Origin of the sequence: Psychrobacter sp. Pi2-51 (genome assembly GCF_904846665.1) — a bacterium.
GTDB classification, from domain to species: Bacteria; Pseudomonadota; Gammaproteobacteria; order Pseudomonadales; family Moraxellaceae; genus Psychrobacter; species Psychrobacter glaciei.
On record NZ_CAJHBP010000002.1, the window covers coordinates 173,015 to 230,685 of the forward strand.

Below are 57,671 nucleotides of genomic sequence, written 5' to 3' on the forward strand. Positions count from 1 at the left end.
AGATCGATAATAAAACAGATGTGAATGCCAGCTTTAAAGTGGCAGGATTTGTAGAAAAGCCTAACTTAGCCGATGCCCCTTCGAAATTAGCAGTCGTTGGACGTTATGTCTTTAGCAATCAAATCTTTGATTATTTGGCCAATACCAAAGCCTCGGTCGGTGGTGAGATTCAGCTGACCGATGCTATTGATGCCTTGATTAGTGAATATGGTGTGAATGTGACGACCATGTGCGGTGACAGCTATGATGCAGGTGATATGCGCTCGTATATGCAGGCGTTTATCTACTTTGCCGAGCAGCAATTAGCAGAAGATGAATAGCTGATGGCTACTATCAAAGACGATATAAGCTATCACAGTGCTCGCCGTTCTGAATATTGGCAGCAACTACAAACGCTTGCTAAGCAGCCGTGGTCGCTTGCACAGCTGTTTGCACAGGATGACAGTCGTGCTGCGCGCTTTAGCATGCAAGCTGGCGCGCTATATATGGACTATAGCAAGCAATGTATCGATGAGCAGGTGCTGGCAAGTTTATTACAGCTAGCAGATAGTTGTGAATTGTCCACACGGATTGATGCACTCATGCAAGGCGCGATGGTGAATACCAGTGAAGAGCGAGCAGCCTTGCATACGGCACTACGTTTGCCCGAGACGGCAGAGCTGAAAATTGGTGACCAAAATGTCGTTGCTGACGTCCATCATAGTCTTTCACAAGTAGCGCGCTTATCTGAACGTGTCCGCAACGGTACATGGCGTGGATTTTCGGGTCAAGCCATCACTGATGTCGTTAATATTGGCGTCGGTGGCTCTGATCTTGGACCGCTGATGGCGACGACGGCGCTTGATGAATGGGCAGATACCGAGATTGAAGTACATTTCGTCTCCAACATGGACGGTACTCAGCTTGATAATCTGCTCAAGCATCTTAATCCTGAGACCACCTTGTTTATTATTTCGTCCAAATCCTTTGGCACGGTTGATACGTTATCTAATGCTAAAACGGCATTGTCATGGCTACTTGCCACTGCCAAACTGCGTGCAGGTACGGAAGATAGTGTGCTACGTCGCCACTTTATTGGCATATCGGCTAATAGTGAAAAAATGAGTACTTGGGGTATTCATCCAGAGCATCAGCTACAGCTTTGGGAGTGGGTTGGCGGTCGATTCTCTTTATGGTCGGCGATAGGACTGGCCATTGCCATTCGTATTGGTATGTCTGGTTTTAAAGCATTATTAGCTGGTGCGCATAGTATGGATGAGCACTTTGCGCAAGCTGATTTTTCAGAGAACCTGCCAGTATTATTAGGGCTGCTTGCTGTTTGGAATAGTACTTTTTTACAGGTGAATGCCCATACGGTATTGCCGTATGATGGTCGTCTCAGCTATTTGCCAAGCTACTTAACTCAGCTGGAGATGGAGAGTAACGGTAAGTCGGTCACCCAACATGGCGATCATATTGACTATGATACTTGCCCGATTCTATGGGGTGAAATTGGCTCCAATGCTCAGCACGCGTTTTATCAGTTGCTACATCAAGGCACACAGCAGGTGTCTTGTGACTTTATTGCTTGTGTGCGTCGTTATAGTGGTCAGATGAAAAATGCGCCATTACAACAGCAGCATGAGCTGTCCTTGGCTAACTGCTTGGCGCAAAGTCGGGTGCTGGCCTTTGGTAATGCTGCGCTCCAAGAGTCCGAAATGCAAGTAGCGTCTGTTGCGGCAAAATATAAATACTACCGTGGCAATCAGCCTTCAACCACGCTACTTATCGACGAGCTAACGCCGCATAGTTTAGGTGCGCTGGTTGCGCTTTATGAGCACAAGGTCTATGTGATGGCCAGTATCTGGGATATTAATCCGTTTGATCAATGGGGCGTTGAGATGGGCAAGCAGATGGCAGAATCTGTACATCAAGCCATGCAGCAAGAGGTAAGCGGTCAATTTGATACCTCTACTGATCAACTATTAAAGCATATCAAGCGTTGGTCTTAACGTTACTCGCATACTGATATTAATATAAACATATCGAAAGGTCGTTCTATGTCAGATGAACTGAGTCATAAATGTAAAAAACCGTCCGTCTGCGTGCTCGTTGGTCATAGTATTGAGGCCATTACCAGTGCCGTGGTGCTGGCAAGCTTGGGTCAGACTGTTCATTTATATGCAGACGTAGCGATGCTAGAGCAGCAGTTGCAGCAATATAGCTTTGAGCATCACTTGCAAGCGCTGTGGCAAATGTATGAGCAGCAGAAAATCATTCTAAGTAAAGCGTTGCCAGATAGTGCTGATACTTTGATAAAAGGCTATGAATCAGTAGGTCATGACGAAGCGGATACTCAAAGCATTGTGGCACTTTATTGGTTGTTTTTAGACAGTATCAAGCCAGTATGGGCAGAAGCCAGCTGGATTACCGCATTCAACCACAGCCATCAACAGGCGCTGCCTGTGATTATGAGTGGCATTGAGAAACTAGGGATTGTCTCAGTACTCGCTCAGAATTTGCAGCGCGCGTGGGTATATTATGTGCCGTTTGTATTCTTGCAAGACGGTGATGCTTATAGCTCGATGTTGAACCCTGCATTGTGGTTACTCGGTGAAAAAACAGCCAACAGTAGCCAGCATCTAGAAGTATTGAAGCCGTTAATGCAGCATGCGCGTGCCGCTCATTACGCTGATATTGCGACGATAGAATTTGCCCGTAGCAGTATCATGGCGATGCTCGCGACGCGAGTGAGTTTTATGAATGAGATGTCACGCTTGGCTGACAGTCAGCAGGTTGATATCAAGCAAGTCAGTCGTATTATGGGGCTAGATGAGCGTGTCGGCAGCAGCTATCTGCAAGCAGGCTGGGGCTTTGGAGGCAATACATTGCCGACCGAGCTGGCTAAATTACAGCAGTCGAGCGTGAGTCATAGTTTAGATATGCCGCTGTTACAGTCAGTCATGCACATCAATGAAGACCAAAAAGAGCTGATATTCCGTAAATTCTGGCAATATTTTGATGGCTTTATTGATAATAAAACGGTGATGGTTTGGGGCGGTAGTTATAAATCAGGCTCTGGACGTACTGCAGGCTCAGCCATACATCCATTACTAGCATTGCTGTGGTCTTATAATATTCGTACTTTGGTGTATAGCGATAAAGCACAAGATGAACTTGCCGCGCTTTATCAGCAGCAACCATTACTGCAATTGATTAATACTCCTTATCAGCAGCTAAATGCCGCACAGGCTGTTTTTATCGTTAGTTGGTCGCCACAAGATCAACTAGATATTGCCAAGCTTAATCAACAGGCGATGCCAGTATTTGATGCGCAAAATGTAATGACACGCTCGCAGATAGATAGTTTAGTGGGCGACTATTTAGGTATTGGTCGGTCTAAATAGTTCTATTCAATTTTGTTTATTGCTAAAAAAGCTCGCTGATAATAATCAGCGAGCTTTTTTGATTTTAAGTAGGGCGTATTAAACGGTATGGATTTACGCTGGTACAGCACCTTTCGCCGCTAGCCACTGTTGAACTTCTTGAGTTTTAATAGCTAGCAGTTCTTTATCACCACGACTTTCGATGTTTAATCTGATAAGCGGTTCGGTATTGGAGGCACGCAGATTAAAGCGCCACTCGCCAAAGTTAAGGCTCAAGCCATCAAGCATTGATTTGGTCGGATTTTCGCTGCTAAATTTTTCCTCAATAGCGCTAATAATCATTGGCGCATCATGAGTAGTGAGACGAAAATTAAGCTCGCCTGAACTTGGATATGCTTTGATGTAGCCGCTGACCAACTCAGATAGCGTCTTACCAGTGACAGACAATAGCTCGATGGTTAATAGCCATGGAATCATGCCGCTGTCGCAATAGAAAAAGTCGCGAAAATAGTGATGTGCGGACATCTCGCCGCCATAAACAGCGCCAGAATCACGCATGACTTGCTTAATAAATGAATGTCCAGATTTACTGATGACAGCCTTACCGTCATGTTCCTTAATCACTGCTTCAGTATTGTAAATGACACGTGGATCGTAGACGATTGACTCATTTGGATATTTGTTCAAAAACGCTTGGGCAAGCATGCCTACCACATAACTACCATCGATAAATTCACCATGTTCATCGAATAGGAAGCAACGGTCAAAATCGCCATCAAAAGCAATACCAAGGTCGGCTTTATTTTCCAAAACCGCGTGTTGGGTTGCCACTCTATTGGCTTCAATCATAGGATTGGGGATGCCATTAGGGAAGCTGCCATCTGGTGTATGATGCAGTTTAATCACTTCAATTGGCGCGCCAGCTTGTGCAAGCTTCTCAATCAATAAATCAACCGCGGGTCCCGCACTGCCATTACCTGAGTTAATTACTAATTTAAGCGGTTTGAGTTTATCAGTATCAATAAAAGTCATGACATGATTGATATACGCACTTTTATCAGTTAATAACTGCAATGTTCCTGATCGGTTTTCAGTGGTAAATTGCCCAGACTCTGCCAATGCCTGAATCTCTGCCAGACCATCATCAGCACTGATTGGTTTTGAGTGTTCCTTAACCAATTTTAAGCCATTATAGTTGATAGGGTTATGACTGGCAGTGACTTCGATACCACCCAACGCCTGATAATGACTGGTGGCAAAATACACTTCTTCCGTACCGCTCATGCCCAAGTCAATCACGTCAACCCCAGCATCTATAATACCAGCGATGGTCGCCTGTTTTAATTGCTCGCTTGAATGGCGAATGTCACTACCAATAACGATGGCAGGTTTTAGAGTTGCCATATCATTGTCATGAGTTTCAACCGCTGCACTATAACGCTGAGATAAAATCTGTGCAAAGGCACGACCAATACGATAAGCGATGTCTTCATTTAGATTTACCCCAAGCTCGCCGCGAATATCGTAAGCTTTAAATGAATCAATAATAATAGGGTTGAATTCAGTCGCTGGCTGGTAGCTAGTGGTCGCAGACGTAGACATAATGATAAAATTCCTTATGCTAAAGCAGTGATAAAGTAATGAAATGGACAACACAATTATAAGCTAATAAGCGTTCAATGCTACACTAACGAGAAAATCGTTATGAACTTAACGTAATTCTATAGTCGATACTAAATAAAATGGGTACACGACATTATGATGCGTGACTGGCACAAAATTTTCTTGCTTGCTGTGCCTACGCAGACAGAGGCTACGAAAATTTATACCAGTCATGCTGTCTCTTTTTTATATTGACCTGACTATATCTAATAACAAACGAAAGTGTAAGAGTATCCCTCATGAGCAATCAAGACAACAAAATAGCAGCGCCTGCACCAGTACAAGGAACGCCAACTGCCAGTGGTGAATTAGACGATTTATTGGCTTTGATGGCACGGCTACGTGTTGACTGTCCGTGGGACAAAAAGCAAACCAACCATCGCCTTATTCCGTATGCCATTGAAGAGGCTTATGAGCTAGGCGAAGCGGTACAAAGCGACGATGATGAAGATATCAAAGGCGAGCTTGGTGATGTGCTGCTGCAAGTTGTTTTCCATTGTCAGATGTATGCGGAGCAAGGTCGCTTCGATATGAGCGATGTTATCGCCACTTTACAAGAGAAACTTATTCGTCGTCATCCGCATGTGTTTGAAGCTGAAACCCTTGAAGATGACGCAGCGGTAAAGGTACGTTGGGATGAGATTAAAATGGAAGAGCAGCAAGCGCGCGAGGCACGCGGTAAACCCAAACGTCGTCTAGACAATACCAAAGCGGGTAGTGCGCTGATGCAAGCACAAGATGTACAAAAGCAAGCCTCAAAGCTAGGGTTTGATTGGGAAGGCGTTAGCGGTGCATTTGATAAGCTGGATGAAGAGATTGCGGAGCTAAAAAGTGAATTGATAGATAAATCCAAAGAAGCTGCTAAATATGACATGAGCAAAGCCAATATCAGAGAGGTTGAAAAGGAATTAGGCGATTGTATGTTTGCCTTAGTCAATGTCGCCCGTAAATTAAACCTTGATGCAGAAGCAGCCACCTTAACGTGTGTGCATAAATTTAAGTCACGTTTTGGCTATATTGAAGCACAACTGGCGGCAGCTGGTAAGCGTTTAGAAGACAGCGACATAACAGAAATGGATGCATTGTGGGAAGCGGCGAAACGATATGAACGATCGTCATGAACGCTCATTCTAAAGTCTCGTTTACCAGTTTAGTCAAGACTGCTGTTTTAGGTCATGTTTTGGCTATTCTGATGCTTAACAATGCTAATGCTGTACCATGTTTTGATAATCCTCAAAGTGCTTATGAATATATTTTATCGCAAGAAAATGCCAACACTCAAGCGCGTGAGCAATATACCGTGAATATCAATCGTGCCAGCGAAGGCGAGCTGGTTTCACTAAATGGTATTGGCAGTAGCAAAGCCCAAGCGATTATTTTGTATCGTGAAATGTTCGGTAGTTTTAAGACAGTGGATGAGTTGGTAAAGGTCAAAGGTATTGGTGCAAAAACGGTTGAGAAAAATCGAAGACGTTTAAGTGTGCAGGATTAATGGTCTTGTTTTGCATTAATTAACCCTAATATTGACAAAATAGCACGTAAGTACATGTCATAACGCACCCAGCGCGCGCAAAATTTGTTAAACTAGTGAGTACATCCGCCTGATAAACGCTGTGTTCGTCAGGGGTGGTTAAAGAATACCGGCGAGGAGTAGATGCATGGCCGAGCGTGCCGCCAAGCAGTTAGAACTGAATAAATCTGAATTACCCAATTCCATTACTGAAGTAATTGCCACCTTGACCCGAGCTGGGTTTGACGCCTATATCGTCGGTGGCGGCGTGCGCGATACCTTATTGGGTCTGCGTCCAAAAGACTTTGATGCTGTCACTGACGCCAAGCCGCATGAGATTAAAGACGTCTTTGGCAAGCGCTGCCGTATTATCGGTCGCCGCTTTCAGTTGGCGCACGTGTATTCAGGTCGTGAGCTGATTGAGGTCGCTACCTTTCGTGGCCCGCCCACCAGCAGTGGTACCACCAATCAAGATGGTATGATCCTACGTGATAACGTTTGGGGTGACATCCAGCAAGATTTCTCTCGTCGCGATTTTTCGATCAATGCCCTTTATTATCAGCCACTTAAAGGTGTGGTTCATGATTTTTGCGGTGCGCTTGAAGACATTGATAATAGAATTATTCGTCTGTTAGGTCATGCGCCAGTTCGTATTGAAGAAGATCCAGTACGCTTATTACGGGCGTTACGTTTTAAAGCCAAGCTCGGTTTTGAGTTTGATGAGGCATTGTCTGAGCAATTTCATGATGGTAATTGGGCGCTGCTTGAGCAAATATCACCGCATCGTCTCTATGATGAAACGCAGAAAATGTTTACGGGTGGCTATCTGGTGCCGTTGCTGCCGTTATTGTTTGAATCAGGTGCGATTGATAGCTTAATTATTTATCCGCCATCTGAGCCCAGTCCTTTAGTAAAACAAGTGGCTATCAATACGGATAAACGTATCGCAGCAGGCAAAAGCATCAATCCAGCATTTTTCTACGCAGCCATACTATGGGAAAATTACCTGCATCAGTTAGAAAAAGCCAAAAAGCGCAACATGCCATTTGCTGAAGCGCAGATGCATGCGGCTGGTAAAGTCATTGATCGTCAACGCATCAAGACCGCTATTCCTAAATTTGCAGAGCAGTTTATCCGTGATATTTGGATATTGCAGCCAAAACTAGCGGCTCCGCGTAGTAAACAAATCGTTCAGCTCTCTGAGCACCCACGCTTCCGTGCGGGCTTTGACTTTTTACTATTGCGCGAACAGTGCGGTGATGCTGAGCATCCGCTATCCGAATCGACCAATGATATGGGCGACTGGTGGCAAACGTATCAAACCTTGTCTGAACAAGAGCAAGAGCAAGCGATTGATGATTTCGATGAAAATATTCGTCGCGGTGCCTATAAAAAAGGGCAGCGAGGGCGCGGACGTAATCGTCAAAAGCCGGAGTCAAATATAGTGGATGAATCGATGTCTAATCAAAACAACACTAAGCGTAGCAAAGCCAATGGCAGCACTGAAAAACACAGCACTGAAAATCACAGTACTGAGAAAAATGGTCATGAACAAGCCGTGGTAAATGATTCGTCAAATATCCCCTCACGCCGTCGCCGCGCTGCCAGCCAATCTACTTCTGCCAAGCAGTTTAGTGGTAATAAAGATAAAGGTCATGACTCGCAGCAGGTAAAACAAGACAGTAATGAGCTTGCTCAGCTACAGCAGTTGTCTCTTGCTAATACCAGCAGTCAAACTGCAAATAAACGCCATCACTCTAAACCTGCGCCATTGTTTGTCATCGAGCACGCAAACGTCGTGCCGCCATTACAAAAGCAGCTATCACCTGCTGATAAGCCTAAGCAACGTCCAGAGCCTGTGCAGAAAAAGCCAGCTACTAAGAATGCATCGGCTGATAAAGATCGACATAATCAGAATGCAAAAACTGATAGCAAGGCTGATAGCAAGGCTGATCGATCAAATAACGCCCAGCAGCCTAAGGATAAACAGCCAGAGGTTATGTCACCTGCTGCTAATGCCTATCCTACCCGTTCGGTAGCAAGAACGCCTGCGCTCGTCACTATGAACAATGAGCCGATACCGCATAAACGCCGTCGCCGTCAGCCAAGTGTAGACAATACCAACCTTGCTGACAGCACCGAGAAGCAAGTAGCTGCTAATAACGCCGATAAAACTGAAGCGAAGTACACCAAAAAAGCACCTAAGCCAGCAGCTCAATCTACTGGTAAAGCTAAAAAAACAGTAGAACCTGCAGCAACTAAGACGGCAGGGAATAAGACAGAAGCTAATAAAGCGACTGTATCTGCGAAAGCTAAAAAACCAGCCAAAGCAGCAGAGGCTAGGTCTACTAAAAACAGTCAAAATGCTGATAGCAAATCGTTGGCCGGTCAAGTGAGCGACAATAAAATGGGCGATAATAAAGGCCCTGTACCATCGAAACGTCGCCGTCGCCAGCCCAGTACTGATAATGTCTAGTATTGTTGACGATGCGGATAATGTTAATTGGGTAACCTGCTATGTGGGCTTGGGTAGCAATATAACCAATGAATTGGGTTCGCCAGTAGAACACTTACAGCAGGCATTGCAAGGGTTGCGAGAGCATAAGCAGATACGCGAGCTTCGAGCTTCCTCATTTTATGCGTCAGCGCCTATGGGGCCACAAGATCAGCCTGACTTCGTTAATGCAGTGGCTGGTTTTAAGACGATATTGACCCCCTTTGAGTTGCTCGCATTTTGTCAGCAGCTAGAAGAGCAGGCTAAGCGGGCGCGCTTACGACGTTGGGGTGAGCGTAGTCTGGACGTCGATATCTTGTTATATGGCGACACGCGAATTACCGAGCCGCAGCTAACCATACCGCATGCTGGACTGCTTGAGCGTAATTTTGTCTTGTTACCGCTGCGAGAGTTAGCCTCAGCGCTCATCATTGATGGTATATCGATAGATGATTATTCACCTAGTAAAGATTGGACAGGGTTAAAATTATTATCAAGCGACTGATAAATTTTGGATCATAGGCACGATAATAGTTAAAGGTATTTATAACTAAAGGCATTAAAGATTAATCGAGGGTCATATGACGACGTTATCTACTTTAAATAAATTCAAAAAAGACGGCACCAAGTTTACTTGCTTAACGTGCTATGACTCGATGTTTGCACGCATGATGGAAAAGGCACAGATTGATACCATTTTGATCGGTGATAGTTTGGGTATGGTGGTACAAGGCCATGATTCCACCTTGCCCGTGACCGTTGATGATATGGCTTATCATACGGCCAATATTGCCCGTAGTAATAAATACGCACTGATACTGGCTGACTTGCCGTTTATGAGTTATGTGACCTTGCCAGAAGCGGTCACTAACAGCCGTCGATTGATGCAAGCCGGCGCGCATGTGATTAAAATCGAAGGCGGTAGTGAGCTTTGTGAGCTGGTGACTACATTGGCGCAAGCAGGTACGCCCAGTTGTGTCCATCTTGGCTTGACCCCACAATCAGTCAATGTGTTTGGCGGTTATAAAATCCAAGGTCGCGGTGACGCAGCAGCTGATAAATTGCTTGCTGATGCCAAAGCAGTGGTTGCCGCAGGTGCCGCACTTTTAGTATTAGAATGTGTACCTGCTGAGCTTGCAAAAGCGGTTACAGAAGCGGTTACAGTACCAGTGATTGGCATTGGCGCTGGCGCAGATACAGATGGCCAAGTGTTGGTCATGCATGACATGCTGGGCATGGCTCATGGTCGTGTCCCGCGCTTCGTTCATGACTTTTTAACTGATGAGCGCAATAGTACGCACAGTATCGAAGGCGCCTTTGCCCTTTATCAGCAGTCAGTGCGCGACGGCAGTTTTCCAACCGAGCAGCACCAATTTAGCTAATTTTTTTAGCCAGTCTTAACGAGTCTTTTGGTTTTTACGATTATCAGTAGAAGAATATTTAACGATGCCAATCATTTATCAGCAGATTTCAGAGTTGCGCGCCGCTCTACAGCCTTATCGTGGTCAAAGAAATGATAAACCAGATAGCACTCAGCGTATTGCTTTAGTACCAACGATGGGCAATCTGCATGAAGGTCATCTGGAGCTGGTAAGCATTGCTAAGCAGCATGCCGATATTGTGGTGGTGAGTATCTTTGTCAATCCTACCCAGTTTGGGGAAGGAGAGGATTTTGATAGTTATCCACGCACCTTGGAGGAAGATGTCGCTAAGCTAGCAACGGTTGGTGCAGATTATGTTTTCGCACCCAATGTCGATGAGATGTATCCGGTATTGCCACCATCGACCTCAGTTCTTGCTGGTGCCATTACCAATCAATTATGTGGTCAATCACGTCTTGGGCACTTTGATGGTGTTGGTATTGTCGTCTCTAAATTATTCAATATCGTGCAGCCTGATGTGGCGGTATTTGGACAAAAAGACTATCAGCAGCTAGCGATTATCAAACAATTAGTACGTGACTTGAGCTATCCCATTGAGATTGTGGGTGCACCTATTGTTCGCGCTGCCGACGGCTTGGCGCTGTCTTCACGCAATCAATACTTGAGCGCCGCTGAGCGCAAAACAGCTCCCGTACTTCATATGGAGCTGCAACGCCTAGCACAGAAACTAGCACAGCAGTTAACGAGTAATAAGCAGGGCATACAAGGGTTTGACGCATTACTAGCAGAAACGCATCAGCGTATTAGCGATGCTGGCTTCAATATCGACTATCTAGAAATAAAAACTGACCAACTAGGGACTATTGATACTAGTGATACTAGTGATAGTAGTGAAGCAAACGGTAATGGTAAAAGTAGCCATTTGATGATTCTAGTCGCTGCTTGGCTAGGGCGGGCACGATTGTTAGACAACCAATTAGTGACGGTTCATTAGCCGTTGTGACGTAGTAATTTGCTGGATGCAATGGACTAGGATGACGGATCATGGATGCAAACAACAGTAAGCAAACAGAACAGGAAGTGGTGGCTGTAACGAACGATGAGCGGCTGAGTATTTTAGTCGTGTCAGGGCGTTCTGGCTCAGGTAAAACGTCAGTATTGAATATACTAGAAGATTTAGGCTATTATTCTATCGATAATTTACCGTTGTCATTGGTGCCTGACGCTGCCAAGAAGTTGGTCAGCGATAGTGGTATCAAACGCATCGCGCTTGGTGTTGATATTCGTACCCCGCGCGCTGACTTGTCTAATTTCGCTGCGACCCATGACATTCTAAAACAGACTTATGGTAAGCAGGCTGTTGAAGTAGTGTATGTGACCGCGCAAGAAAGCACATTGGTTGCACGCTTTAATGCGACGCGACGCGTTCATCCGCTGATGTCACAAGATGTTGACAGTGATAATGCTAGGCATATCGCCTTCAATCTACCAGCCGCGATCAAAAAAGAAGTCGAGCTGTTAGAGCCCATTGCTAGCCATGCTGATATCACAATTGACACCAGTATGCTTAATATACATCAGCTCAAAGACACGTTGCGTGCCTATGTCGGTATTGACAATCAAATTGTCATTAATTTGCTGTCTTTTGGTTTTAAGTACGGTAGCCCAATTGATGCTGATTTTATATTTGATGTTAGGATTTTGCCAAACCCACACTGGAAACCTGAGCTGCGTGCCTTGACTGGTCTTGACTCTGAGGTCGGCAAATTTTTTGCAGATTATCCAGAAGTGGTTGAAATGACCGACGATCTCGAAAGGTTTTTAAGCCGTTGGTTGCCTGACTTTTTACACAATAACCGTCATACCGTGACAGTGGCAATTGGCTGCACTGGTGGCAAGCACCGCTCAGTATTTATCACCAATAGTTTACAACGTCGTCTTGCCGATGCGATGCCAAGCACTATAAAAGTGTTGGCGAAACATCGTGAAAAAAACCGTTGGTAGTTATTGGTAAACATTAGAATATGTCCTCAATTTAATTGATGGGCTAAAAATGGCTAAATTTTGCCAAACAGCGTCAAATAGTTGGTTAGTATCTCGATATTATCTACGCTATTTTTCTTGTTTGACTGCAATTTGTCTTATTTTTATCGCCGTTTTTAGAATGAGGACACGCCCTAGCACTTTTATTATTCATTATTTTGGAACGCTTTTATGATTGACTGGTCAGAACATGATATGCGCGTCTCGCGCACAGAACTCAAAAAATCCCATGAGCGCTTACAACAGTTATCGATACCACTTGCCAGCTTGTCGAAAAAACAGCTGAAAAACCTGCCAGCCAGTGATTATTTTATGGCAGAGTTGATGGCTCTTGCGGATATCACCAGTGCCACTGCGCGTATTAGACAGACCAAGCGAGTAGGCAAATTGATCAGCGAAGAAAATCGCCATGAATTGGTAAAAGCCTTATTCGATGCCTTTTTCCCAAAAGAACAAGTCTCTAAAATAGAAAGCTGGTCCGAACGTCTAAATATCAATGATGAAGGCACACTAAAGCAGTTTGTCAAACAGTATAAAATTTCAGAGCGCAACAGTCTGTATCAGTTATTGCTTTGGATCGAATACGCCAAGCACACGCACGATGATGAGCTGATGATGGAGTCTAAAGAAGATTTGGCCAGCTATATTCGCGAAGTGACAATTTTATCGGATTTAAAAGGATAGTTGTCCTACAACAACTAATAGCGCTACAACGGTTATATGCACAAATACCAATAGATAGACGAAAAAGAAAGTTTATCGAAGTCTAAACATAAAAAAGCCAATCATGAGTGATTGGCTTTTTTAGCGGCGTTAATACAGTTTAATTAAAGACAATTAACGTCATAAACATAGACATGCCTGTGTTTATTTTTTCTCAGCACGTACTTTGTCAACTAAGTAATCGACAACCTTAACTACTTTGGCGTCTTCACCCGTTACCACGTACTTGCCTTGTACCACAACAGCTGGTACGCCCGATAGCTGATAACGCTTGGCGCCTGCTTGTGAGCGACCAATTTTTGTACCAACGGCAAATGAGTTATAAAGGCTATTGAATTTCTTTTGATCAACACCTTGAGATGCATACCATTTGCTTAATGAAGCTTGGTCAAACAGCTTTTTGCCATCTTTATGAATGGCATCAAATAACGCATCATGGGTTTTGTTTTCATAGCCTAGGAGTTGAGCAGAATAAAAACCACGGGCACTGGCTTCCCAAACAGGGTTAAGCGCTGCTGGCGTTTTGAAGAATGCCACATCTTTGTCTTTGTTTTTTGCCCATTTTTCCATATGTGGATTAAGCGCATTACAATGCGGGCAACCATACCAAAAGAATTCACGCACAATAATAGCATCACCGGTGATTTTTTCTGGATTGTCTAGCACGCGATAATCTTTTCCGGCGACATAATCGGCTGCTTGTGCGCCCATACTGGCGATTCCAATGGCGAAAGCCAGACCAGTCAATGTAATGACACGTTTCATACTTTTTCCTTGAGAGGTAGAGACTGAGAGTTTTAGAAGTTTCTATGGGTTTGAAGGTATAAATGACAAAGTGTCGAGTATAATCAACCTACAGTAGAGTACCGACTATAATAACGTAAAATAGGTGTGGTTGTGAACCCGATTCTTAACTAACGGTTGTAAACCTGTGAGCTATTATTTAAGGTATCTTACTTATCACTATCTGATTTTCAAAACTGAAACCTTTAATCAGGTAAAGATAGAAATTGCCATTGACGCAACAGTTACTATAAAGTAAACAGCACACGGTGATGATGATGTTCAAGTATTTGCTAACCTCATTCACAATCCGTGACGATGTACTCACGACAAAACCGCCGCTCGCATGCTAATATTAAGTATATAATCGTGCACTGTATACGATAATAACTCTAAAGGAAAATGCTATGAGCGCAGCTTTATCTTCGTCTTCTGTAAATGATCAAGCGACCAGCCGTTTCGATGATGCTGATACTAATAATACGGTTACGGATGATACTGTGGCTGATAGTACAACGGCTGCGACGATAAATGTGGATCCTAGCGAAGTCGACAAGTTTAATAAACTGGCGAGCGAATGGTGGAACAATACTGGCGCGTTTGCAACCTTGCATGAAATCAATCCACTCCGCCTGAACTGGATAGAAGAAAATATTAAGCGCGGCTATCAAAATAGCGATGATAGTACAAACGCTAGTAAGACTGCTGAGATGGGTCTGAGTGGCAAAAAAGTGCTCGATGTTGGTTGTGGCGGCGGTATATTGTCTGAGTCGATGGCACGTCGCGGTGCTGATGTGACCGGTATAGACTTAGGGACTGAAAACCTAAAAGCGGCCACGCTTCATGCCGAGCAAAGCAATTTAGAAAAGACGTTGCGTTATCAGCATATCCCAGTAGAACAGCTAGCAAAAACCCATGCGGGTCAGTTCGATGTGGTGACATGCATGGAAATGCTTGAGCATGTGCCTGATCCAAGCTCGATTGTGCAGGCTTGTTTTGAGCTGTTAGCGCCTGGCGGTGTGTGTGTGTTATCGACGATCAACCGTAATCCCAAATCGTATCTGTTTGCTATCGTTGGCGCCGAGTATGTATTGCGCTTGCTTGATCGTGGCACCCATGATTATGCCAAATTTATCACGCCTGCTGAGCTGGACAAAATGGCGGTTACTGCTGGGTTTACACGCCAAGATATCATTGGCCTACATTACAACCCAATAACCAAGCGTTACTGGCTGGCACAAAACGTCGATGTCAATTATATGATAGCCGTACAAAAGTCAAAGGCTTGATAGCTTAAGTCATTGCTTATCGTCCCATCATTAACGCACCAAACACCTCACTAATTAAAAGAGTATGCCTTATGAGCCAATTCGTCAAAGCCGTTTTATTTGACCTTGATGGGACGCTAATCGATACTGCCGCTGACTTTGTACGGATTATCGGTAAAATGAGCCGCGAAAACGATTGGCAAGCCCCGCCTGAAGCGCTTATTCGAGAACAAGTTTCTGCCGGTGCGTCAGCCATGGTTAAGCTCATGCTGCATCAAAATGGGCAAGACAGCGTTAGCGAAGATGATTTACTTGGTTTTCGTCAGCAGTTTTTGGATGATTATGCTGCAGATATTTGTATTGATAGCTGTGTATTTAGCGAGTTAGAAGAAGTGCTGACCACACTTGAGAAAAAAGGCGTACCTTGGGGTATTGTCACCAATAAGCCGCGCTATCTAGCAGAGCTACTGTTACAAAAAATGCAGTTAGATGAACGCTGTGCGGCCTTGGTCTGTCCTGAGGATGTATCACGTTCCAAGCCTGATCCAGAGCCTATGTATATGGCATTAGAGAAACTGGGTATACCGCGCGGCGCTGCTGGCTGTGTTCTCTATGTCGGCGATCATATACGTGATATTGACGCTGGCAATGCCGCTGGTATGTCGACGATTTTAGCCGCTTATGGCTATATTCCACTTGAAGATCAAAAAAGCCTAAAGAAGTGGGGCGCAGACTATATTACTGACACCCCTGAGCAGTTGAAGAAGCTATTGCTTACTTCAGGTAAATTTGAATATCTATAAACAAACCAATCATCAGTAGAGCCGTGATAGGAACATCAACTATAAGTAAATGACTCATGAATATGTCATCTGCAATAGTTGTCCTTGAGTAAGCCGTTCTAAAGATAAATGGTTTTGAAATTAAATACCTTCAATAATAAATAACAAGCAGTGAGTCATACCATGAGCGACAATGTTAAGCAGTCGGCGACCGAGCAGAACCATCAAGCAGCCACGGGAAATGCTATGCAACCTTTAACGCACGACGATATCCGTCAGTTTGTGCCATCTGTTGACTGTTTAGATGGTAAGACTGTCTTGGTAACAGGTGCAGGCGATGGCATTGGACGCGTCGCTGCATTAACCTACGCCCGTTATGGTGCCACGGTTCTACTATTGGGTCGCACGAGTAGCAAGCTTGAATATGTCTATGATGAAATTGAGAGCTTGGGTGGCAAACAGCCAGCCATGCTACCGATGAATTTAGAAGGTGCAACCTATGCAGACATGCAGAAGTTAGAAAGGCTTATCGACAAAGAAGTGGGTCAGCTTGATGGTATATTACACAACGCTGGTATGCTCGGACAATTGACGCCGCTTGAGATGTATGACATTGATACTTTTGATCAAGTAATGAAGGTCAACTTTACGGCGACTTTTATGCTCACGCAAGCGTTGTTACCGCTGTTAAAAGACGCGGATCATGGTTCTATCGTCTTTACTTCTAGCACGGTCGGTACGCACCCTCGCGCGTTTTGGGGTGCTTATGCGCTCTCCAAGCAAGCCGTCGAAGGAATGAGTGATATCTTTACTCAAGAGACGCAGAATACGACGAATCTGCGTTTTAACTGTATCAATCCTGGTGGCACTCGTACCAATATGCGCGCTCACGCTTATCCCGGTGAAAACCCAATGTCTCTTAAGACACCTGACGACATTATGGCGGGCTATGTTTGTTTGATGAGTGACGCCAGTATTGGAATACGTGGACAAGTGGTAGATTTACAACCAAAAGATTAGCAGAGAAAGATGACTGTAAAAACCATAGCGTTATATATGTTTTTTACAGTCGCTGGCGGGTTGTAATTAGGCTTAGAAATCCCCATCTATCTGTTCTTAAAGACTTTTATCTTATAAGATATTAATAATAATAGACAAAAAGGATAAGATTATGGCAGGTGGCTGGTCAAAAGATGGTGCCGAGCACGAACAAATGGATGCGACGGTCAATGATGCGCTTGAGCGCGCGAGGCGTGCGCAACCAACGGGTAAGAGTGCAGAATTTTGTGATGAGTGTGGCAACCCGATTCCAGAAGCGCGTCGTATCGCCGTGCCGGGTGTGCAGCACTGCGTCGGCTGTCAAACCGAGCTTGAGCAAGAGGCGAGAGCGGCTGAACTGTTTAATCGTCGCGGCAGTAAAGACAGCCAATTGCGCTAATTGGTACAAGTTAATTAAAAAAAGACCAACACTACTATTTTACTTAGTAGCGTTGGTCTTTTTTTTGAGCGTAGTATTTTTAAAAGGTAGTCTTGTTATAGGTAGCTAGGGCGTGTCTTCCATCAATAGCGCCATCAGCTCATTGTCGCAAGCCTGCCAATCTAGTGAAGATAATAATGGTGGTGTATTCTCTACTTCTGCTTTATTAGACACTACACCGTTATCTATAACTGACTGCAAAATCACCTCTAGTCGGCTATCGATTTGGGCGCTCGCCGTGGTGATAGTCAAACTGTCAGGCGTAAAATTAATCTTTAACCAACCATCAGAGGTGTTAACCAAGCCTTTAATACGTTGCCAGTTAGGCAGTCTTAACAGCCATTCTTGTAGACCATCAGCGTTAAACACATAATGTGCAGGCAAGCACCAGCCACCTAGCAGCACATCTTGTTGTTGCTCATGATAGCGGTAGGGTAGATCGGTATCTGCCTCTATGTCTCCAAGACTTTGGTCGTTCTCTGTAGCTCGGTTAGACATCAAGCTAGTAAATGGCTTTAAAGAAGTACGAATCTGATTAGGCTTGGTTTTATCGGTAGCGCGTTGCTGAGAGATGGTATGGCTTGGTTTCGTCAGCTGTGTTATCAGCGTTGATGAGGGGGTATTCAAAGTAGTTGTATTATTTGAGCTATTATCTTCGGTTCGAGAGAGAGACTCTGTCCAGATGACAGCCACCTCAGCATTGAGCATTGCTATCCACTCTTGTAAAGCCTTGAGTTCATCTGCATCCAGTTGCGTATAGCGATTGATCACTAAGACATCAGCATCACGGACATGCGCTTGAAAACCATCGTGCGAGCGATACTTTTGTTGTTGCCATTGCACGCCGCTTAGCACCGTAATCACGGCCTGCATATTGAGCGCTGTCTGCCAATGTGGCGCGCTCAGTTGTTGTATCAACTCGCGCGGATGTGCCAATCCGGTGGGTTCGATAATAAGACGCTGCGGACGATGGTCACTAAGCAGGCGAGTAATCGCAATTTGTAGGGGCAGTTGACTGGTACAACAAATACAGCCACCACTGACTTCACGAATGGCAATGTTACCTGCATCAGTATTGTCGTCTTGCGCACTTGCTAGCAGCGCCCCATCAATGCCAATACGCCCAAACTCGTTAATCAATAGTGCCCAGCGCTCATCGGCGGACTTGCTAGAGAGTAGCTGGTTGATGACGGTGGTTTTACCCGCGCCCAAAAACCCTGTCACCAAGGTGCAGGGTATGTTTTGAATCATGGTTGATGTGGTCAAAGCCATTGTTGTCTAAATCATCGTCATAAGTGGTTATAAAGCAGCAACTAAAAAGTAAATACTATTCACTTTTTGCCGTTTCAACTTCGGCTTCGTCAGGAACGAACACGTAGCCCACACCCCAAACGGTTTGGATATAGCGGGCTTGAGAAGGATTGTCTTCAATGAGGCGGCGCAGACGTGAGACTTGTACATCGATAGAACGCTCCATCGCACCCCATTCACGACCACGGGCTAGATTCATCAGCTTATCGCGAGTTAATGGCTCACGTGGATGCTGAACCAATGCCTTTAATACTGAAAATTCACCAGTCGTTAAGGTAACGACATTGCCGTCACGTTTGAGCGTACGAGTCGATAAATCAAGTGTCCAAGGTCCAAACTCAACCACTTCTAGCTGATGACTTGGTGCACCCGGCAGCTCGCGATTTTGACGACGAAGTACCGCTTTGATACGAGCAAGCAGCTCTTTTGGGTTAAAGGGTTTAGGCAGATAATCATCCGCGCCCGCTTCAAGACCAGCGATACGATCAGCATCACCGCCTTTTGCAGTCAGCATGATGATTGGAATATCGCCATTGTCTTCACGCAGACGCTTACAAATACTAATGCCATCTTCACCCGGTAGCATCAAGTCCAACACCACCAAAGAAAAAAGCTCACGTTGCATCAACTTATCCATTTGACTGCCATCATGGGCAGTACGAACGACGAAGCCATCATCTTCTAGGAAGCGTTGTAATAAAGAACGCAGACGGGCATCATCATCGACCACTAAGATACGCTGAGTCAAAGTATCGGGGCTGTTATTGTCAGGCATACAGGCATCCTCTTATAAAAATTATTATTAGTAGAAATTATCAGCAAAAACACTGTCGTTATTTTATGGTTGAGCCATTTATTATAGAAATTGCATATAAATAAAAAACTTTTGTTCAATTCGTCAGTGCGTATCAATATTTGTGCTATTGGTACTTTAGTGTATAAGATTGCACCGCCAATTGCATCACCTGTAGGCATAAATGCTGTATGCGTTTGTTTAACAAGGCTACAGAACTTAGGATAGCAACCGAATTAAGCTATAAAATCACAGATAAATAAGGAAAAGATAAAAAGGATTTTTATTCATGCAGCTTTTGCTATAATGCCAAACACCATTTATCAACGATTGATACGTCTATGAGTAGCACTGATACCTTAACGCCATCTCAAACCTCGACAAATGCACAGGTTTTGGATGCAACCACACACGCGAATATTCACGACAAGCTTGCTCGCGCGCTTGGCATTAAGACTGCTCAAGTCAATGCGTTTGTCAAACTTTATGATGAAGGCGCGACCGTTCCGTTTATCGCGCGTTACCGTAAAGAAAAAACGCAGAATCTTGACGATGCGCAGCTGCGAGCTTTAGAGAAGTCGCTCAATTATGAGCGCGACATGGCAACGCGTCGCCTTAAAATTACTGAGCTGCTTAGTACGCAAGGCAATTTGACCGACGAGCTACAGACGCGTATTGATAATGCGACGTCTAAGCTTGAGCTTGAAGACATCTACTTGCCTTATCGTCCGCGTCGCCGTTCACCAGCGGCCAAAGCACGCGCTGCCGGTCTCGATGTGGCTGCTCAAGCAGTCTTAACACAAGAGATTACCCCAACAGAAGCACTGGCTGATTATCAAGCGCCATCTAGTATCTCTGACGATAGCGGTAATGAGATTGAGGTCGACTTTAGCGATATCGACAAGCAGTTGGCTGGCGTACAGGCCATCATCGTTGATGAATGGACGCAGGCGTTAGATCTGCTGGATAACTTGCGCAGTGGTTTTGCCAAAACGGCCAGTATCGTCTCGGCAGTTGCCAGTGATGATAAACGAGAAGTTGGCGAGAAGTTTAAAGACTATTTTGAGCACAGTGAAAGCCTTGCTCGTCTACCCAATCATCGCCTATTAGCGATGCTACGTGGTCGCCAAGAAAACGTCTTGGGTCTCAAAATTGAAGGCGAAGATACCCCTTTTATCGAAAAGATTATTGCTCATTTTGATATCGATGCCAAGGCACCTGCTGCCCGTCGTGAGTTTTTAGCAGAAGCGGCGAGTAGCTTGTGGAAAGAAAAATGGCGTCCGCATATCGAACATCGTTTATTGACTGAAAAACGTTTGACCGCTGAAGCAGATGCGATTGATGTGTTTGCCAATAATTTACAGCACCTATTGATGTCAGCACCTGCTGGTCGTAAGATTATCCTAGGCGTTGATCCTGGTATTCGTCATGGCGTAAAAATGTCCATCGTTGATGCCCAAGGTCATGTCATGTTGGATAACGAAGATAAGCCTGTTGTCGCAACAGTCTATCCGTTTGCCCCTGATAATAAGATGGATGCAGCTAAAAAAGTCATCGATGAGCTGTTAAGCACTTACAACGTTGATTTGGTCGCTATCGGTAACGGTACGGCGAGTCGCGAAACAGATGCGATGATTAAAGAGATTTTGGCTGCCAATTCTGAGCTAAAAGCCAAAGCCGTCATCGTCAATGAATCTGGCGCTTCTGTTTATTCGGCGAGTGAGCTTGCCAGTGATGAGCTTGGCAATTTAGATGTCTCTGTACGCGGTGCGGTTTCTATCGCGCGTCGCTTACAAGATCCGTTATCAGAGCTCGTTAAGGTTGATCCAAAAGCCATTGGCGTTGGTCAATATCAGCATGATGTTAACCAAAACCAGCTAGCTGATAGCTTGGATAAAGTCACCCAAGATAGCGTAAACGCGGTTGGGGTTGATGTGAATACGGCAAGCCCTGCTATTTTGGCACACATTGCTGGTTTGAATAAAAACGTCGCCCAGCAAATCGTCACTTATCGTAAAGAGCATGGTGCGTTTGATAGCCGTGAGGCGCTCAAAAACGTCCCACGTTTGGGTGCTAAGACATTTGAGCAGGCAGCAGGCTTCTTACGCATACACGACGGTAGCAATCCACTTGACGCGACTGGTGTGCATCCAGAAAGCTATGCGCTGGTTGATAGCTTACTTGCGCAAACCGGTAAAGCATTGCCGGAAGTATTGGGGAATGATGGTGTACTAAACACGATCGACACTACTGCGCTTGCTGCAAATGATGACAATATCAGTGTAAAAGCCATCATCGAAGAGCTTGCCAAACCAGCACGTGATCCACGTCCTGAGTTCAAAACGGCTAATTTCCGTGATGATGTCAATAGCATCAAAGATCTGAGCGAAGGGATGACGTTAGAAGGCGTAGTTACCAATGTGACGGCTTTTGGTTGCTTTATTGACGTTGGTGTCCATCAAGATGGCTTAGTGCATATCTCACAGATGGCCAATGATTTCGTTGCCGATCCAATGAACCGCGTCAAGCCGGGTGATATCGTGTCAGTTCGTGTTATCTCTATTGATGAAAAACGTGGTCGTATCGGGTTTAGCATGAAGCCTGAATCTGAAAAACCTGCACGCCCAGCAGCAAAACCTACTGCGAGAGATGCTGGTTCTGATGAGAAGGGTAATCGCTCGCGTAGTGACCGTCCAAGTAGCAGTCGCCCAGCTGCTGATAAACGTCCGTCTAAGCCACGTGGTAAGCGTCAGGATAAAGACAACGCGAGCAACAATCGTAGCAAAGCGCCAAGAGCTGATAAAACAGAAGCACCTAGCAAGTTAGGTACGTTTGGTGCCTTGTTACAAGAAGCTGGCGTGACTAAAACTAAAAAATAAGTGGCTTTATGAGTTTCTTAAGTCATTTCTAAATAATTAACAGAAATAATCAATAAAAAAGGCAGCCATTAGGCTGCCTTTTTTATTGGGAATATATTTGAAACATATATTACTAGAAGTGCTTTAGCGTGGCTAATAACTCAGCTTATTGGTCGTCTTGTTCCGACTCTAATAAATCCTCTTCATCTAGCATATCTTCTTGTGGATCTTCTTGTAGCATCTCTTGTTGTTGCATTGCTTCTTCTGGATCTTGCATCGCTTGTTGTTCGGCTTGTTGTTCGGCTTGTTGTTTGGCTTGCATAGCTTGCTGCATAGCTTGTTGTTGTACTTGAAGCTTAGGCGCCATTTGCTGTTGATTAGCGTTGCTATTCACGCTTGCTCTTGAGATGCGCTGAGTTTCGCTGATCTGAATCGAATTAGATTGATTTGGTACTGATTGATTGTCAGCATTTATAGCTTCAGTCTCGAGTGTGGTAGCGGTAGTAGCATTTTGCATATCTGCTTGTGCAGTCTCAGCAGGTGCTGCCATGGCCAAGCTTGGGATAGTAAGTGCGGCACCAATAAGTAACGATAAAGGTAGGGTACGGTTTTTCATCAGTTGATTCCTCAGTTTGCATTCTTATAGTGTCAGCTTAAAGTATTTCAAACTTGACGCTTATTTACATGCTTTCGTTTATCGTAAATTAATTTAGTATTTTGAATATATATATTTAGTATATCTAACATTTAATGTGTAGATAAAATAAAATCATGACAACCGTATAGCGATTATCATGACCAATTTGAACGAAAAGCTTTATAAAATCATCTAATAAAACTCTAAGCAAGAGAATACCAACTAAGCCATTATTATTTCAGTAGTACATAGATTAAAAATCTAACAGACAAGCGCTCGCAGGTGACTTTGTGCAACTATTGTATTCTTATTGTCAGGTAAGAATATGAGCGTTGCTACCTTATCTTTAGGTATGTCGGTTACTAAATAAGCGCATGACCTACTGAGAGTCAAGCCTTTGTCCTGTAGAAAAAACTATTCGACGATGACATATCTACCAGTCGTAGGGTCGATAACGCGCTGCTGTAAGTCATTATCAGGGACACGGATAACTGGGAAAGTCTGGCTAATTTCTGTACTGTCGATTACCTCGGCATCTGCTGCTTCGCCAACGACGACAGTACGTCCAGCGTCTTCCACAGCAATGGCAGTACCGTTAGCCGTGTTGACACGTTTGATTTGATCCACGGGGGCGACGATTACTTCTTTTACCCGATACTTAGCGGGTCGAATAACACGAGTGGTTTCGATAATGACTGGCTCTACATTGCGCTCTTCAGTAATCGCAAGTTGTGCTTCTGGCGCGTCAGATTCAGTGACTTCAGCCATAATCGGTGTCGGGAATTTGGTGCTAAAATGATTGTCACACTGTTGCATACTTAGACGGACAGGATTGCCGTTTTTGTCCATATAAACGTTGACTGGCATATCAGCAGCGATGGGAACGTATTTTCCGACCAAGGCACCCGACACTCCGTATCGACCATTCGATTGTCCAACGCCTAAATCACAAGCGCCTGCTGCATAGTCGCTAGTATTCAAGTTATTGCTGTCAACGACATTCTGTGGAATCATAACATCAGATAAGCGCATCTTTTTGACAGAGGTTTCACCAGCTTGGCGTTTGGGATTTTGATACGTATAAGGGGTATAAAATTTGGCTGAGCCATCTTTGACAGCGGTGACGCACTCGTCGTAACTGTCGTAACCTACGTTGCCGTGAGTATCGGTCGTCATCCCAGCATTTGCATTACTGCCAATCATTGCCAGACCTGAGGTGATGACAGCGGCGGTCAATATATTCAATTTCATAGTTACTTCCTTTTAATTATAAATAGATGTGTTGTAGTCAGAATGGTGGCTTGCTTATAGGGCTTATTTTTATACTGAATCATTAGTGAAAGTCATTAGTGAAGTAATTCCTTACTTACTAAAATCACTTACTTAATAAATAACGTCATAGTTTCTAATTCAACGTTTCTGCCTTAATTTTTCTTTACTTTAACGTTTTTAATGCTACGTCAGTTGCTAATAGATGGCTGTGACATCAGGCTAAGAATGTGTAGCATAATGTATAAAAAAAGCGAAAACTGGCAACATTGTTCACCAAAAATGTACGTTATTATTATTTATTAACATCTGCTAAAAAATCATGGGAAATTTTACCTATTAAAAAACCGTACCCTGTTACCAAGATACGGTCAGTAAAACTTAAGACTTTATCACTCTATAATCTATAAAAGTCTAACCCTCGACTATTTCGAAGCTAAGACCTGCATGCGTTTCTAGGCGCGTTAGCAGTTTGTTGCCCATTGCAGATGCTGGCGTCCAAAACCCACCACAGACATCGTCTTTGCTAATATCTTGCGCTAAACACAAGGCCGCTTGTGCCAGCATGCGTGATGTACTGCCATAGCCAGGATCTTTGTCGCCCGTTACTTTGGTATTGATGGTGTCTTTATTGGCAGTTTGGCCAAAGAGACGAATATCGTAGTAACCATTATCTTGATCAGACTTTGACGGGCCAGAACCAGCTTTTGGTAGGACGTGCTTGGACAGGAGCTCGCGGCTTGGCTTAATCATCATCGCGGTGGCAAATCCTAACAGCCCAGCGCTCAGTGCATAGCTCGACAGCTTACCTTTTATGCCATCTGTCATCCACATGGCTTCGTCATATTTAAAATCACGTCCATATTCATAGCCGAGTAGTTGGTTACTGCGATGTACGATACGGGTATTGATGCTTGCCATCACAAAAGGAGCCAACCAGCGTTTGTGCTCACTGTCATATTCTGGCTTGCTGATATTGGCTTGGCGCACGCTAGGCACGTCTTTATCATCATTAAGCAGATAAGGGTTTGCCACTTGCTTACGACGTGATTTATCTTGTCCCACTTCTTCAAAGATGGTCGCCATCGAGGCAATCGTACCACCAGATAAACCCCCTTTTGCCGCTTTTACGCGCATGTGAATCACATCACAAGTGCTATCGAACTGAGATTCTGCCTGCTGCTGGGTAAAATAAACGCCCAAATCTGACGGGATAGAATCAAAACCACAGGAGTTGACGATACGAGCACCGCTTTGTTTGGCAGTTTCTTGATATTTGTCCATCATGTCTTTGATAAAGATAGCTTCACCGGTGAGATCGACATAGTCTGTACCATTTTCGGCGCAAGACTTGATCAACGGCTCACCATATTTTAGGTAAGGGCCGACGGTTGAGATAATGACTTGTGTTTGTTTGGTCATCTTATCAAGACTGGCAGCGTCCTTACTGTTGGCTATAATGATGTCTACTTTGTTCTCAAGCTTGGACTGTAATTCGTTAAGCTTGTCCTCGTCACGACCCGCTATCGCCCACGTGACGCTATCGCCGTTTTTATTTTTGGCATTATACAAAAAGCTTGTTAAATAATGGGCGGTGATTTGCCCAACGAAACTTGTCGCACCATATAAGACGATGGTGTAAGGACGCTGTTCGCTACCGGTCGGCTTATTATCATCTGCTGCATTGATAGTCTTCGAAGTATCCGTATTTGTAGCCATATTTATTATCCTTAATAAGTGTTTTTTATATGTGATCTCATACTGAATGGTAGAAATAAAAAATCATTTTTTATATGCCATTGACTCTATTCTAAGACATGTTAGCCGTAAGTAGAAACCCGTTAGTGTGAACTGTGATGGTTTATAGCAGACTATAAGAGGGAAATGCTAGGGATTGAGGGGTATTTTACTATCTCTACATATAAATCTCGAAAAGCCAAGCAAAAATGTCGGCACATTAAGATTTGCTACAAAGGTTACATAACCTACCGATATTATTACCAAAATGAACGTTTATCGGTGCGAAACATTGCTAATCTATGTTTGTAAGCAGTTATAGACAGTATTAAAAAAACAACAACTTAAAATGGATATTGGATGAGGTAAGGCAAGTATTAGTAACGGTCGTTTATAAGGTCTGTTATATGTGTCTTAGCATCTGATTTTTGATAATTATTGAGGAGAAATCTATGTTTCGTTGGGCTATTATTTTTGCCGTAATCGCACTTATCGCAAGTTTCCTAGGGTTTGGCGGTGTCGCTGGACTGTCTGCAAACTTCGCATACATTTTGCTAGCATTGGCTGTGATCTTGTTCATCGTCGCGTTTGTTAGTCGTAAAATGTAATGATATTTTGAACAAAATAAACGTTACTCAGTAATAAGAAAAAGTCCTCGATTGAGGACTTTTTTTATGGGGATTTTTTACTAAAGATATTGCTTGAATTGTTAAATACGTCTCTATATATAAAAGAGGCGAGCTAAATAATTATAAATGTTTGGGCTGAATAATATGTTCCATGCGTTTGGCCAAACGAATGTCAAGACTGGTAATACCACCCGTATCATGGGTCGTTAGACGCACATCTACGACGTTATAAGTGTTGTGCCATTCAGGATGATGTTCGAGTGCTTCGGCGTGAAATGCAACTTGGTTCATAAAGCTTATGGCTTCGATAAAGTCGTTAAATTTATAGCTCTTAATGATACCGTTGCCATCGCGCTGCCAGCCAGCCAAGTCTTCTAGCTGTAGATCAATTTGTTTGTCAGATAAACTACTCATAGCGGTCTCCTTTATTATTATGTTGGATTTACTGGTCGAGTATTCGCTAGCTTTTGGTTATTGGTAGACTTCTCCATTTTAGTAAATGCTATATGGATTTTATGATTAAAATAGGACAAAAAACCCACCTATATTCGATATCTTGTCAGATATTTAAGAATAAATATATGATTGTAGATAGCAAACAAATAGGAGGGTAGTGTGGCATCAATTATTGGATTTTAATAGAGCTAAAGGATGGTATTCGACTATACCAAATCTTGATACTCAGGGTGTTTGCTGATGTAAGAGGCGACAAACGAGCACTGTGGCACGACTTTTTTATCCTGTTCGCGCGCATAGTCTAGCGCATGTTTGACTAGACCTGAACCGACACCGCGCCCACCCAATTCTTGCGGTACGATAGTATGGTCATAGACGAGTTTTCCGTCGCGTTCTTGATAGCTGATATAGCCAGTGTGACCATTGATTGAGGTCTCAAAACGTTTGGCTTGTTCATCATGGACAATATCTAAGTGTTTTTTGTCAATATTATCGTTCATATAGCACTCCATTTTTTATAAGTTTTCGCATTATTAATGTTTGTATGAAATGACTTGTTTTTATAATTAGTTATTTCTTTATGTGAGTCATTGCCAATCTTTATTATGAGTCATTGCTCATAGATATAATAGATACTTACGAATGCTTATGGTAAATACAGATAGGCGAAATGTTACCGTTCATTCTTACAACATCTACTTGGCATAAAATAAGGCGTTTTGCACCACAGGCGGTAGATATTTACTTAAGCCGCGCATGATCGGTTCATCTTTTGGTTCGACAACATTATTTGCATGCGCTGGTAGATTAGATTGCGCTTGCAAATGTGCCTGCCATTCTTCTGCACTTGGTTTGCTAAAATGCTTGATACGACCTATTACTTGTTTGAATTGGCGACCAAACCGACCAGTGTTATAAGACAAGCCATACTTTTGGCAGATTACCTGTACTTGTGGCGCGATACGCGCGTAATGGCGAGCGGGCATATCAGGGAAGATATGGTGCTCGATCTGGTGTGACAAATTACCCGTTAAAAGATGAAACCATTTGCTACCTTGAATATTACTAGAGCCTAGGATTTGACGGACATACCAGTCACCTTTGCTTTCGTTAGCATCGAGATGGGTGTAGATATGCGCCTGTTCGGTAAAATGACCACAGAATATCACTGCCCACGTCCAGATATTGCGAGCGATATTGGCAGTGAGATTGCCGCTCAATGTACTTATGCCGCTACGACGCCCCATCGTTACTGCTGCTAAGGCTGGCAGGGCAATATAGTCTTTGCCCACTTGCCGACCGATTTTGGCAAATAAGGCGCGAGATTTTTGCTGCATGATGTTATGCAGATCAGGAGAGTCCGCATACTCATCGGTACTGATCTGAATATCATGAAAAGCAACTGCCCACTCAAATCCAAGTGCCAGTCCTGCGGTACTAAGCAAGTTGTAGCGATCTTCTGGCACCCAAGGCTGCTCGTCAGTCACTCGAATCAAATGATAACCGACGTCGTGATCGCGACCAACGATATTGGTATAAGTATGGTGCAGATAATTGTGCGAATGCTGCCATAGTGGGGCAGGACAAACGATGTCCCAATCAAACTGCTTACTATTCAGATGCGGATGCTGCATCCAGTCATATTGCCCGTGCATGACATTATGACCAAGCTCCATATTGTTTAAGATTTTGCTAAAACTTAATAAAGAAGTACCCAATAACCAAGTCGCCACTATACGTCGTCGTGATGACAGTCGACCTGCGACAGCCAGTAGACCACGTGCCAGCACTTCACTATAGACGACGGTGCTATAAACGCGCTGAATATAGCGAGCATCATCAGCACCCAGTGAGTCCATCACGCTCTGATACAGAGTGTTTAGCTCAGCAGCCAAGGCTTCTGTACGCGCTTTTGACAATTGCGAGCCGCTCAAGGTTGGATATAAACCTTGCTTTGGCGGTACAGTCGTTAATCCAGAAAATGTAGGCACGGCAGACTGTGCGGTGAACATAGAGGGTAATAAGCGCATAGATAGTCCTTGACCGAGACTGCTTAGGGTGTCAGACGACAGCGTCGGTCCAATGATTCTAGTGAGTTTTAGCATATAATATGCTAAAGCGTTAATCTATCGAAATCTGGTACAAGTTGCTGTATTTTAGTTAGTTTACCTAGGGCATGTCATCAATTAGCACATTGATACATTTAGTGGTCTTAAAATGGCTAAATTTTGCCAAACATCATCAGAAATCTTGTCAATATGTTCATATTTACGGCAATTTCTTCCTTGTTTGGCTGCAATTTTTCTCATTTTAAGCCTCACAATCTAAATGATGACACGCCCTAGGGCAGGTATTAATCAAACAGTAATAATGATAAGAATAATTAATGAGTGAGCGGGGCTTTATTTTTGGTTCACAAAATATTTTAAACGCTTTAAAACCGTTAAGAAGGCGGTACCAACACTGTAAGTCTATCTATAAAAAATATCTATGAGTCTCTATTAAAAATGGCCGCTCAATAGAAGCAACATGCTTTATACATCTAAAATAACTTCTGTCATTGGTATATTGATACAGGTCTGAATGGATTCATAACCATTGCTGCTCACTTTGCCCGTTTGGATATTTTTGACGACACCGCTTATTTTTTGGCAGCGACACAGCTGGCATATTCCTTGTCTACAGCCATAGCTCAGCCGTATGCCTGCTTGCTCAGCCCCTAAAAGCAACGTGGTGCGACTACTAAACTGCTGCTGTCGCCCGCGTAAATATACCGTTTGCGCTGCTATATCTGCCGTTTCGCTTGACTCACCTGTGCCAACGTTCATATCAGCATCGGTCAATGCCGTGCCAAAATGTTCGATAATCACGTTGTCTCGTAGAGAGTGCTTGTTAGTTAAGCTCTCCTCATCTGTTGGCGGGCTTAGTGTGTCAAGGGCGCGGTAAAGCCCTGCTAATAATGAGGATGAGCCGCAAGCGAATATCGTCGACTCTGCTAATGATAATGGTAGCAGTGATAAAGTATCAGCGTCTAAATGTCGCGTGCCTGCTAGCTGGCTACTGTGGTTACTTGGATCAGTGGTATTAACCATATAATAAGCAAAGTTGGGATAGGTGGTAGCTAGTCGTTGCCAGTACGCTTGAAAAGGCGCTCTTGCCAATGTCGAACGATAATAATATAACAAAGTAACGTGACGTCGTTGTGTCAATGCTTGAGTAATTAACCCTAACATTGGGGTAATACCGCTACCACCAGCGACAAATAAGAGGGGCGACTGCTCAGATTGTGGCAGTCCACTTTTTTGCTTGACTAATTTTTCTGATGTATCCGCTAAGGTAAAGTCACCGCTCGGAACGCTACTATTAAAGATCGAACCAAGTGGCGCTTGTCTGGTCAGATAGTCCGAAACCAGCCCTTGCGATTTGATAGCAATAGTGACGGTAGCATGTAGAGTGTTGCTAGCGCGATCCTCAGTATTATTGTCAGCGTTATTAGCAACACTATTGTCTACAAGGTTTTTAGTGAAAATAGCATCATGTAAATTTTTTGGCTGAGGAAACAGCCCAACCAGCGAGTAACTGCGCTGGTGATTGATGCCATCGATAGGTACGGTCAAATGAATATATTGACCACCTTGCCAGCTATCATTGACCGAAAATGCCTGTCGTTTGAACGCCTGATTGACTTCAAATTGCAGCGCAATCAATTCTTCATTGAGAACCTGCCGTGCCACAAGGCGAAGTTTGGGTGTGGTCAATGACCAAAACGGATGCAGGCGCGACCCAATAAAATCAACGAACGCGCGTTGGATAATCTCAGGGCGGTAGCCGGTCGTCATAGAATACCTTTTATCATATGCTTTTCAATCATTGTAAAGTCGTGCGTTTGACTGCTCGCCTAACTGCTTTTGCCGTTATTCTTATCAGCGTTTACACATATTAGAACAGACAAAAAGACTCTACAATTACTGAAATATTTTATTAAGAATATCTAACATCTTAACGGCTATTCATTAATTTTGCGAAAAATTTGCTGCAACTTTTTGTGGAGTTTATAAAACAGAAGCGTATCAGGGTGATATGATTATTGTTCAAATTAGGGCTTATACTGACTATTATAGGCTGCATTTAAGCAAATAATCTTGTGCTGATAGGCGTAAAAACTTGCGCTTATAGGTGCAAAAATACGAAATCAATGCCAAAGAGTGCTAAAGCCATCTACTAGCTTGCAGGGTATGCGCCACAATGCGATAATGGCCTATAATTTGTAACCCTGATTTTGAGGTGCAGCACGCTTGGCATCATTGCTAAGTATGATTTGCTTGCCTCTTCTATGCAGTCTATCGGAGTGTTAATGGCTCAATATATTTACACGATGAACAACGTGTCAAAACTTGTTCCACCTAAGCGTGAAATTCTAAAAAATATCAACCTATCGTTTTTTCCGGGTGCCAAAATCGGTGTACTCGGTATCAACGGCTCAGGTAAATCAACCTTGCTACGCATCATGGCAGGCGTGGATACAGAATTTAGTGGCGAAGCACGCGCGCAAACGGGCACCAAAATCGGCTATTTGCCGCAGGAACCACAGCTTGACGACAGCAAAGACGTACGTGGTAACGTCGAAGACGGCATGCGCGAAGCGTTAGATGCGCTCGCTCGTTTAGATGCTATCTATGCTGAATACGCTGAACCTGATGCAGATTTCGATAAACTTGCTGAAGAGCAAGGCAAAATGGAAGACATCATCCAAACATGGGATGCCCATAACTTAAGCACTCAGTTAGAAAAAGCCGCTGATGCCTTACGTCTGCCGCCATGGGATGCGGATGTTAGTAGACTGTCAGGTGGTGAAAAACGCCGTGTGGCGCTGTGTCGTTTGCTATTATCACGCCCTGATATGCTGTTACTTGACGAACCGACCAACCATTTGGACGCCGAATCTGTCGCATGGCTTGAGCAGTTCTTGCAGAACTACAGCGGTACTATCGTTGCCATTACCCATGATCGCTATTTCTTGGATAATGTCGCGCAGTGGATTTTGGAGCTTGACCGTGGCCATGGCTATCCGTACGAAGGCAACTATACTGAGTGGCTAGAGCAAAAGAACACGCGTCTAGAGCAGCAGAATAAGCAAGAAGAATCCTTTGCTAAAGCGCTGAAAAAAGAGCTTGAGTGGATTCGTAAAAACCAAAAAGGCCAACAAGCCAAGTCTAAATCTCGTGTACAACGCTTTGAAGAGCTGAACTCAACAGAGTTCCAGCAGCGCAACGAGACGGCTGAGATTTATATTCCACCTGGTCCACGTTTGGGTAACAAGGTTATTGAGATTAATGACATCTCTAAATCATTTGGCGATCGTTTGCTCTATGAAAACCTAAGTTTTAACGTCCCAGCAGGTGCTATCGTCGGTATTATTGGTCCAAATGGTGCGGGTAAAACCACGCTATTTAACATGATTACTGAACGTGATACGCCAGATACTGGAACCGTTGATTTGGGTGAAAGTGTCAAAGTGGCTTATGTTGGTCAGGTACGTGACAACTTAGACGATAGCAAAACCGTTTGGGAAGAAGTGTCTGACGGCCTCGACATCATCACTGTTGGTGAATATACCACGCCAAGTCGTGCTTATATCGGTCGCTTTAACTTTAAAGGTTCAGACCAGCAGAAGCATGTCGGGCAGTTATCTGGTGGTGAGCGTAACCGCTTGCAACTGGCGAAGACGCTAAAGCAGGGTGCGAACGTATTACTCCTCGATGAACCATCAAACGATTTGGATATCGAAACCTTGCGTGCGCTAGAGGATGCGATTCAAGTATTCCCAGGTACCGTCATGGTCGTGTCGCATGATCGCTGGTTCCTTGACCGTATCGCCACCCATATCTTGGCGTTCGAAGAAGAAGGCCCTGTTTGGTTCGATGGTAACTACTCTGAGTTTGAGACCTACCGTAAAAAGACCATGGGTGATGCTGCCACTCCTAAGCGTATGAAGTATAAGAAGATTACGAACTAATACGGCTGTTTAGTATATTGCAATCCAATAAAAAAGACCTCTAATCGTTAGAGGTCTTTTTTTGTGCTGCATTTACTTAAGATAACTGGTTATAAATTAACGCTTGCGCCCAAATTTACGCTGCTTTTTATTACTAATCTCAGTAATCGCATGGGTAATTTCCTCTTCGTCTAAGCTGGCGACTTGCTGCAAGATTTGCATCATATCAGGCGTTAGCACGTATTTGGCATGATGCGCAATGTCATGAATACGGTGGTCAAAGGTCAGTATGCCCGTTTCATCGTCCTTTTGTAGATAGTCAAGGCGAGTCAAAGCGCTAATAAAACTAGTAAATAAGGCGCGGTCAAAGAAGTCAGGAATGTCATCCGCATACAGCACAGACAAGCGCTGACCGAGCAAGTGGCACAGATCAACGACTTCGTTTTCAGTCAGGTTGCCAGAGCCTTGTTGAGCAAGGAGGGCAAGCGTCATAAAGTAACGCTCAAGGCTTTGCTCAACTGGCGTCGCAAGCACTTGTAGTTGCTGATAGCATTTGCTATTGGATTCGGGGACGCTAAGTACGCCATCACCCAACTCGACGATCAGTCCATGACTGAGCAGATTATCTACTTTTTTGTTGAGCGTTTCGGCTAAGCCATGTGCTGGATAATATAAAAACAGCTCACTTTGTAAAAATGGATATAATTGCTCGGCAATATTATCCAAACGACTGCGTTCGATACGTCCATTGCGCGCGACTAAAGCAGCTAGGAATGATAGCAGAATAAAGACATGCAAAATGTTATTACGGAAGTAGCTAAGCAGTGCTGCTTGCTTGTCTGCGACCTGAATGATGTCGCCTAAAATATGCGGAATACGTTCGATCAGTTTGAGCTTGACCCCATAATCGATAATCTGTTGCGGGCTCATATCAGTGATGACCGTATCCTCTGAATAAGCCAGCTGCTGAGCAAGACCTTGATAGAGCGCGATTTGCTCACGGCAGATATCTTCATCTAGTGCTGCTTTGGGAGCAGACAGAAGCACTAATGACAGTAACGATACGGGATTGACCACCGCAGCTTTATTGATATGCTGCATGATTTTTACACCGATGTTGTCGACCATGGCGCTGGTTTTGACATCGAGTGGGGTATCAGTGCGATCAGTCGGTAAGCTATTGGCTGCCACATCGAACTTTGTCATAAAGTCGCTAAGGTGAAGCGGTTTACCAAAACTTAGATGGACATTGCCAAAAATGCGCTCAATTTTACGACCAACTTTGAGTAAGCCGATTAAAGATTCAGACTCTTTTGGCTTGCCTTTTAGTTCACCCACATAAGTACCGCCTTCCATGATCCGCTCATAGCCGATGTAAGTTGGAATGAATACCACTGGCTTATTGGTTTGGCGTAACTGGCTGTGTACAGTCATCGCCAGCATGCCCATCTTTGGTGGTAGCAGACGTCCTGAGCGTGAGCGACCGCCCTCGATGAAGTATTCGATAGGCGTATTACGAGTAATAAGCGTATGCATATATTCGCGCAACACAGCGGTATAAAGCGCATTACCACGGAAGCTACGACGAATATAAAACGCCACCGCTCCGCGTAATAGTGGACCTAAGACGGGCACATCTAAGTTATCACCTGCTGCAACGTAAGGGATGCTCAGACCACGCTTGTAGATAACGTAAGACAGTAGCAGATAGTCGACATGACTACGATGACAAGGCACGTAGATGATTTCGTGATCTGTTGCCAGCTCGCGCACTCGCTCAAAATGATGGACTTCTACACCGTCATAAAGCTGTGTCCATAACCACGTCAAAAATCGATCAAAGACACGAATAATCGGGTAGGAGTAGTCATTCACCATTTCATTGGCATAGCCCTTCGCGAGGCTACGGGCGTCACGAACATTGATACCTGATGCTTCGGCCTCGGCTTCTATCGCATGCTTAATCGCTGGTGAATAAACCAGTTTATCGACCAAGTTGCGTCGATCTGATAAATCAGGACCGAGCATACTGGCGCGCTGCTTGTCTAGGTAGATTTTGAGCTGTTGTTGCAGCATGCGCACCATCTCACGATTGCCATCGGCAGCCGCGACCAACGCATAACTTGGTACGGTATCCGTCTCATTGGTGCCATCAGTAGTAGAATTGACTGAATCAGTGGCAACAGAATCAAAGACAGCTGGACCTTCTACGTGTCCTTTAAGATTGTCATTAATAAGGGTACGCAAGTCTTGCGGTGGATGGAACTGGACAAAGGTATCGCGTCCCATCACCCCAATATTAAATAACTGCTTGGTAATGCTGGGATCTTCCCAGTTATCAGCCGTTAAAAGCTTAAAGAGGGAGTCTTCTTTCTCAGGTGCGCGTCCCCACAATATAGATACTGGCACCAGACGCACTTTTAGCTCTGGATACTGTAAAACAGCAGACACCAAACGAGAAAGGCGCGGTGATAGCTGACTGTCTTTGGCATGGGGATGGTGCAAAAATATGATGGCCGCATTCTCTTTAATATTATGGGCGGCGTCATTTACCCCAACCAATGCTGGTGGCAGATTGTGCTCTTGCGTCTGCAAATCGATCAAAATACTGTTGGAGCGCGAATAATCTTGCAGCACATAAAATCTCAGCGTCTGATCGTCAGTATCAAACTCTGGCAACTCACCCAACAGCTTCGGCTTAACAGCGATATCGAGCAGTTGACCCGATACCTTGCGATATAGCTGATTGATGGGCGCATTCGAGTAAGGCTTAGTCGCAATTGCAGCGTCATCGGTTACTGCATCGCTGCCTGTCGCTGACTGGCTATCGGTCGCGACTGGCGCTTTAAAAATCCGTTTTTTTAGGAACTTATTCTTTAAGAAACTGGGTATCATAATGGATATCAAAATTAGTAAATTGTATTGCCCTCATGATGCCATAAAAGCCATCAAAGCGATATATTGTGTCTGTATATACTGCTAATATTAATACGATTTGGTGACCATTTCGAGAGTTAAATACCGGGTGAGATGCTTAATTATTTGAGGTATAAAGGCTTTAGCGCAATGACATAGTGGCGTAAACTACTACTAAATATCAAACTTTAGATCGCTATCGGTTGAATTGAGGACACGCCCTAATCTTTACTCTCACTTATTTCAATTACATAACCATAAGTTAAATACCTATGACTCCTGCTATCAAACTTGCCAAACAGCGCGGCCTTGATTATCAGCTGCACGAATATACTCACGACAGTAATGCCGCTTCTTATGGATTGGAAGCTGCCGAAAAACTGGGCATTCCATTAGCTCAAGTGTTTAAGACTTTGGTGGTAACCACTGACAATGGCTCACTGGCAGTGGCTATTTTGCCAGTGGACAAAATGCTGAGCTTCAAAAAAATGGCCAAAGCCTTATCGGCTCATAAATTGATAGCCTGCAAAAAAGTACAAATGGCAGACCCTAAGCAAGTCGAACGTAGTACAGGTTATGTACTGGGCGGGGTTAGTCCCCTTGGACAAAAGAAGCGCTTGACGACCGTCATTGATATGTCGGCTGAACAGCAGCCAACCATTTATGTGAGCGGCGGTCGCCGCGGGTTAGAAATCGAATTACCACCGACACAATTGGCTGCCACTCTTGAGGCCTGTTTTGCTGATATTACCGATGACTAATGGTTAAACTCAGACTTGATATGGACACTAAATTTTCACTCATTATTCACACTTCTTTAAGGATAGACTCATGCCGCATTTAACCATCCAAGTGACGCCTAACGTCAGTATTGCTCATGAAGAATCATTGCTCAAGTCGCTCAATAAAGTGCTATGGGACAGTGGTCAGTTCAAACAACAAACTGATATCAAAGCACGCATCCTACCCATCCAAACATTTCTGGTGGGTGTGGAAGATGATGAGCAGGCCAATGGATTTATTTACGCGCATCTAAAAATGATGACAGGACGCGATATTGCCGTTCGCAATCAGTTGGCAGAGCTATTGGTCGCAACGATAGAAAATCAATTGAGCGCCGCGCAATCGGGACGTTCAGCATTGCAGATATGCGTGGAAGTTGAAGAGATTAGTGCGGTCTATCATAAAAAATGCTTGGTGAATAGTATTAGTAATCAATATTTGCCGTGGGCTTTACCGTTACTCGTATTTTAATAAATCTACAAATACTCGCACAGTGGCTCGCTGGCATACTTAGGTAAGACAATCACTTCAACGCTATAACCTGCCGTTTGACCTTGGGTGGCCATCAGATTACGAGCAATGCGCAATCGATAAGTCCCCGTGACAGGCAAGCAGCCTTGATAAATGATACCGCCTTTGGTGCCATCTTGTGTGCCATTGGGCATATGCAGCACACCGACATTGGCAGTCTCAGGCGTACCAACGAGTGGCGCAATATTAATGATGGCATATTGCCAACTGTTGGTGTGAAAACGATACCAGTGCTCGTTTTCATTAGGCTTTAGCTGACCAGTTACCGTGCTACTGATAGCACCTTTAGCAAACTGAATAGGGGTGTCGCTACTTTTAGCCAACGCACTATTCGTGCTAACACCTATTAATGTGGCACTCAGCAACAGCGTTTTTATCACTCGTGTGGTTAATAAAGTGCTTTTGTTATTCATGGACAACATCATAGCCTCCTAACTGAGTTTGTCATCTATCTATTATTTCCAGATCTAGTATTCTCTGACTTTTAGTTAAGCATAAAAAAGCGCCTAAATAATAGGCGCTTTTTTTATCAATGATTAACGAATTTGCTTTTAATCTTAAATCTTAATCTAAGAAAGCAAAGTTTTCGATTTTCATGGCAGTCATGCTGCTGCTTGGTGCAACCATACCTTCGGCGTGACCTGAGGTACGTGGCAATAGTTTATCGAAGTAGAACTCAGCAGTTTGGATTTTGGCTTTGTAGAACTCTGGTGATTCTGTGCCGCCATTTTCAAGCTTGTCATAAGCGACAGCCGCCATACGTGCCCAGTGATAACCCATCATGACATAGCCTGAGTACATCAAGAAATCGTCTGATGCTGCTGAGATGATTTCACGGTCTTTACGAGCCATTAGCATCAAGCGAACCGTTAAGGTATTCCACTCAGCACAAAGCTTGGTCAATGCCCAAACGAATTTACGCATGTCTTTATCAAGTGCATACTCGCCACACCATTTCATGATACTTGAGGTGTAATCGCGGATGATTTTACCTTTAGACTGCAAGATAACCTTACGACCGAGCAAATCAAGTGCCTGAATACCAGTTGTACCTTCGTACATAGTAGCGATACGCGCATCACGAGCGATTAGCTCCATGCCCCACTCTTTGATATAACCGTGACCGCCATATACTTGCTGACCGTGTTTGGCCGCTTCAATGCCTAGCTCAGTTAAAAAGCCTTTGAGGATAGGCGTATAGAAGCCAAGTTTATCATCCCATTTTTCAAACTCTTCGTCATCGCCATTGATGATGCCTTGTGCCATTTTATCTGCATAGCGCGCTGAATGATAAATCATCGAGCGACCGCCTTCAGCAAAGGCTTTTTGGGTCAATAGCATACGACGTACGTCAGCATGATGAATGATAGCATCGGCTACTTTCTCAGGATCTTTAGTCCCTGACAACGTACGCATTGAGCGACGATCTCTCGCATACGGTAGGGCGTTTTGGAAAGACAGCTCAGTGTGCGCCAAACCTTGGATGCCAGTACCGATACGAGCGGTGTTCATAAAGGTAAACATGGCTTTTAAGCCTTTGTTTGGCTCACCAATGAGGTAACCGACCGCATCATCAAAGTTTAGGACACAAGTTGCTGATGAGTTGATGCCCATTTTGTGTTCAATAGAACCACAAGAAACGCCATTGCGCTCGCCACTTTCGCCTTCAGCATTTGGCAGAAATTTCGGTACGATAAACAATGAAATACCACGTGTGCCTTCTGGTGCGTCCGGTAGACGTGCTAGCACAATGTGAATGATGTTATCGGTTAAGTCATGCTCACCACTTGAGATAAAGATTTTGGTGCCGCCCAGCTTGTAGCTACCGTCATCTTGTGGAATGGCTTTTGACTTTACTTGACCCAAGTCAGTACCACATTGTGGTTCAGTCAGACACATGGTGCCTGCCCAAGAGCCTTCGACCAATTTATGTAGATAAGTCTCTTTTTGCTCATCTGTACCATACTGCATAATGGTGTTGATACAGCCTGTAGATAGACCAGGATACATTGCCCATGGCCAGTTCGCCGTACCGATCATTTCAGCTTTGATTAGGTTCAATGAAGTCGGTAAGTTCATACCACCGTATTGTTCAGGATAAGAAATACCTTGCCAACCGCCTTCTACAAACTGGTCATAAGCGTCTTTGAAACCTTTAGGGGTTGTGACTACGCCATTTTCAAAATGACAGCCTTCTGCATCAGCTGGCTGATATAAAGGTGCCAAGACGTTTTCGGCAAAATCTGCCATACCTTGAAGAATCATATCAACGGTTTCAGGGTCAGCGTTTTCGCCATTGTCTAAGCTTTTATAATGCGTTTGATAGTCGAACACATCATTTATTAAAAACTTGATATCACGTAAAGGTGCTTTGTAAGTTAACATAGTCGGTCTCTTTGGTTAATTCGCTGTCGTAGACTTAGGATTGAAAACCAGAGTTTATTCGAGCGGATGTTTGCTTATTTTGATACAAATGAATGATATTGTAGATGGTGAGTTAAACTTATTAAAATATCGTCTGTTATGAAAGTCGCTAAGTGTTACTTGATAAAGGTTAACTATTAGGATAGTTATCCAAGTATAAGACTTCTATAGCGACAAATATATAACTCATAACTAATATTCATAGTTTGTATTATTATATATTAAATTAAGTTATGTGTCGGTAACATATTCACGTTTAAATAATAGCATTACGAGTCATTTTCATTCAAACATCATGCAAACTAAAGTAAGAAGTACAGTGTTCCATCAATCGGCGCAATATCGAGGCAAGAGGAAAATCGATTCATGAGCGCATCAAAGCGTAAGGCAAGTTGGATAACTTGGCTGGCAGAACGGTTTGCCTATATTAAGTCGTTAGTGTTGGGTGAACTTCCGCATTTGTTAACAGTTAATCGCAGCAAAAGACCATGGCATATGCCGATTATCGCTGCCATTGCCATTAGCTTCCCCGTGTTCGTCGGTGCTTATTTTGATGCTTTGTCTTCAGGTATTAAGGCTTCTCTGGGGGCAATGATTATCCTCAACTTGCCGTTGTCAGGCACACTACCGTATCGTTTGGTGACGGTCATGGCGTGGGGATTTGCCATGGTGTTGAGCTTTGCGCTCGGACTGATCGCTCAGCAGATACCTGTGCTCAGACTGCCCGTATTTGCATTGCTTGCTTTTGCCATCGTCATGTTGGGTCGTTACTATCGACAGCCGCCACCGGCAGGATTGTTTGTGATGATGGCAGGGGCGATCGCGTTATTTATTCCTGTGCCGTTGGCGCAAGTGCTATCAGCGACAGGGCTAGTGATGTTAGGTGGTGGTATGTCGATGTTACTAGCGCTGTTGTATAGTCTGTTTTTATTAGCGACGCGTCCTACTGTGCCTGCGCCCGTTTATCTTTATGAATCGGACATGATTAGCGACAGTCTCATTGTGGCCAGCTTTGTGAGCTTGGCGTTGGCCATCGCGATATTGCTAAAGATGCCTTATCCCTACTGGGCGGCTGTGAGCTGTTTTATCATTATTCAAGGCATGCAGCTACGCACGATGTGGATCAAACAAATGCATCGCTTACTCGGTACATTAGTGGGAATGGCAGTGGCGAGTTGGATGCTGTCGTGGGGGCTATCGATATGGGGCGTTGCGATCGCTATTTTTATAATGATGCTCTGTATCGAGTCATTAGTCGATCGTCATTACGGCTTGGCAGTGGTATTTATCACGCCGTTGACGATATTTATCGCTGAATATGGCAGCATGTCGCTGGTGCCGCCCGTCGCCGAGGAGATCATTCGTGTACGTATGCTTGATACTACGATTGGTTGCGTCGTCGGTCTTAGCGGTGGTCTGGCCATACACTCAAGCCGTTTGCGTGTGCCGCTACGGCAAATAGAAGCTTGGTTGCTTGCGCGTTTTGGTCAAACAACGAAAGAATAAATGAAAGGCGTATGACAAAGTTGTCTGATACGGCTTCATACGCCTTTGTGGCTCAAAGCAGCATATAAATGACGGTTTAATTTATTTGGCGTTAAGAGCTTTAGTGGCTTGTATGACATCGATACTGTGACCCGTCCAGCGCTCAAAACTTAAGGCGGCTTGTCCGATAAGCATGCCGTAACCGTCTGAGGTCTGCGTCCCACTTGCCGAAAAATGCTCTAAAAACGGTAGAGTGCGACCATACATCATGTCGTAGGCATATTGCGTGTTTAGCGTGTCGTTCAGTGGCAAGGTCTCGCCCGATAGACCAATCGATGTCGCATTAATAATAATGTCGAATTGTCCGCTCAACTCGCTAGTCGTACAAGTGGTAATCTGCTGCTGACTGATAGACGTACTGGCAGCGCTAAGCTCACTGACCAAGTCGGTGGCTTTGCCCACTGTGCGATTGGCAATTGTGAGTGTTGCGATACCGGATTGAATCAAAGGTAATATTGCCCCGCGCGCGGCACCACCAGCGCCAATGATGGCAACGCGAGCACCAGCCAGCGGCCAGCCTAAGCTAGTGATATGATTGACCAATCCTTGCCCATCGGTATTATCGCCGTACAGCGCCTCTGCTATTGGCGTGCCACTGTTTAATAGTGTTTTATTGAGCAGTAGCGTATTGACCGCACCGGCGACTTTGGCGTGCTCTGATAAGCCACCACGCGCCTGACAGCACGCATAAGCGACTTGTTTAAAGGGAACCGTCACATTGGCACCCACACCGCCACCATGAAAAAATGCCTCGATGACCGCGGCAAAGCTGGCTGCATCATCGGGGCAATACTGGCGTTGATAGCAAATATCAATGCCTGCTTGCGAGGCGAATAGCGTATGTATTTCAGGAGATTTGCTGTGGGCAATCGGATTGCCAATAACGATAAAGTGCTGGGTCATAAATAAATAGTCCGCTGGCAGTAAGGGCATGAAGGAGTCAGATTGATAACCGTTCAAACCCATTCATCATAAGGGATAACGCTATGTTTGACAAATAGGGCGGTCAAGCGACAAATACACGATTGAACATAGGGGTTTAAAACGTGAGGTCTTTAACAAATCTGTACTGTCTGGGAGTGGTATCCGTAACGTAAAGGGTAGTCAAGCGTTCAGCAGTTGGGTAAACTAGTGAGCATAAAAATCGATATCAATATGCGCTAGTAACTGCTAGGTTATCACCAAGCTTTTTAATAAAACATTCTTCATTATCAGTGGCGTATCTGCCAGCTCGTTAATACTATTTTGAGATCAATCTAAAAGTGTGAGTACATTGTCCATGTTGAATAATAACCTACAGACCCTGATGGTCAGTATGATAATGGCAGTTGGCGTGACGTTGAGTGGCTGTGATAGCACCAAAGAAGACGCCCAAGATCCAGAGGCTGGCGCGGCAACCACTAGCGAGCAGACCGCCACAGATACTTCTACGCAGACCGCTCCGACTGACACGGCTGATTTAGATGGCGCGACTGCTCAGCAAGGCACACCAGTAAAATATGATGTGCTGGCATGGGGCGCTGACCAAGTAGAGCCGATCACGGTTGATGAGCTAGATGGTATCAAAGCGACCTTTGGTAAAGTGGTGAGTACCGACGAAAACAGCCTAGACTATGCCAGTAATCCAGCTTCTAAGTATCGTTTTATGAATACCGATGCGCCTTATTTAGATATTATCGATTCCGAAAAATATCTGGAACTTGGCTGGTATTATGCCAATCCGACCGACTCTGATAAAGAAAAAGAGCTGAGTCAAAATCATGCCAAAAAATCCTATATGCTAGCGCGTCAGCTGATGGGTGATGACGGTGGCAAAGTGCTCGCTGATATGCTGAACGGTCAAATTATTAAAGATAAAACCATCGGCGGGCAAAAAATAGAGCTGGCGAAATGTGAGTTTTATAGTTGTATGCTGGTGCTTAACAAAGCTGCTGCTCAAACAGACAATAGCTAAATGGTGGGAGCTATCATGCCGCCGTCTAACAGCTGGATACGTCTGCAACCTCTAAGCGAGGCTAGCGATAACGCAGCAGGGACAGCGTTAACCATGTCATTAGACAATCGCGGACTGGCATACGGTGATGGATTTTTTACCACTATGGGCGTCATCGACGGGCTGATACTGTGGTCGGACTATCATCAGCAGCGCCTTGACTCTCATGCCGACGCTCTACAGCTCGATATCGATAGCCAAGCGCTATTGGCCACTTTGCAGACACAGGCCAAGCAATTGCAGCAAGGCATGCTTAAGCTTATCGTCACCCGCACGGCGCAAGATGTCCGTGGTTATGGTTATGCGCCAAGTACATCCGGTAGTGCTTGCGAGATCTGGCTCAAGTCTTCCGCCATGCCTATCGCCACTGCTGAGCAGCTACGTCTACCGAATGGGTGCTTAGTTCCTCTGCAATTAATGACTTCTGCCACTTGCTTGTCTTCACAACTCGCCTGTCTACCGCCACCGCTTGCCGGACTCAAAAGTCTCAATCGTCTGGATAATGTATTGGCAAGCGCTGAGCTACAACGCGTTAAAGCCCAAACATTAACATCCAACCCCTTCTTACCAGCCAATCATTTATCGTCCAATCATTTACCAGCGAGTGCCGAACCCAATATCGGTGAGGGGCTGCTGCGTGATATGAGCGGGCACTGGGTTGAAGGGACGATGAGTAATGTGTTCTATCAATTATCAGAACCGCCATTCGCAAAGTCTTCCAATCCTCCACGTCTTCAAAACAACAGCAATTATCTAAGTGCTGGTCAATGGTATACGCCCTCTATGGCGCAATCGGGCGTCGCTGGCGTGATGCGGCAAGTGCTTATCGATGGGTTATCCAGCACAGAGCAGCCGGTTATCATTAGATCGTTGCAAGATGCGGATTTACCTAAAGTAAAGCAGCTATTTTTTTGTAATGCGCTACGCGGCATCATGCCAATGACCAGTTTGACGTTATTGTCGGGTGAAGTCGTGGATTTTAAAAGTCAAAAAAATATCGGCTAAATAAAGCCGTTTATTCTCGCGCAAAAATATTAAATTTGGTGTCAATAAAATCATCGGGATATAAAACAACCTCTTCATTACGATACATATCTTGCGCTTTTAATAGTGCTTCTTGCTCGTTTTTTGCCCTAACTTCCACGATATTACTGAGCGTTTCCACAATCTCTATCTGAAAAACTCTCTCTAATTTCTTATCTGTTTTCATCATCGCTATTCTCAATATATCCTTATCAAAATTTCTTTAGCATTTATATAGTCTAGGTTAGCAAAGACACTTAAAAAGAAGTGATCGTCTTTTGTTACGTGTACTTGTGCGATAAGAAAAATCGATCAATGATAGTGATTTGATAAGGAGAGGAATCAATGGAATACGTCTACGAAGATAAACGAATCCCGCTACAAATCCGTCGATTAATGCTATTTAATCAAGTGTGTCGTGTAGCGAAAAAACGTCCTGATGAAATCGTTCACTTAGCTGGTTATTCGACGATAGCATTCAGTATTATCTATTCTAAGAAAGATAAAAAATATACAGCATTTGGTGGTGAGTTTAAGTACGCGCATACACGTCAAGAAGTCATAGAGCAAGGCTTGGATAAGCTACCTCATGATGACACTGTCATGTGTGCGATTATGGTCAAAAGACAGGCTTTTACCAAAGCTGCTCGTACGCCACTAGGATTGTTAATAAACTGGAATAAACATGTAAAAAATAGAACTTATATGTGTCTTGAAGACAATGTAAAAAGTTTTTTTAAAGTAAATGATGAGTTGGAAATGGATTATCCTCCACACAAATTTTATGGAAAATTAGTGGCAAGTGCAGATTTACCTCTTTGGGATAATAAAAGTGCTTAATGCAACTTTCGATATTGCCCACGACCTAAAAATTCGATAATGCCTTTATCGCGTAATACTTGTAGTTGCTGACGGATTTTATCTTTAACATGATTGTTTTCGGGATGTTTGAGCTTTAACTCATCAGCAAAAGCATAAACCTGATTGAGAGAAAAATTCACATCCAGCCTATCGATACACTGCCAAACATCTAATGTCCAGCCACGTGATGTGATAGATTGCTCGCGTAAAAACAAGGTTTTCTGAAATTGCTCGGTGACATTATCGCGTGGTATGACTTGCTGGTCTTTGACCAAAAACACTTTCCCCGATTCAGGCACTTTGCGCAAATCAATATTGCAACCAACCCAACCAGCGCGTTTGGCAGTGACGGATAATGGTTTGCGTTTTATAATCATGTCCGGCTGAAAGAACTGCTTAGGAATGATTAAAAAGTTATTCACCTTATATTCTTGAGAGTAGGTCAAAAAGAAAAAGCTGGGATTATTGTCACTATTAATACGTTCAATCATAGTGTCATAAGCACCATCATTAATAATGTTGCTCAATTTTGCCTTTTTGCTTTTTAGCTCATACTCCTCATGACAGTTTGAACAATAAAAATCAGCGACAGGTTGGTTATTAGTAAATTCAGCCAATGGTTCGGCACTGCAATTAGGGCAATAGCTTTGGTTCGCAACCCAATCTTCGCTGAGCACACGAACCCTTTGGGGTTCAGATTGATAGTTTACAGCGAGAGGTTGATTGAAATGTAGATTCATAATAAGTTTTCGTTGTAGTAGACAAAACAAAAATATCAATAAAAGCGCAGGAATATTTAGCCATATAATTTAATCTAAACACTAAGTTAATTCACAAGCTAAGCAAATACCATTGAAAAGCGCACGGTTCAGTGCTAAATTCTAGCAAACCTCTGCCTTGCGAGTTGCCATGAGCAATCCAACACCTGAAACGCCTCCTGAACGTCCTAATGATACTCCATCCAATGAGCAAGAGGGCGCTGTTGACGAGCGCATCGCTAGAGCGCCATCGGATGCCAAGCCAGTCGTGGATGAGGCCGCAGGCGAGGAAGCGCCGGCAACGGATATCTCGCTCATCAGTGGCAAGACTAAGCCGCGTAAATATAAAGTGGACAATCAATCGTTCTTTATGCAGCGTGGCTATCAGGTATTGCTCGTGCTGGGGCTTATTGCTGCGTTTCTCTTAGTCATAGTCTATCAGACGCTGTTTGGACGGATTGAGCAGCCGCAGCAGATGGTCACGATCGAGCAAGGTCAGACTTACTACGGATTGCTGCCGCAGTGGCAACAGCAGACACCACTGTTTTCTGCTAGTGTCGCCAAGCTTTATATTAAGTCGCAAGTCGATGCACCATTACATGCAGGCATTTATCAATTACCAGAGAACCCAACTATCGCTGAGGCGCTACAAGTGCTCGCGCAGGGTGCCAAAGCGGCAATGGTAAAAGTGCAAATTATCGAAGGTAAAACGTCCAAAGACTTATATCAATCGCTACGTGATAATGACAATATCAAAAAAGAAGTGCTAATAGCAGACAGCGGTGATGCTAGTAACGCCAGTATTGCTCAAGGACTGGACTTGGTCGGTATATTGCCAAAGAGCGTGACCAACAGTAATGACCTTATCGTCAATCATAATCTTGAAGGGTGGTTTGCGCCTGACACCTATTATTATGGCGAGGGCACCAGTGACAAGCAGGTATTGACGGATTTGTATAAGCGTCAGCAGCAAGCATTGACCAAAGCATGGGAAAATCGTGCGCCAGATTTGCCTTATAAGAGTCCTTATGAAGCGCTGGTAATGGCCTCTATTATCGAAAAAGAAACCAGCGTGGCAGAAGAGCGTCCCTTAGTATCAGCGGTGTTTAAAAATCGCTTGGATAAAGGCATGCGCATGCAGACCGATCCGACGATTATCTATGGCATGGGCAGCCGCTACGATGGCAACATTCGCCGTAAAGACATCGACGAAAAAACATCCTACAACACCTATCAAATCGATGGTCTGCCGCCTACGCCGATTGCGCTACCGTCTGCGGCCTCTATCGAAGCCACCTTACATCCAGCGGATAGTGAAGCGCTGTATTTTGTGGCGACAGGAAATGGCGGGCACAAATTCACCAATAGCTTGGCTGAACACAATCAGGCAGTAAAAGAATACCTGAGCGTCATGCGTGAGAAAAAATCTCAAACGCCGCCGCAGTAAACCATCGCTTTACTTTTCATAAAACCTATCATTTACTGAGCGCTATAAAAATTCATATAGTGCTCATCAATGACATAAGGTCATATCATGTCAGCATCTATACCAGCCAACTTGTTGCAAACCAATTCAACTCAAGCCACGACTGACATTACGGATACAACGCCCAGGCAAGGGCGCTTTATCAGTTTTGAGGGCACTGAAGGCGTGGGTAAAACCACTGCTATCGAGCAGTTATGTGCGCGCTTGCAAGATAGCGATATCGACTATCTGCGTACCCGTGAGCCAGGTGGTAGCCCGTTTGCAGAGCGTGTGCGCGAGATATTATTGGATCCGGTGACGGAGATCAATGACGACACAGAGCTGTTGTTATTGTTTGCAGCGCGCTGCGACCATATGCAGCAGGTAATCTTGCCAGCACTACAGCAGGGAACATGGGTGATATGTGATCGATTTACCGACTCTACCATTGCCTATCAGGGCTTTGGGCGTGCGCATGGTGACGCTACTGTACGAGTCAAAATTGAGTCCCTTATCACTCAGTTCGTTACCCAGTTGCCCGAGCTGACTCTATGGTTGGATTTGCCCGTATTAGAAGGCATGGAGCGGGCGGGTAAACGTAGCGCTGCCGATCGTTTTGAGCAGCAGGCGACTGAGTTTTTTACATGGGTGCATACAGGTTTTATTACGCTCGCAGCCGAGCACCCTGAGCGTATCCAGCGTATCGATGCCTCAGGTAGCGCTGAGGAGGTCAGCGCTAGAGTATGGCAAGCGGTTGCGACAAGATTTAATCTTAGCTAGGGCGTGTCTCCAATTCACTCGATATAGTCAAAATACCCCAAAAACGCTATGATGCTGCTGATATTAATTTTCACTGACCATATAATCTAAATGGGCTAAATCTTGCCAAACATCGTCAAATAGCGCCCTATAAAAAAGCCCTCATAATTATTATGAGGGCTTTTAATTTGCTTATTAGCTTTTCAGACAATATAGTCATTCCACTATAAAAGTATTACAGTGTTAACCTCGCTTGAAGTATCACATATACATCTACACTCGGTTGCCTTGTACTACTTTTAAATTGAATCGACTATAGCGTTTATGGTTTATCCGCATCTTTTTTTACCGAATCCTTCACCTTCACATTGTTGGCGGTATTGTCATGGTCTGAGTCGGGTAGGCGGTTAGGGTCGAGCGCACCACCTTTTATCTTGGGCGCACTACCATTACCGTTTGTACTACTATTAGTCGACTTACTGGTTTTTGACGTTGCCGTTGAGTTATCTGCCATCACCCCTTTGTTGACTGTGTTAGTAGAGACATCTTTAGCTTCCGCTCCCTGACGTTTATCTATTTCAGCCTTGACGGTTTTTTTCGCTGCGTCACTCTCTTTATCAACCGCTATGGATGGCTCTTGCTCTGGCGTATCAGCGATATCTTCCACCATCTCTTTTTCTTTACGCTTTTCAGGCGCTTTGGAGTTGGCTTCAAAACTGGCATCTGCGGCAGCACGAGCTTGCTCTTGTTTTGGCGTGACGTCCACTGGCTTTGGCTGGACTTCATCATCAACGACCAGAGAAATCAGCTTGCGATCACGTGGTACTGATCCTTCGAACTTATCAGTGATGACTTGCAGCTTGCCTTCTTTGTCTAGGGTATAGAGCGGCACGAACTGCTTATTGTCGGCTTTATACTGCTCAAACGTATAGCTGTCCGTAATGTTGGTAATTTTAATACGGGCTTTTTTGGACAGCATACTGGCAAGTTTGGTATAGGTTACGTCTTTGCCAAACAACCACTGCGAGTGAAAGTTTGACTGCTTATCATCGCGCTCACTTTTGACTTTTTCGTCGCTGAACTTGAGGCGATAGAGCTTGCGCTCGCCGAACTCATGGCGGTAATGAATCTCAGACAAGGTATTCATCTCTTTATCCATACTCATCGCGAATAGATGACCAATACCGATAAGGTCAAGATGATGATCGGCGTGATCGGAGATGGGGTTGCCAAAATAGGTGCGCAGACCACTCATACGCGCGCGGGCGATATTGGTATAGTTATTATGAGCGACGATGACATCGAAGCCTTGGTCTTTTAAGGAGGTTGCGATTAGCAACGCAACTGGATTGGAGCCAACGATAAGAATACCATTGGTCTCAGGCTCACGCACACCAAGTAAATTGCCCACTACTTTTGCACCCAAGCCCTGAATCATGACCGTACCGATGATGACCATAAATACTAAGGGGACGAGCAGCTCAACGCCCTGAATATCATACTCTTGCAAGCGAATCGCAAACAGCGATGAGATAGCGGCGGCGACGATACCACGTGGTCCAATCCAGCTGATCATTAGCTTTTCATTGGTTTTTAGGTTTGAGCCAATAGAAGATGCCCAGACCGATAAGGGACGCGCGATGAACATCACGATAGCGAGTAGCACCAAGCCTGCAAAGCCCACACTCATTAAGCTTGCCAGCTCCACACGAGCTGCCAGAATAATAAATAATACCGAAATAAGTAAAACGGTTAAAGATTCATTAAACTCTAAAATAGTCTCACGTGGGAACTTGGGCCAGTTCGCCAGTGCGACGCCCAAGACGGTGACGGTTAGCAGACCAGACTCATGCTCTAAATGGTTGGAGACAGAGAATAAAACCAAAACAAAGGCTAAGGTAAAGACATTGCGTAAAAACTCAGGCACCATGTGGCGGCGCATTAAGAACGCCAATGCCCACGCGCCAGCCATACCAAGCGCCGTTGCAAGCACGACAATTTTGGCAAATAGCAAGATGCTGCTGGCTTCACCACCAGAGATAATATACTCATACACCAATACCACGGCGATAGCGCCAATGGGATCGATGATAATGCCTTCCCATTTGAGGATATTGGAGATGGTCTTGTTGGGGCGCACACTACGTAACAATGGCATAATCACCGTCGGCCCAGTGACACATACCAGCGCCCCGAACAGCAACGCAATCAATGGATCGACATCGAACAATAGATAAGTCGACAGCGCGACGATAGCAATAGTGATGAGCACCCCGACCGACACCAGCATCTGTACGACCGTGCCGTGTTGCTTGATTTCATCAAACTCAAGGGTCAGTGAGCCTTCGAACAAAATAATCGCCACGCCCAAAGAGATGAACGGGAACATCAGCTCGCCCAAGACTAAATCAGGGTCGAAAACGCCGAGTACGGGTCCAACAACAATGCCAATGAGTAACAAAAATAAAATGGACGGTTGCTTTAAATACCAAGCCAACCATTGGGCGGCAATGCCGATCCCAACCACGCCGGATAATAATAGGGCGGTATCCATAAATTAATCCTTTTATAATCTTGTGATGCTGTCTAGCTATTAAAGTGGGTTATCGTTAGCGGCCAAAACCTTTTATAACGGCAAATTAATAATAACCATAGCCATCATGAATCATGGATGATATATATACTATATAGTAGTAAAGACAAACGCGTCTCTAGATAAATAAAAAAATGCTAGAAGCGCAAAAGATGGAAAATAAGGGCGTTAAAAGCCAATTCGATTAGTGTATAGTTCATAGCTGCTTGATATAGTTAACTATTGTTTGCTAAAAAATTTATTAGGCTTGTTATCATATCATGATTTTATTTTATATATGTCAAGGGTCTGTCTGACGCGATAGCCGCGCGCCATCGTTCTGCGCTGACACATGATTAGGTGAACGCGCTATAAAAGACTAAAAAATCGAGGGGATAAGACGACGCGGTATCAAAATGGCTTATATTCACGTCATTATCCTTACCCATCGCTACGACACAAACTGGCAGGCAAGTAATAGTAATAAGCTGACCAGCGTTCAAGATGGTTGCTTATAAACTGTTCCTTATAAATTGTTGCTATAGATTATCCCTATAAATTTATACAAGCTTGCTATCTATTACGGCGATAATAGCGATAATATTGTTGCTAACAATAATAACCACTCATATGGAGACAATATGCCTATCAATATGTTTCAAGCGCAACCCACTATTCGTATGCAGCGTTGGTTGCAACGTAGCAGTTTGGCACTGGCTATCGGCACGGTAATGGCGACAGGTATTAATGCAGCCATTATGCCTCAGGCACAAGCAGCGGTCACCACTGCTGACTTCTCTGACTTAGTACAGCAAGTGACGCCAGCGGTGGCACGGGTCAATGTCACCAAAACGGTCAGTGAAGATGAGCTTGCCAAAGCACAAACCGCCGAGCTGTTACGTCAGTTCTTCGGGGATCGCTTGCGTATCCCAGATCAAGCAGCTAAGCCCGCGATTGAACATGCTTATGGCACTGCCTTTTTTGTCACCACTGATGGTTATATGTTGACCAATCATCATGTGGTTGCTGGAGCAGACAAAATCACCGTGACTCTTAATGATAGAACCGAGCTGGATGTGACATTGGTGGGTAGCGATGAGCGCTCAGATGTGGCCGTGCTCAAAGTCGTGGGTGATCAGTTCCCAGCTTTGCCCATTGGCGATTCAAACAGTCTAAAAGTAGGTGAGCCGGTATTGGCGATTGGCTCGCCATTTGGCTTTGATTATTCGGCATCTGCAGGTATCGTGAGTGCCAAGTCACGCAGTTTTTCACGTGAGACCAGTGTGCCTTTTATTCAAACCGACGTGGCATTAAATCCGGGTAACTCAGGTGGGCCTTTATTCAATCAGCGCGGTGAAGTTATCGGTATCAACTCACGTATCTTTAGTGGGACGGGCGGTTATATGGGCTTGTCGTTTTCTATCCCCATTGACGCGGCGATGGATATCTACGAGCAGCTAAAAACCAATGGTGAAGTCGCGCGTGCCTATATGGGTATTTATCCTCAAGACATCGATCGCAATCTGGCCGAAGCGTATAACTTGGCTCGTCCGCAGGGCGCTCTGCTTACACGTGTCTCACCAGACTCACCAGCACAAAAATCAGGTCTGCAATCAGGCGATATTATTTTGCAATATAATGATGTGCAGATTATGCGCGCCGCAGATTTATTGAATCTGCTCAATCGGGCACGACCCAATGATCCGTTCAGTGCTCAGATTCAGCGTGATGGCAAGCAAATGACGGTAAAAGGCACGCTAACGTATGCACCAAATGATGTCCGAGCGCAAAGCGGCTCACAGCAAGACGATGAGATACAACTGGGCTTACGTCTGCGCAATTTGACTCCAGATGAGCAGGCAGAGCTGGCAGTTGACAACAAAACAGGCATATTGGTCACGACCGTCGACCCGACTGGCTTAGCCGCGCGTTCAGGTATTTTCGCTGGCGATATCGTTACCAACTTTCACCAAAAGCCGATTGCGAAGGTCACTGATTTCTCCAGCGCTATCTCCTCACTTCCCAAAAAAGGGGTAGTAACGATTGAAGTCATGCGCCAAGGCATCCCCGGTATTATCGGCCTGCGCATTGAATAGCCACCATATAGTCAATCTACTATGCTTAAATGAAGTATCTCACTAAGCGTTGATAATTATACTTGTCTATCATAGAGCGCGACCTCTATAATGGCTGATTTTTTTATCGATTGATTTTGATGATATGCTATTGCTCGATTTAACTTTGATTAAGCGACATTGAGTTGGGCGCTGATTTGATTGAACAACATTAATTGACCACTGCACAAACGACTATTCATACCTCTATATACAGCTAGGTAATTATGACTGACCACGCTTTTTATACGCTCAGCATCACGACAGCGGCAGCATTGCTAGCGTATATCATATTGTGGTCAGGATTACAGACGTTCAATGCCAATCCCACAAAACGCTTTTTGCGTATTTGGTCAAAATCGACGCTATATTATGCTGCTTATACCATGCCAGTTTGGGCGTTACTATTGGTAATTGGGCGAGCACAAGAAGTGACGCCCCTACTGGCACAATTGTCACCAAGCGTTGTATTGATGGCTACCATCGCGATGGGTCTGTACTTTTATACTGTCGTTGTGCAGCCCAACTGTTTGCGCGTACAGCATCATGCGGTTGATTTAGACTTGTCAGCCCCGCTCACAGTAGCGGTATTAGCAGATTTGCGTATTGGCTTATATAGTGGCAAGCCGCGTCATATTCGTAAGCTTGTCGCTACCATCAATGCGCTGTCAGCAGATGCAGTGCTGATTACAGGTGACTGGCTCTATTACCCGAGCGCAGATTTGGTGGGGCAGTTGATGCTGTTTAAGGGAGTAAACAAACCCGTTTATACGGTGATGAGTACCTCGGATTTGCGTTATCAGTCGATTAATACTACCAAGCAAGGTCAGCCACTATTGAAAGATACCTTGGCCAGTGCCTTTGATGTGCTTGATATCAATTATATCGGGCAGCAATGTACGTCGTTGCCGCTTAAATGTGCCCAAACTGGCAACGGTCGATTAAGAGCAAATCAAACAAGCTCCATTAAAGGTCACCCGAATACCCGTACACAAACAAACCCAAAGGATAATCCAGTCGTGGCGGTGCTTTGCGGTTGGCAAGATGTTCCGAAACAATCGAGCGATGCCAAAACTTTGCAGGTACCTAGTAAAGTGGCGCTTAGTGCCGAAATCGCGCAAGCGACTAAACCTGTCATTATCCTTGCGTCACGATTTGATAGTATTAGCGACTTACCAAAATCGCTACAGCCGCGACCACTATTGATAACGGGGGCTGCTAAAGCGATACAGAAAAACATACTAAAGGCGCAAAAAAAGCAAGATATTCGCCGTATAGGCAATCAGTCGTCATTATTGGATAGCAGCCGGATGGGTAAGCAGCGCGGTTTATATCAGCATGGTAGCGCGCAGATATTTGTCAGTAGCGGAGTGGGCACTCGAGGATTGCCTTTTCGCTTGTATCGTCCGACTATCGATGTGTTGACGATTCGTTAAAACGACTCAAAAGCATTTATCCCAGTTTCATAATTACGCTAAACTAACTATTAAATAATAAAGTCTATAATCAGTCACTCTTGCGCATTACCATCGCGTTAAATAGGGCTTAAAATGGCACACGATATACCTAGGCTGAGCATTAATTGACTGATAGCGGTCAAATCAAAATATGCTACACTAGTAAGCGTTTTTATGGCTATCAATAAACAACATCGGCAATTGACAAAAATAATGTTAGTGCGGGTAGACCTGCACATGATTTTATAGTGCAAATGTCATTATTGTAGGTATATAAACACCCAGTATGAACATCAAGCAATACCTGTCATTGGCTTGTCTATTGACTTAAAAATGGATATGGGTAGTTGCAAATGATCGATCATGTGACAGCTTTAATAAAGCTAGGATAATACAACAGTAAGGCACGGTTATGAGCACAGCATACGACGAGATTAAAACCCGACTACAAGGTTCAATGGTAGCCTTGGTAACGCCCATGCATCCTGACGGCACGGTCGATTATAAACGTCTGGCCGATCTCATAGACTGGCAGATTGAGCAGGGCACCCACTGTCTCGTTGCCGTCGGTACCACTGGCGAATCAGCGACGTTATCGATGCAAGAACATAGCGATGTGATTCGTTACTTTGTGAAGCATGTCAAAGGCCGCGTGCCAGTGATAGCAGGTACAGGCGCGAATAATACGACTGAAGCCATCAAACTGACGCAAGATGCGGCGGATGCTGGTGCAGACTGTGCATTATTGGTTGCTCCTTACTATAATAAGCCGCCACAAGAAGGCTTGTATCAACATTATAAAGCCATTGCCCAAGCCGTAAACATCCCGCAGATGCTCTACAATGTACCGGGGCGTACCGTGGTCGATATCGCTCAAAATACGGTTGAACGTTTGGCTGATATCGATAATATCGTTGCGATTAAAGATGCGACGGGCTCAGTCGCTCGCGGTGAGCAACTCATCAAAGCGGTTGGCGACCGTATTGTCGTGCTATCTGGCGATGATGGCACGGCGCTTGATTTGATGCAAATGGGTGCCAAAGGCAATATTTCAGTAACGGCTAATGTCGCACCGAACGCCATGAGTGAGACCTTTTCGGCCGCGCTACGTGGTGATTTTGATGCCGCGCACAAAGTACATGACGTGATTAAGCACTTGCATCGTGATTTATTTATTGAATCGAGCCCCATTCCAGCAAAATATGCGTTACATAAAATGGGTATGATAGATACGGGTATCCGCTTGCCATTGGTTTGGCTAGCAGAACAACATCATGCCACTATTGATGAAGCGTTGGTTCGCGCAAATTTACTATAGATGCGTGCGAATTTATTATAGAAGTGAAGCATTGTAAATGCTGAGCCAGTCGTTGATGACATTGGCTTAGCAAGAACTTATAAGGTTCTATCAAAACGACGAGCCAATCGTCTAAATGAGCAAAAATTGCTAACTCAGAGAGATAATATGATGAAAGTATCATCAACCCCTACAAGAACGTTTCCTGCTATGATGGTTTTGGTATTGGGTAGCACACTAGTATTAAGTGGCTGTCAAATGACCAAAGGCTTTCTTGGTAAGCGCGATAATGGCAGCTTAGAGTATCAAGAGAGTAAGAAGCTTGCACCACTAGAGCTACCAGTGACTCAACAACCAGCAGCCTTTGTGCCGTTATACACAACCCCAAATGCAGGCGTAAACACGCTCACCTTACAGAACGAAGCAGGTAAGCAGTATCAACTGCCTAAGCCTCAACGCGCTGTCGCTGTGAGCGATACTTCAAACTAGACACCGTATTTCCCTACTTACACCGCTGACTTTTTACTGTGATTGTTCAGGACATGATGTTCTCATGAATGACGTCATATAGGATTCAGCGGTCGCTGCGCGTTTTTACCACATAAGCTTGAACGAACAGGAACTCCATAATGCAAAAGCAACAACTGCTGTATAAAGGTAAAGCCAAATCAGTCTATGAAACAGAAGACAATGACCTTCTGATTTTACACTTTCGTGACGATACCTCGGCGCTTGATGGTAAGCGTATCGAACAGTTGGCACGTAAGGGCGTGGTTAATAACCGCTTTAATGCTTTTATTATGCAAAAACTGGCTGCCGCTGGTATCGAAACTCATTTCGAAAGACAATTGTCTGATGACGAAGTGCTGGTCAAGCGTTTGGATATGATTCCAGTTGAGTGCGTCGTACGCAACTTCGCTGCGGGCAGTTTGGTTCGTCGTTTAGGCTTAGAAGAAGGCCAAGCATTGACGCCGCCTACTTATGAGCTATTCTACAAAGATGACGCGCTTGGTGATCCAATGGTCAATGAGTCACTTTCTGTTTCTCTTGGTTGGGCTACCGAAGCACAATTAGCAAAAATGGAAGAGCTGACGCATCAAGTGAATGATGTATTAAAAGCATTGTTTGATGCAGGCGATTTAATACTGGTCGATTTCAAATTAGAATTTGGCGTATTCCATGACCGTATCGTTTTGGGTGATGAGTTTTCACCAGATGGTTGCCGTATTTGGGACAAAAATACCAAGAAGAAATTGGATAAAGACCGTTTCCGTCAATCATTGGGCGATGTTATCGAAGCTTACGAAGAAGTGGCCAACCGTATTGGTGTGCCACTTAGCTAAGTCGTAAATGTCTAGCGCAAAACAAAAAAACTGAGCCATGTGCTCAGTTTTTTTATGGCATTATATGAATGATGGTTCCCTAGTGAGGACTTGAATCTTTTGCTGTAGGCTAATGGTATCATTGGTTTTGATCACTGAAATAGTCTCAGTGTACTTTACGGTGTACTTATCATACATATTCTATCTGTGATCGATCCGCTATATAGGTATCGAACTGCTTGTGTTGGATATGAATTTAATAACTATGAAATCGATAGCATGGCTTAAGGCTATGGTTTTCCAAAAAAATTGGTATTGATAGAGCTTTATACCCCCTAGTGAGCGTTACCAGTGCTAGCAAAAATACAGGAACATCATACTTCTCAAGAAGATTAGAGCAGTTAGTAACAGTAGTAACCTTTCTTTAAGTTTCATAAAGCTACGCAACCTCCTAATCGTTTATTATTTCCTTTGTCAATAAAGCAAGGCTTCATCAAACCATTTTGTTTGATTGTAAGCATTACATCTTAATTAATAACTCATGCTTGATAAGCATTTGGAAGGAAATGATAATGAAAAAGATAATGATGAGTTCTATTCTAGCTGCTACTGCTTGTTTTGCGATGATTGGTCAAGCAAGTGCCGCACCTGCACCGCATTTTGTAAAACATAAAGTC

Annotated in this window: 50 protein-coding genes (2 of these 50 running past the window's edge); 32 read left to right on the forward strand and 18 right to left on the reverse strand. The window is 44.3% G+C overall.

Features of this window, described 5'->3' with window-relative positions; genetic code table 11:
• The 3 genes in view from JMY08_RS01900 to JMY08_RS01910 are tightly spaced (at most 48 nt apart) and all read left to right on the forward strand, a layout consistent with a single transcriptional unit that may run on beyond the window.
• Positions 1–320, forward strand: partial view of a UTP--glucose-1-phosphate uridylyltransferase gene (locus tag JMY08_RS01900; protein ID WP_201589401.1) — the final stretch only. 553 nt of this gene lie to the left of the window's left edge; the window shows 320 of its 873 coding nt (coding positions 554–873); the start codon falls outside the window, past its left edge; it ends in the stop codon at positions 318–320.
• Between the two features lie 3 nt (positions 321–323).
• Complete coding sequence (gene pgi / locus JMY08_RS01905; protein ID WP_201589404.1) at positions 324–1,991, forward strand: glucose-6-phosphate isomerase; 1,668 nt, start codon at positions 324–326, stop codon at positions 1,989–1,991.
• A gap of 48 nt (positions 1,992–2,039) precedes the next feature.
• Positions 2,040–3,386 (forward strand): UDP-glucose/GDP-mannose dehydrogenase family protein, encoded by a 1,347-nt coding sequence (locus JMY08_RS01910; protein ID WP_201589407.1) that lies wholly within the window; start codon positions 2,040–2,042, stop codon positions 3,384–3,386.
• Between the two features lie 93 nt (positions 3,387–3,479).
• Here the strand turns inward: JMY08_RS01910 and JMY08_RS01915 are convergent, their stop codons facing one another.
• Positions 3,480–4,967 carry a phosphomannomutase CpsG gene (locus tag JMY08_RS01915; protein ID WP_227679563.1) on the reverse strand — a complete coding sequence of 496 codons (1,488 nt, stop codon included), beginning with the start codon at positions 4,965–4,967 and terminating at the stop codon, positions 3,480–3,482.
• Between the two features lie 299 nt (positions 4,968–5,266).
• On the opposite strand from JMY08_RS01915, the gene mazG reads away from it, so the two are divergent.
• From mazG to yjgA, 8 genes are all read left to right on the forward strand, one after another.
• Positions 5,267–6,148 carry a nucleoside triphosphate pyrophosphohydrolase gene (gene mazG, locus JMY08_RS01920; RefSeq protein WP_201589424.1) on the forward strand — a complete coding sequence of 294 codons (882 nt, stop codon included), beginning with the start codon at positions 5,267–5,269 and terminating at the stop codon, positions 6,146–6,148.
• Positions 6,145–6,519 (forward strand): ComEA family DNA-binding protein, encoded by a 375-nt coding sequence (locus JMY08_RS01925; protein ID WP_201589443.1) that lies wholly within the window; start codon positions 6,145–6,147, stop codon positions 6,517–6,519. The genes mazG and JMY08_RS01925 overlap by 4 nt, the downstream gene beginning before the upstream one ends.
• Positions 6,520–6,685: 166 nt before the next feature.
• Positions 6,686–9,013: a polynucleotide adenylyltransferase PcnB gene (gene pcnB, locus JMY08_RS01930; protein WP_201589456.1), complete on the forward strand. Its 2,328-nt coding sequence runs from the start codon at positions 6,686–6,688 to the stop codon at positions 9,011–9,013.
• The gene (folK, locus tag JMY08_RS01935; protein ID WP_201589459.1) at positions 9,006–9,536 is read left to right on the forward strand and encodes a 2-amino-4-hydroxy-6-hydroxymethyldihydropteridine diphosphokinase; all 531 of its coding nucleotides are present in this window, start codon (positions 9,006–9,008) and stop codon (positions 9,534–9,536) included. The genes pcnB and folK overlap by 8 nt, the downstream gene beginning before the upstream one ends.
• A 76-nt stretch (positions 9,537–9,612) precedes the next feature.
• Positions 9,613–10,413, forward strand: coding sequence for a 3-methyl-2-oxobutanoate hydroxymethyltransferase (panB, locus tag JMY08_RS01940; protein ID WP_201589463.1), 801 nt, complete (start codon positions 9,613–9,615; stop codon positions 10,411–10,413).
• Between the two features lie 64 nt (positions 10,414–10,477).
• Positions 10,478–11,407 (forward strand): pantoate--beta-alanine ligase, encoded by a 930-nt coding sequence (gene panC / locus JMY08_RS01945; RefSeq protein ID WP_201589466.1) that lies wholly within the window; start codon positions 10,478–10,480, stop codon positions 11,405–11,407.
• Between the two features lie 50 nt (positions 11,408–11,457).
• Positions 11,458–12,417 (forward strand): RNase adapter RapZ, encoded by a 960-nt coding sequence (gene rapZ / locus JMY08_RS01950; RefSeq protein WP_201589469.1) that lies wholly within the window; start codon positions 11,458–11,460, stop codon positions 12,415–12,417.
• A gap of 210 nt (positions 12,418–12,627) precedes the next feature.
• On the forward strand, positions 12,628–13,140 hold the full coding sequence (gene yjgA / locus JMY08_RS01955; RefSeq protein ID WP_010200860.1) for a ribosome biogenesis factor YjgA: 513 nt from the start codon (positions 12,628–12,630) through the stop codon (positions 13,138–13,140).
• Between the two features lie 183 nt (positions 13,141–13,323).
• On the opposite strand, the gene JMY08_RS01960 is transcribed toward yjgA, so the two are convergent.
• Complete coding sequence (locus tag JMY08_RS01960; protein WP_201589472.1) at positions 13,324–13,944, reverse strand: thiol:disulfide interchange protein DsbA/DsbL; 621 nt, start codon at positions 13,942–13,944, stop codon at positions 13,324–13,326.
• A 425-nt stretch (positions 13,945–14,369) separates the two neighbouring features.
• Between JMY08_RS01960 and ubiG the strand changes: the two genes are divergently transcribed.
• From ubiG to JMY08_RS01980, 4 genes are all read left to right on the forward strand, one after another.
• Complete coding sequence (gene ubiG, locus JMY08_RS01965) at positions 14,370–15,251, forward strand: bifunctional 2-polyprenyl-6-hydroxyphenol methylase/3-demethylubiquinol 3-O-methyltransferase UbiG (protein ID WP_227679564.1); 882 nt, start codon at positions 14,370–14,372, stop codon at positions 15,249–15,251.
• A gap of 71 nt (positions 15,252–15,322) precedes the next feature.
• Complete coding sequence (locus JMY08_RS01970) at positions 15,323–16,033, forward strand: HAD family hydrolase (RefSeq protein WP_189583430.1); 711 nt, start codon at positions 15,323–15,325, stop codon at positions 16,031–16,033.
• Positions 16,034–16,258: 225 nt separating this feature from the next.
• Positions 16,259–17,032: a YciK family oxidoreductase gene (locus tag JMY08_RS01975; protein ID WP_201589689.1), complete on the forward strand. Its 774-nt coding sequence runs from the start codon at positions 16,259–16,261 to the stop codon at positions 17,030–17,032.
• Positions 17,033–17,183: 151 nt separating this feature from the next.
• Positions 17,184–17,450: a DksA/TraR family C4-type zinc finger protein gene (locus JMY08_RS01980; protein WP_010200867.1), complete on the forward strand. Its 267-nt coding sequence runs from the start codon at positions 17,184–17,186 to the stop codon at positions 17,448–17,450.
• A 105-nt stretch (positions 17,451–17,555) separates the two neighbouring features.
• Here the strand turns inward: JMY08_RS01980 and JMY08_RS01985 are convergent, their stop codons facing one another.
• Together JMY08_RS01985 and ompR are read right to left on the reverse strand one after the other, a co-directional pair.
• Entirely contained in the window at positions 17,556–18,761 is a 1,206-nt protein-coding gene (locus JMY08_RS01985; RefSeq protein WP_201589475.1) for a CobW family GTP-binding protein, read from the reverse strand.
• Positions 18,762–18,816: 55 nt separating this feature from the next.
• Positions 18,817–19,575, reverse strand: coding sequence for a two-component system response regulator OmpR (gene ompR, locus JMY08_RS01990; RefSeq protein ID WP_025651114.1), 759 nt, complete (start codon positions 19,573–19,575; stop codon positions 18,817–18,819).
• Between the two features lie 359 nt (positions 19,576–19,934).
• On the opposite strand from ompR, the gene JMY08_RS01995 reads away from it, so the two are divergent.
• On the forward strand, positions 19,935–22,472 hold the full coding sequence (locus JMY08_RS01995) for a Tex family protein (protein WP_201589478.1): 2,538 nt from the start codon (positions 19,935–19,937) through the stop codon (positions 22,470–22,472).
• Between the two features lie 145 nt (positions 22,473–22,617).
• On the opposite strand, the gene JMY08_RS02000 is transcribed toward JMY08_RS01995, so the two are convergent.
• From JMY08_RS02000 to JMY08_RS02010, 3 genes are all read right to left on the reverse strand, one after another.
• Positions 22,618–23,067, reverse strand: a complete 450-nt coding sequence (locus JMY08_RS02000) for a hypothetical protein (protein ID WP_201589481.1) — start codon at positions 23,065–23,067, stop codon at positions 22,618–22,620.
• A 435-nt stretch (positions 23,068–23,502) separates the two neighbouring features.
• Positions 23,503–24,339 carry a hypothetical protein gene (locus JMY08_RS02005; protein ID WP_201589484.1) on the reverse strand — a complete coding sequence of 279 codons (837 nt, stop codon included), beginning with the start codon at positions 24,337–24,339 and terminating at the stop codon, positions 23,503–23,505.
• Between the two features lie 432 nt (positions 24,340–24,771).
• Positions 24,772–26,076, reverse strand: a complete 1,305-nt coding sequence (locus tag JMY08_RS02010) for a saccharopine dehydrogenase family protein (protein WP_201589503.1) — start codon at positions 26,074–26,076, stop codon at positions 24,772–24,774.
• Positions 26,077–26,546: 470 nt separating this feature from the next.
• On the opposite strand from JMY08_RS02010, the gene JMY08_RS02015 reads away from it, so the two are divergent.
• Positions 26,547–26,702, forward strand: coding sequence for a DUF1328 domain-containing protein (locus JMY08_RS02015; RefSeq protein WP_010200882.1), 156 nt, complete (start codon positions 26,547–26,549; stop codon positions 26,700–26,702).
• Between the two features lie 141 nt (positions 26,703–26,843).
• Here JMY08_RS02015 and JMY08_RS02020 read toward each other — a convergent pair whose 3' ends face one another.
• From JMY08_RS02020 to JMY08_RS02035, 4 genes are all read right to left on the reverse strand, one after another.
• Positions 26,844–27,137 (reverse strand): 4a-hydroxytetrahydrobiopterin dehydratase, encoded by a 294-nt coding sequence (locus JMY08_RS02020; protein ID WP_189583409.1) that lies wholly within the window; start codon positions 27,135–27,137, stop codon positions 26,844–26,846.
• A 248-nt stretch (positions 27,138–27,385) separates the two neighbouring features.
• Complete coding sequence (locus JMY08_RS02025) at positions 27,386–27,679, reverse strand: GNAT family N-acetyltransferase (RefSeq protein ID WP_189583406.1); 294 nt, start codon at positions 27,677–27,679, stop codon at positions 27,386–27,388.
• A 195-nt stretch (positions 27,680–27,874) separates the two neighbouring features.
• Positions 27,875–29,284, reverse strand: coding sequence for a fatty acid desaturase family protein (locus JMY08_RS02030; RefSeq protein WP_227679565.1), 1,410 nt, complete (start codon positions 29,282–29,284; stop codon positions 27,875–27,877).
• Positions 29,285–29,713: 429 nt separating this feature from the next.
• Positions 29,714–31,018 carry a flavin reductase family protein gene (locus JMY08_RS02035; RefSeq protein ID WP_201589509.1) on the reverse strand — a complete coding sequence of 435 codons (1,305 nt, stop codon included), beginning with the start codon at positions 31,016–31,018 and terminating at the stop codon, positions 29,714–29,716.
• Positions 31,019–31,533: 515 nt separating this feature from the next.
• Between JMY08_RS02035 and ettA the strand changes: the two genes are divergently transcribed.
• On the forward strand, positions 31,534–33,195 hold the full coding sequence (gene ettA, locus JMY08_RS02040; RefSeq protein WP_189583397.1) for an energy-dependent translational throttle protein EttA: 1,662 nt from the start codon (positions 31,534–31,536) through the stop codon (positions 33,193–33,195).
• A 96-nt stretch (positions 33,196–33,291) separates the two neighbouring features.
• Here ettA and plsB read toward each other — a convergent pair whose 3' ends face one another.
• Complete coding sequence (plsB, locus tag JMY08_RS02045; protein WP_201589527.1) at positions 33,292–36,069, reverse strand: glycerol-3-phosphate 1-O-acyltransferase PlsB; 2,778 nt, start codon at positions 36,067–36,069, stop codon at positions 33,292–33,294.
• Between the two features lie 293 nt (positions 36,070–36,362).
• On the opposite strand from plsB, the gene ybaK reads away from it, so the two are divergent.
• Positions 36,363–36,851: a Cys-tRNA(Pro) deacylase gene (gene ybaK, locus JMY08_RS02050; protein ID WP_201589540.1), complete on the forward strand. Its 489-nt coding sequence runs from the start codon at positions 36,363–36,365 to the stop codon at positions 36,849–36,851.
• Between the two features lie 70 nt (positions 36,852–36,921).
• Positions 36,922–37,344, forward strand: coding sequence for a 5-carboxymethyl-2-hydroxymuconate Delta-isomerase (locus JMY08_RS02055; RefSeq protein ID WP_201589555.1), 423 nt, complete (start codon positions 36,922–36,924; stop codon positions 37,342–37,344).
• Positions 37,345–37,349: 5 nt separating this feature from the next.
• Here JMY08_RS02055 and JMY08_RS02060 read toward each other — a convergent pair whose 3' ends face one another.
• Both JMY08_RS02060 and JMY08_RS02065 read right to left on the reverse strand, forming a co-directional pair.
• A complete protein-coding gene (locus tag JMY08_RS02060; protein ID WP_227679566.1) occupies positions 37,350–37,817 on the reverse strand; it encodes a hypothetical protein in 468 nt (155 codons plus the stop codon).
• 151 nt (positions 37,818–37,968) lie between these two features.
• On the reverse strand, positions 37,969–39,789 hold the full coding sequence (locus JMY08_RS02065; protein ID WP_201589561.1) for an acyl-CoA dehydrogenase C-terminal domain-containing protein: 1,821 nt from the start codon (positions 39,787–39,789) through the stop codon (positions 37,969–37,971).
• A gap of 405 nt (positions 39,790–40,194) precedes the next feature.
• Here JMY08_RS02065 and JMY08_RS02070 point away from each other — a divergent pair, with 405 nt between their 5' ends.
• Positions 40,195–41,334, forward strand: coding sequence for an FUSC family protein (locus JMY08_RS02070; protein ID WP_201589564.1), 1,140 nt, complete (start codon positions 40,195–40,197; stop codon positions 41,332–41,334).
• Between the two features lie 81 nt (positions 41,335–41,415).
• On the opposite strand, the gene aroE is transcribed toward JMY08_RS02070, so the two are convergent.
• A complete protein-coding gene (gene aroE, locus JMY08_RS02075; protein ID WP_201589691.1) occupies positions 41,416–42,276 on the reverse strand; it encodes a shikimate dehydrogenase in 861 nt (286 codons plus the stop codon).
• A gap of 376 nt (positions 42,277–42,652) precedes the next feature.
• On the opposite strand from aroE, the gene JMY08_RS02080 reads away from it, so the two are divergent.
• Both JMY08_RS02080 and JMY08_RS02085 read left to right on the forward strand, forming a co-directional pair.
• Complete coding sequence (locus JMY08_RS02080; protein ID WP_010200905.1) at positions 42,653–43,327, forward strand: hypothetical protein; 675 nt, start codon at positions 42,653–42,655, stop codon at positions 43,325–43,327.
• 15 nt (positions 43,328–43,342) lie between these two features.
• Complete coding sequence (locus tag JMY08_RS02085) at positions 43,343–44,371, forward strand: aminotransferase class IV (protein ID WP_201589583.1); 1,029 nt, start codon at positions 43,343–43,345, stop codon at positions 44,369–44,371.
• A gap of 10 nt (positions 44,372–44,381) precedes the next feature.
• Here JMY08_RS02085 and JMY08_RS02090 read toward each other — a convergent pair whose 3' ends face one another.
• Positions 44,382–44,579, reverse strand: a complete 198-nt coding sequence (locus tag JMY08_RS02090) for a DpnD/PcfM family protein (protein WP_227679567.1) — start codon at positions 44,577–44,579, stop codon at positions 44,382–44,384.
• Between the two features lie 155 nt (positions 44,580–44,734).
• Between JMY08_RS02090 and JMY08_RS02095 the strand changes: the two genes are divergently transcribed.
• The gene (locus JMY08_RS02095; RefSeq protein WP_201589586.1) at positions 44,735–45,229 is read left to right on the forward strand and encodes a hypothetical protein; all 495 of its coding nucleotides are present in this window, start codon (positions 44,735–44,737) and stop codon (positions 45,227–45,229) included.
• Here JMY08_RS02095 and JMY08_RS02100 read toward each other — a convergent pair.
• Complete coding sequence (locus JMY08_RS02100) at positions 45,226–45,990, reverse strand: DpnI domain-containing protein (RefSeq protein ID WP_201589589.1); 765 nt, start codon at positions 45,988–45,990, stop codon at positions 45,226–45,228. The genes JMY08_RS02095 and JMY08_RS02100 overlap by 4 nt on opposite strands.
• A gap of 169 nt (positions 45,991–46,159) precedes the next feature.
• Between JMY08_RS02100 and mltG the strand changes: the two genes are divergently transcribed.
• Positions 46,160–47,455: an endolytic transglycosylase MltG gene (gene mltG / locus JMY08_RS02105; protein ID WP_201589606.1), complete on the forward strand. Its 1,296-nt coding sequence runs from the start codon at positions 46,160–46,162 to the stop codon at positions 47,453–47,455.
• A gap of 87 nt (positions 47,456–47,542) precedes the next feature.
• On the forward strand, positions 47,543–48,253 hold the full coding sequence (tmk, locus tag JMY08_RS02110) for a dTMP kinase (RefSeq protein ID WP_227679568.1): 711 nt from the start codon (positions 47,543–47,545) through the stop codon (positions 48,251–48,253).
• Between the two features lie 301 nt (positions 48,254–48,554).
• On the opposite strand, the gene JMY08_RS02115 is transcribed toward tmk, so the two are convergent.
• Positions 48,555–50,786, reverse strand: coding sequence for a cation:proton antiporter (locus JMY08_RS02115; RefSeq protein WP_201589609.1), 2,232 nt, complete (start codon positions 50,784–50,786; stop codon positions 48,555–48,557).
• A 659-nt stretch (positions 50,787–51,445) separates the two neighbouring features.
• Here JMY08_RS02115 and JMY08_RS02120 point away from each other — a divergent pair.
• The 6 genes from JMY08_RS02120 to JMY08_RS02145 form a co-directional block, all read left to right on the forward strand.
• A complete protein-coding gene (locus tag JMY08_RS02120; RefSeq protein ID WP_201589624.1) occupies positions 51,446–52,900 on the forward strand; it encodes a Do family serine endopeptidase in 1,455 nt (484 codons plus the stop codon).
• A 245-nt stretch (positions 52,901–53,145) separates the two neighbouring features.
• Positions 53,146–54,354, forward strand: a complete 1,209-nt coding sequence (locus JMY08_RS02125; protein WP_201589627.1) for a hypothetical protein — start codon at positions 53,146–53,148, stop codon at positions 54,352–54,354.
• A gap of 433 nt (positions 54,355–54,787) precedes the next feature.
• Entirely contained in the window at positions 54,788–55,693 is a 906-nt protein-coding gene (gene dapA / locus JMY08_RS02130) for a 4-hydroxy-tetrahydrodipicolinate synthase (RefSeq protein ID WP_189583329.1), read from the forward strand.
• Between the two features lie 147 nt (positions 55,694–55,840).
• Positions 55,841–56,161 carry a hypothetical protein gene (locus JMY08_RS02135; protein ID WP_227669975.1) on the forward strand — a complete coding sequence of 107 codons (321 nt, stop codon included), beginning with the start codon at positions 55,841–55,843 and terminating at the stop codon, positions 56,159–56,161.
• 140 nt (positions 56,162–56,301) lie between these two features.
• Positions 56,302–57,015 carry a phosphoribosylaminoimidazolesuccinocarboxamide synthase gene (gene purC / locus JMY08_RS02140; protein ID WP_010196111.1) on the forward strand — a complete coding sequence of 238 codons (714 nt, stop codon included), beginning with the start codon at positions 56,302–56,304 and terminating at the stop codon, positions 57,013–57,015.
• A 566-nt stretch (positions 57,016–57,581) separates the two neighbouring features.
• On the forward strand, positions 57,582–57,671 hold the 5' portion of the coding sequence (locus JMY08_RS02145) for a hypothetical protein (RefSeq protein WP_189583320.1). The gene runs 123 nt beyond the window's last position; 90 of the gene's 213 nt are visible here — the first part of the coding sequence; its start codon is at positions 57,582–57,584; the stop codon falls past the right edge of the window.

Excerpts from the sequence above, each read along its gene's own strand:
- JMY08_RS02035 (WP_201589509.1), bottom strand. The coding sequence starts at position 31,018 with ATGACGACCGGCTACCGCCCTGAGATTATCCAACGCGCGTTCGTTGAT.
- mltG (WP_201589606.1), top strand. The coding sequence starts at position 46,160 with ATGAGCAATCCAACACCTGAAACGCCTCCTGAACGTCCTAATGATACT.
- JMY08_RS01975 (WP_201589689.1), top strand. The coding sequence starts at position 16,259 with ATGCAACCTTTAACGCACGACGATATCCGTCAGTTTGTGCCATCTGTT.
- mazG (WP_201589424.1), top strand. The coding sequence starts at position 5,267 with ATGAGCAATCAAGACAACAAAATAGCAGCGCCTGCACCAGTACAAGGA.
- JMY08_RS02000 (WP_201589481.1), bottom strand. The coding sequence starts at position 23,067 with ATGAAAAACCGTACCCTACCTTTATCGTTACTTATTGGTGCCGCACTT.
- JMY08_RS01960 (WP_201589472.1), bottom strand. The coding sequence starts at position 13,944 with ATGAAACGTGTCATTACATTGACTGGTCTGGCTTTCGCCATTGGAATC.
- JMY08_RS01980 (WP_010200867.1), top strand. The coding sequence starts at position 17,184 with ATGGCAGGTGGCTGGTCAAAAGATGGTGCCGAGCACGAACAAATGGAT.
- panC (WP_201589466.1), top strand. The coding sequence starts at position 10,478 with ATGCCAATCATTTATCAGCAGATTTCAGAGTTGCGCGCCGCTCTACAG.
- JMY08_RS01970 (WP_189583430.1), top strand. The coding sequence starts at position 15,323 with ATGAGCCAATTCGTCAAAGCCGTTTTATTTGACCTTGATGGGACGCTA.
- JMY08_RS02095 (WP_201589586.1), top strand. The coding sequence starts at position 44,735 with ATGGAATACGTCTACGAAGATAAACGAATCCCGCTACAAATCCGTCGA.
- tmk (WP_227679568.1), top strand. The coding sequence starts at position 47,543 with ATGTCAGCATCTATACCAGCCAACTTGTTGCAAACCAATTCAACTCAA.
- JMY08_RS02120 (WP_201589624.1), top strand. The coding sequence starts at position 51,446 with ATGCCTATCAATATGTTTCAAGCGCAACCCACTATTCGTATGCAGCGT.
- JMY08_RS01910 (WP_201589407.1), top strand. The coding sequence starts at position 2,040 with ATGTCAGATGAACTGAGTCATAAATGTAAAAAACCGTCCGTCTGCGTG.
- JMY08_RS01985 (WP_201589475.1), bottom strand. The coding sequence starts at position 18,761 with ATGGCTTTGACCACATCAACCATGATTCAAAACATACCCTGCACCTTG.
- JMY08_RS02055 (WP_201589555.1), top strand. The coding sequence starts at position 36,922 with ATGCCGCATTTAACCATCCAAGTGACGCCTAACGTCAGTATTGCTCAT.
- pcnB (WP_201589456.1), top strand. The coding sequence starts at position 6,686 with ATGGCCGAGCGTGCCGCCAAGCAGTTAGAACTGAATAAATCTGAATTA.
- JMY08_RS02090 (WP_227679567.1), bottom strand. The coding sequence starts at position 44,579 with ATGATGAAAACAGATAAGAAATTAGAGAGAGTTTTTCAGATAGAGATT.
- JMY08_RS02030 (WP_227679565.1), bottom strand. The coding sequence starts at position 29,284 with ATGCTAAAACTCACTAGAATCATTGGACCGACGCTGTCGTCTGACACC.
- JMY08_RS01925 (WP_201589443.1), top strand. The coding sequence starts at position 6,145 with ATGAACGCTCATTCTAAAGTCTCGTTTACCAGTTTAGTCAAGACTGCT.
- JMY08_RS02015 (WP_010200882.1), top strand. The coding sequence starts at position 26,547 with ATGTTTCGTTGGGCTATTATTTTTGCCGTAATCGCACTTATCGCAAGT.
- JMY08_RS02065 (WP_201589561.1), bottom strand. The coding sequence starts at position 39,789 with ATGTTAACTTACAAAGCACCTTTACGTGATATCAAGTTTTTAATAAAT.
- aroE (WP_201589691.1), bottom strand. The coding sequence starts at position 42,276 with ATGACCCAGCACTTTATCGTTATTGGCAATCCGATTGCCCACAGCAAA.
- JMY08_RS02125 (WP_201589627.1), top strand. The coding sequence starts at position 53,146 with ATGACTGACCACGCTTTTTATACGCTCAGCATCACGACAGCGGCAGCA.
- JMY08_RS02060 (WP_227679566.1), bottom strand. The coding sequence starts at position 37,817 with ATGAATAACAAAAGCACTTTATTAACCACACGAGTGATAAAAACGCTG.
- JMY08_RS02085 (WP_201589583.1), top strand. The coding sequence starts at position 43,343 with ATGCCGCCGTCTAACAGCTGGATACGTCTGCAACCTCTAAGCGAGGCT.
- JMY08_RS02135 (WP_227669975.1), top strand. The coding sequence starts at position 55,841 with ATGATGAAAGTATCATCAACCCCTACAAGAACGTTTCCTGCTATGATG.
- JMY08_RS02070 (WP_201589564.1), top strand. The coding sequence starts at position 40,195 with ATGAGCGCATCAAAGCGTAAGGCAAGTTGGATAACTTGGCTGGCAGAA.
- yjgA (WP_010200860.1), top strand. The coding sequence starts at position 12,628 with ATGATTGACTGGTCAGAACATGATATGCGCGTCTCGCGCACAGAACTC.
- JMY08_RS02025 (WP_189583406.1), bottom strand. The coding sequence starts at position 27,679 with ATGAACGATAATATTGACAAAAAACACTTAGATATTGTCCATGATGAA.
- panB (WP_201589463.1), top strand. The coding sequence starts at position 9,613 with ATGACGACGTTATCTACTTTAAATAAATTCAAAAAAGACGGCACCAAG.
- pgi (WP_201589404.1), top strand. The coding sequence starts at position 324 with ATGGCTACTATCAAAGACGATATAAGCTATCACAGTGCTCGCCGTTCT.
- dapA (WP_189583329.1), top strand. The coding sequence starts at position 54,788 with ATGAGCACAGCATACGACGAGATTAAAACCCGACTACAAGGTTCAATG.
- rapZ (WP_201589469.1), top strand. The coding sequence starts at position 11,458 with ATGGATGCAAACAACAGTAAGCAAACAGAACAGGAAGTGGTGGCTGTA.
- ompR (WP_025651114.1), bottom strand. The coding sequence starts at position 19,575 with ATGCCTGACAATAACAGCCCCGATACTTTGACTCAGCGTATCTTAGTG.
- ettA (WP_189583397.1), top strand. The coding sequence starts at position 31,534 with ATGGCTCAATATATTTACACGATGAACAACGTGTCAAAACTTGTTCCA.
- purC (WP_010196111.1), top strand. The coding sequence starts at position 56,302 with ATGCAAAAGCAACAACTGCTGTATAAAGGTAAAGCCAAATCAGTCTAT.
- JMY08_RS01995 (WP_201589478.1), top strand. The coding sequence starts at position 19,935 with ATGAGTAGCACTGATACCTTAACGCCATCTCAAACCTCGACAAATGCA.
- JMY08_RS02010 (WP_201589503.1), bottom strand. The coding sequence starts at position 26,076 with ATGGCTACAAATACGGATACTTCGAAGACTATCAATGCAGCAGATGAT.
- ubiG (WP_227679564.1), top strand. The coding sequence starts at position 14,370 with ATGAGCGCAGCTTTATCTTCGTCTTCTGTAAATGATCAAGCGACCAGC.
- JMY08_RS02005 (WP_201589484.1), bottom strand. The coding sequence starts at position 24,339 with ATGAAATTGAATATATTGACCGCCGCTGTCATCACCTCAGGTCTGGCA.
- folK (WP_201589459.1), top strand. The coding sequence starts at position 9,006 with ATGTCTAGTATTGTTGACGATGCGGATAATGTTAATTGGGTAACCTGC.
- JMY08_RS02020 (WP_189583409.1), bottom strand. The coding sequence starts at position 27,137 with ATGAGTAGTTTATCTGACAAACAAATTGATCTACAGCTAGAAGACTTG.
- JMY08_RS02100 (WP_201589589.1), bottom strand. The coding sequence starts at position 45,990 with ATGAATCTACATTTCAATCAACCTCTCGCTGTAAACTATCAATCTGAA.
- JMY08_RS02080 (WP_010200905.1), top strand. The coding sequence starts at position 42,653 with ATGTTGAATAATAACCTACAGACCCTGATGGTCAGTATGATAATGGCA.
- JMY08_RS02115 (WP_201589609.1), bottom strand. The coding sequence starts at position 50,786 with ATGGATACCGCCCTATTATTATCCGGCGTGGTTGGGATCGGCATTGCC.
- JMY08_RS01915 (WP_227679563.1), bottom strand. The coding sequence starts at position 4,967 with ATGTCTACGTCTGCGACCACTAGCTACCAGCCAGCGACTGAATTCAAC.
- ybaK (WP_201589540.1), top strand. The coding sequence starts at position 36,363 with ATGACTCCTGCTATCAAACTTGCCAAACAGCGCGGCCTTGATTATCAG.
- plsB (WP_201589527.1), bottom strand. The coding sequence starts at position 36,069 with ATGATACCCAGTTTCTTAAAGAATAAGTTCCTAAAAAAACGGATTTTT.